This window comes from Mesorhizobium sp. M8A.F.Ca.ET.181.01.1.1 (assembly GCF_004792025.1).
Lineage (GTDB): Bacteria > Pseudomonadota > Alphaproteobacteria > Rhizobiales > Rhizobiaceae > Mesorhizobium.
This window is the reverse complement of sequence record NZ_SRTV01000001.1, coordinates 1,489,416-1,535,479: the sequence shown is the minus strand read 5'-3', so window position 1 is coordinate 1,535,479 and position 46,064 is coordinate 1,489,416. Positions and strand designations below refer to the sequence as shown.

Genomic DNA, 46,064 nt, shown 5'->3' with positions numbered 1-46,064 from the left:
GGCCAAGGCATGACCGCTGCTGTCTTTGCCGGGATAGGTGCTGCCGTGACCAGCTCCGAAGATTACCGCGCGGGGCGCCGTGCCATCGGCGAGGCGATCGGGCAAGCCTAGAAAGGAAGATCGAGTGGTCATTTCTGATCGCCTTCAGTCCCGCCGACGCATGATGAGTGGATTGGAGCAGGGGTGTTGCTTTGTATGCCGGATTCCATCGAGCGCATCCAGATCCATCGCATCCTGCTCGAAGCTGCGCTGATCCGATCCGGATATAGGAACACACATGGAGAGCATCGCGCGGCACCGCCGCGTCATCTACAGTGATATGTTGGGTGCGGGCGGTCCGCAAAACGGATGTATTGTCTCGATCGACGCGCCGGTATCGGCGGCGTGTTCGAAAATCCGCTGCGAGGCCGAAGACCTCAGGAGGTGAGCGGCATTAGTGGGCTTCACTGCCTGGAGCGGACGAGGGTCAGGAGGTCGGGTGAAGATCTATGTTCCGAGTGTAGTGGAGGGGCAGGAACGGGTTCTTCCCGAACAAACCGACCGACCAGCTACCAGTTGGCTCCTGATGTTCTGTGTATCGTCGCTTCATTGGCCCATTGGATGATACGTGTTCATCTTTCCTGCTTCTCAGGTCGAGACCTCGCCGATTGATCGGTGCCGTCCTTACGACGCCGTCGGGGCAATCAATGCGTCCGGCCTGCCAGACCGACAGGATGCGCCAGGCGCACGCCTCGGCCTCCGCCGCCACTGCGCTCATGATCGCCAATCAGCTCGATCCCTGCTGCTCTGAGGGCGATTACGACGTTCTTCTGCATGTCAAACGCGCCGGGTAGATCGCTCTCGCCGGCCTCCATTCGTTGGATGGCTGACAGGGAAATGCCGGCACGCTCAGCTAGGCTTTTCTGGTCGATTCCAAGCAATGCCCGGGCTGCGCGAATCTGCGAAGCGCTAATCACATTTTGGTCTCCAGGCTACGCTGCTCCGCATTGAAACAGTCATCGACCAACGCGACGGCGTATGGAAAGACGGCAATTGTGATCAGTAAAGGGATCATCCCGGCTCGTCGTTTTTAAGCCGCGAAAACCAGAACGCGCTGATCAAAGCGCCTTTTATGCGGGGTAACAAAAGCAGTATCGGCGCTACAATAATAAGAGAGATCAATACCATTGTGACGGCGAAGTATGACAGAAGAAGCCCTTGGAACAAGAAATACAAGGGGGCTGCAAAGACGCCCGCAATGAGGATAGTGAACCAAGGCGCCGCATCGTCAGATTCTATGTCACCAAAGTGTTCTCCACAAACTGCGCAACGCTCCACCTGCTTCAGGTAGGTGCGATACAATTTCCCCTGACCACAGTTAGGGCATCGGCCCACCAAGCCTCGTGAAAGGGCGACTGGCAGGGTCGGCCGTGCAAATCTGTCGCTTCCTTTGTCCATCAATGATAATGTATAATACATGACACTCAATGGTTCAACACCTAGATATACACTGTCTGACATGATGCTGCACGGGTCCAGCGTTAGGTTGCGGGGCTGCTGCGCCATCAGATGGACACTGTCTGACCATGCGCGCCTTGCGGACTGTCATTTCAGATGATCGGCCAACTCGTAAGGCCCACTAGGACGCCTGAGCGTTGCACTCAAGCCTGCCGCGGCTATCTCGCCGACGGTTCACGGCGGAGGGCATCGGTTCCGTGAGGAACACCGGAAGCTAGCTGCCCGTCGGGTGATGGTTCCTGCCCGCTTGGCTGACGCAGTCCAGCGCGCTCATCACTTCCTGATCTCGGCCTGCTCCCTTGCAATCTGCGGCAGCCCGTCGACCAGTTTGCCGTGCTTCTGCTTCACGCTGCGATCGTTCAAGGCTCCGTTTTCACATCGAAACCCTGGTTAGTCGGGATGCCATTTTAGGCCTGGAGGCTTTTGCTCCCCTTGTGGCGGAAGAGCCCTCCACATCGATAGTCAACTTCGAGCAACGCCAGCCTTTGAACTCACTCCCTCAAGCAAGGCGAGCAGGCCTTTCAGAATTTCGATGGGCGGCGGCGGGCAGCCCGGAATATGCAGGTCGACGGGCAGCGCCTCCGACACTCCGCGCATCACGGCATAGCCGCCGGCGAAACAGCCGCCGTTCTTGGCGCAATCTCCGAGCGCGACCACCCATTTGGGATTAGGAGTTGCGTCGTATGTCCGCTTCAATGCCTCGCGCATGTTTTTTGTGACCGGACCCGTGACGAGCAGCACATCGGCATGGCGCGGCGATGCGACGAACCGGATCCCAAAACGCTCGATGTCGTAGAAAGCGTTGTTGAGCGCATGCATCTCGAGTTCGCAACCGTTGCAGGAACCGGCGTCGACAGCCCGAATGGCCAGGCTTCTCCCCAGCCTTTTGCGAGCGGACCCGTTGAGGGCACGCGCCAATTCCTCGACTGCCGAGTCGCGTGCCACCGGTGGACGCTCGGTGAGAGGGGGGCGTATCAGGCTTTCGAAGAGAAGCTTGCGCATGACGACGTGCCTTCAGAGATCGTGGCCGGAATAGGAGCAGTTGAACGATTTGTTGCACAGCGGGAAGTCGGCGACGATGTTTCCCTCGATCGCAGCCTCAAGAAGCGGCCATTGAAACCACGACGGATCACGCAGGTGACAGCGCTCCACCAAGCCGCCCTTGCCGATGCGCAGCCAGGCCAGAATGTCGCCCCGGAAACCTTCGACAAGCGCCATGCCTTCATGCGGCCCGCCTGTCTGCGCGAAGTCGACACGGATCGGCCCATCTGGCAGTTGTGCCAGGATTTGCTCGACCAGGGATAGGCTCTGTTCAACCTCGTGGATGCGAATCCAGACACGGGCGTTCACATCGCCCTCCTGGAGGACAGGCACATCGAAGGCGAGCTTGTCATAGGGTGGATAGGCGACATTGCGGCGGGCATCGAAGTCCCGGCCGGAGGCCCGCCCGACATACCCTCCAGCACGATATTGTCGAGCAAGCTCCACCTTCAGCCGGCCAGTTGCGACTGTCCGATCCTGGAGCGACGCCGTGTTGTCGTAGAGTTCGACCAGTGCGGGAAACCGCCGCCTGATCTCTACGATCAGAGACCCGATCGCTGTCGCCCCCTCATCGCTCAGGATGCTTGCCACCCCTCCCGGTACGATCCGGTCGCGCATCAAACGATGGCCGAAGGCATTATCGCTAGCCCGCAACACGCGCTCACGCAGCACTCCGCAGTGGGCATGCATGAGGGCGAAGGCGGCATCATTGCAGATGGCGCCGATGTCGCCCAGATGGTTGGCCAGACGCTCCAGCTCGGCCATCAGCGCTCGCAGCCAGATCGCTCGTGAGGGAACCTCGACACCCAGCGCCGCTTCGACCGCGCGGGCAAAAGCCAGTGAATACGCCACGGTGCTGTCGCCAGAGGTCCTGCCCGCCAGTTTGGCTGCACGGTCGATATCGGACCCCGCCATCAAGCCTTCTATGCCCTTGTGCGTGTATCCGAGGCGCTCCTCCAGCCGGACGACCGTTTCGCCGCTCGCTGTAAATCGAAAATGCCCTGGCTCGATGATGCCGGCATGCACGGGCCCGACCGGGATCTGATGCAGGCTTTCCCCCTCGGCTGACAGGAAAGGGTACGGGGACACCGTTGCAGCAGACGTCCGGACGTGGGTATTCAATGGATAGCTGACACCCCAGTGGCCATGATCAAGCCACGGTCGCGTATCAGGCGCGCCTTGTGGCAAGAGGCCGAAAAGGTCAGCGGCCGCACGTTCGAGACGCAATGCCGGCGGATGCAGCCGACCGACCGATGGGTAGCGGCCGTCCGGGCATTTCAGGCTGATAACGCCGATGTTCCCGGCCGTTTCGTCAAGAAGCGCCATGTGGACGACGCTTGGCTCACCCCAAAGACCGAGCAAGCTCCAGTGACTCACGACCAGCTTTTCAACAGCAAAGTTCCATATTTGGGGGGGCACCACGGCGCGTGGCCAGGGGAGATGCTTTTTTACACGTCGGCCATCAAGTATGAGATCGATCAGCTCGGGCACGGTTTTTTTTCTCATCCCAGGATACTTGCGACATGCTGGAACCATGTGACCAGCGATGGCGGCAGATAGATGCCGGCGGCAAATACCAGCGCCAAGTGGGAATACATCGGTATATAGGACGCCTCGGCGGGTGCGGTGCTGCCGCGCGGTTCGCCGAAAGCGACACCGGTCAGTCGGAGCAGCAGGGCTCCAAAAGCGAGCAGAATCCCGAACACCAACGGCATCGCCAAGAGAGGGTGTCTGGCGAATGTCGAGCTCACTACCAGGAATTCGCTCATGAAGATGCCGAGCGGAGGGAGGCCGGCAATGGCAACGACCCCGATGACGAGCGCCCAGCCGAGCCCCGGATGCGTCTCCGTCAGCCCCCGGATCTCGGCTATATTCTGTGTTCCCTTGACCTGGGCAATGTGGCCTACCGTAAAAAAGATCGCCGACTTGGTCAGGCTGTGCATGACCATGTGCAGCAGACCGGCAAAATTGGCGAGCGGGCCACCCATGCCGAAAGCGAACACGATGATGAGCACCGTCCAGACCATGGCATTCGTGCCCTCGCCGACAACCGGCTGGGCGGCCATATAGACGAGGATGGTACCGAAGAGCGCAAGCGCGATGCCGACGCTTCCCAGAATGAAATATTTCCAGGCGGCTTCCAGCGCTTCGTGCGTGCGGTAGATCCCGACCATGAGCACGGTGGTCAGTGTAGCAAGCTCCACCGCCACCCACATCAGGCCGATATTGTTCGACACGAACGCCAGGTTCATGCCGAACATCATGATCTGGTACATAGCGTGATAAAATCGCAAGTTTGGTACGGTCAGCCGCCCTGTCTCGAGCTCGTGCGCAATGTAGGAGGCGCTGAAGACACTCGTCGTGAAACCGACGAATGCGTTGAGCACGATGAAGACGATATTGAGATCGTCGACGAGCAGGTATTGGCCCGGCAGCGGCCGATCCGTGACGAAGAGCGACACCGCGGCGAGCAAGGTCAGCAAGCTCGCGCCGACATTGAGGCCCGCCGATATCCGGTAGTTCGGCAGCGACGCCAGAAGTGCGGCCGCGCTGGCTGGTATCAGCAAAACGGCAGCCACCGCATCGAGGGATAACGCGGTCAACGGTGTTCTCCCCTGTAATCGTCGAGCGCGCCGACATCCACCGAGTCGAACCGCTCGCGTATACGGAACAGGAAAACCCCGATGACGATGAAGGCGATTAGGATCGAGAAGGCGACACTTATCTCGACGACCAGCGGCATGCCCTTTGCCCCCGTGGCGGCAAGGACCAGACCGTTCTCGAGCGACATGAATCCGACAACCTGGCTCACGGCATTCCGGCGGGTGACCATCACCAGAAGGCCCAGCAGTATGATGGACAGCGCGAAGGCCAGGTCCTCGCGGGCGAGGGGGTCAGCTTCGGGCGTGACGCGCAGCATCAACACCATGGACAGGGCCACCAGGCCTATTCCCCCAAGCATCGTCGGACCGATCCCGACGGCTGTCTCGATGTCGCGATGGATACCGAGCCGCTGGATGATGCGATGAAGCCCGACGGGAATGACGATCGCCTTGAAAACGAGAGCGATCGCCGCGGTGACGTAGAGATGATGGGCGTCCTGAATGTATGCCTGCCAGGCTACCGACAGCGCAAGCACGACGGCATGCAGCGCAAAGACGTTGATCAGCGCGAAAAGGCGATCCTGATAGAGCATCATGAAGCTGACCAGCACCAGGCCGCCGGCGAGCAAATGAGCGATGTCGAAGGTGAGACCGTTCATCACAGACTCCGCGAGACGAACAGCAGGAGCGTGCCGAGCAGCGCCAGCATGAGTGCGGCGCCCAAAAAATCCGGGACGCGGAAGACGCGCATCTTGGCGATGGCAGTCTCAAACACTGCGAGCAGAATGCCGCAGACGGCAAGCTTGCCGATATAGGCAACGACACCTGGAGCAAGGGATTCCGGTCCTGCCTCGGCGGTCGCCTGTCCCCAAGGTAGGAAGACGCAGCAAATCAGCGACATATAGAGCAGGAGCTTGAGGAAGGCCGCGAACTCGATCATCGCCAGATGGCGACCTGAATATTCCAGCACCATCGCCTCGTGAACCATGGTGAGTTCCAGATGGGTCGATGGGTTGTCCACTGGTATGCGGGCGTTTTCGGCGACCGCCACCATCACCAGGGCGATGAGGGACATCCCGAGCGATACCCGCAGCCCAACTTGCGGCGAGCCCATGAAGGCGGCGACCGTGGACAGCTGCGTCGCTCCGGCAACAAGCGCCAGGCTGAACACGATCAGAAGCATTGCGGGCTCGGCCAGGGAAGCGATCATGACCTCGCGGCTCGAACCTATGCCGCCAAAGCTGGTGCCGACGTCCATCCCCGCCAGCGCCAGGAAGAACCGAGCGCTCCCAAGCAGTGCAACGATGGCTATGAGATCCGCAGTCCAACTGAAGGTGAGCCCGGTAGCGAATGTCGGGATGAGCGCAGCCGCGACCCAGGTCGTGGCGAAGATCAGATAGGGCGTCACGCGAAACAGCCAGGAGGCGTTATCCGCCAGGACGACCTCCTTGCGCATGAGCCGTAGGAGGTCGCGATAGGGCTGGACGAGAGAGGGACCCTGGCGCCGCAGAAGTCTCGCCTTCACCTTGCGCACGAAGCCAGTCAGGAGTGGCGCCAGTAAAAGCACCAGGATCATCTGTGCGCCCTGAACGGCCAACTCAAGGATCAGGGCCATAGTGCGAGCACCAGGAGCAAGACAACGAGAAAGAGAAAGACGAGGGTCAGGTAGCGCCTGATCGTCAGGAACTGGAGATGGTTCAGGTGGTCGGTCGCAAAGTCGAGGGCCTTGCCGATGGGCAGATACAGCGTCTCCCAGATCACATCATGCATTTCGACATCCAGGCGAGCCGGACCGGTTTGGCCGGGGGGCGGCATTTCGACGGTTTCCCTCGCACGGAAAGCGAACGTGCCGAAGACGCGGCGGATAGGCTGTGCGAAGCTGACGGCCGTGTATTGCGAGCTTGGGGTCACATCCGCGAAGCCACAACCCCAGGCAGGACCCCGACGGATTGCATGCGACGCGAAACGGTGGATGGCATATGCTGCTGCGGCTGCTGAAAACGCGATGAACAGAAACACCAGCAGGCCGTTGTAGGAACTGCGGCTTGTCGCAATCGGCACGATCGACAGCCAGGGCTGCGCCATTTGCACGGGCATCCGGCTGCCAATCAGCGGGAGAGTCACCGATGATAGGCCGTCTATTACAAGACCTGGAACGATGCCGGCAAGCAGACACAGGGCCGCGAGGCTGAACATTGCAGTCAGCGAGTAGCGGTCGACCTCGTGCGCCGGTTCCACCGCGGCCGAGCGCGGCCTGCCGAGGAATGTGATCCCGAACGCCTTCACGAAGCAGGCCGCGGCCAGCGCCGCCGAGAGTGCCAGCAGACCACCGACGGCGGGCACCATGACCTTCAGTCCCCATTGTGGCAGGTCGGGGCTCTGCAATATGGCCTGGAAGGCTAGCCATTCGGAGACGAACCCGTTGAAGGGTGGAAGAGCCGAGATCGCGACGCAGCCGACGAGAAAGGCAAAACTTGTAAGGGGCATGCGATGGATGAGGCCGCCCAGCTTCTCCATGTCACGCTCACCGGTTGCCGTCAGCACGGCGCCCGCGCCAAAAAACAGCAGGCTCTTGAAGAAGGAATGATTGAGGACGTGGAACAGCGCGGCGGTGAGCGCCAGCGCCGCGGCCGATGGCATGGCATTCGCCCTGAATGCTAGCGCAAGGCCAAGGCTCACGAAGATGACGCCGACATTTTCAATGGTGCTATAGGCAAGCAGCCGCTTCAGGTCCTTTTCCATCAGCGCGTAGAGGATGCCGAGAACCGCCGTCAGGCCGCCGAGGAAAAGCACAACAACGCCTGACCACCATGCCGGCTCGCCGAGGAGGTCGAAAATAACGCGTATGAAGCCATAGACGGCGACCTTGGTCATGACGCCGCTCATCAGAGCCGAGACGTGGCTCGGCGCGGCCGGGTGAGCGAGTGGCAGCCAAACATGCAGCGGTACGAGGCCAGCCTTGGAGCCTGCGCCCAGCAGCATAAGAGCCAGGACGAAAGCGGTGGCGAGCGGGGTGGGGGAGGCGGCACGCATCGCTTCGAACGTGTAGTTCCCGCCAGGGCCTGACAGGAGACCGAACGCAAGCAGCAGTGCGAGCGTTCCGAAACTCGCCATCACGAGATAGATGTAGCCCGCCCGCGCATTGTCCTGTTCGCGATGGTGCGCCATGACGAGCGCCCAGGAGGCGAGCGACATGAATTCCCAGGACAGCAGAAAGGTGAAGGCGTCGTCTGCCATCACGACAAGGTTCATTGCGGCAAGGAAGGCCGGGAAGAACGGCAGCACGCGATGCGGCGCGGACTCGTGCCTGCCGTAGCCGAGGCCGTAAAGACTGGCCATGGCGCCGCCGAAATTGACGACGGCAAGGAAGAAAGTCGAGAGCGCATCCAAGCGGAAATGAGCGCCAATCCATGGCAACCCAAGAGGCAGCGCGGCAGTCGACGGGGTGACGGGATCATTGGCGATGCGGCTCGCGAGAACCAGGAGCACGGCCGCCGATATGCCTAGCGTCAAGCCGTAGATCAGGCGTGTTCCCGAGCCAGATCTACGGCTTTCCGAAACCGCAAGCACCGCGGTCCCCAAGAGCGCAGCAACGCCCCACAGGAGGACCGCGGCGCTCGAAATCACGCCACGCTCCTCACGGGGAGTTTGGCGTCCGTATCGATCCCGCCCAGAATTTTGGCGGGATCAAAATCTGCTTTCAGTCGCACGCCGCGCCCACCGATTTGGCTGGAGGCGCCTTCAGCAATCAATTCCACGCCGGCAAGGTCAAGAGCCCCAATCAGCTTCATGAGGGAATCGACGTTGCCTCGGATAATCGACTCACTGGCTTCCATACGTTGAATTGTCGGCACCGAAAGGCCTGATAATTCGGCAAGCCTGCGCTGGTCGATGCCAAGGAGCGCCCTCGCGGCACGCAACTGTGGAGCAGTTATCACGGTCGCATCCCCTTTTCGATCAGCTTTGACGTATTATCTCTAAGCGCTGCAGCATATATTAAAATGCGGCGCATTCAAATAATGATGCGTGACGCATCTGTCTCGAAGTTGTAGAAAACTGGGAGATACGAGTTGGGAGGCGCTGAGCCTCGCCGATTGGTTGCCCTGCAACTGGAAGCGGAGCCTGCTGCGATGAGGGAGGAATCCCTGGGCTCCGCGTGAGTGCTGACAGAAAGAAAGTTCGTGAAACCGGCGGTACAGCGGACTTAGGAACTCAGCTGTGGTGACAAGGCATGATCCGGGTTGCGAAATATCATACCGATTTCGGCAACATCGAGGTTCTGCGGGCCAAGGACTCCGGTTCGTTCATTTATCGCCAAGGTGGCTGCTATCAAAGTGAGTGCGATCCGAATGGCGTCAGCGTCGTGCCCTACATCCACGCGATCTTTGGCCTCCTCGCGCAAGCGCAGGCGTCCGATGTCTTGATGATCGGTTGTGGCGGCGGCAGCCTGGGGACGATGCTGGATAGGGTTGGCGTGCGTGTCACGATCGTCGACATCAACCCGAAGGCTTTCCAGATCGCCCAGAAATATTTTGGGCTACCCCGTGGAGTTCGCTGTTGCATCTCCGACGGGCGGGATTTTCTGCGCGCCGGCCGTCATCGCTACGATGCGATTGTTCTGGACGCATATTCCGGGAGGCGCATTCCAGACCACTTGTGTGCCGAGACATTCTTCGGCTTGGCGCAGACGCGTCTCAGCTCGTCCGGTATTCTGATCGGGAACGTTCATGCTCGACACGACCTTGACATCATGCCGGATCGTGTTGCTGCCAAACTCAGTAATATCTGGGAGAACGTGAGACTGCTCGACACGCGCGGTATTCCGGATCGCAACGCGCTCGTCATGGCGGGTAAGGTGCGGGACCTCGTCCAGCCAATATTGTTGATACCGCCGGCGGTCGGAGCCGACGAGATCGCAAATGACCTCAGCCAATTGGTGTTCAGGCCTTGGCGCTAGCGCAACAGACAGCGTAATCCTTGGGGTGCGACCGGGCAGGTGCAAAAACTCCGCTGAGCTACTGCCAGAGTTGCTTCATGCGAACGGAGATATCTTCCAGGACTGGCATGGAGGCCAGCACGAGGAGAATGGCTGCGAGAAACAGCGTCGCTGCAAAGCCAATGTGCTTGAAACCCACAGCGCCGATGACACCGCCGACAAAGAACAATGCGACAAGCGATGCAAGCAGTCTCAGCTTTCTTCGATCTGCCTTCACGAACAGCTCGTCCGAGTCACTTCTTGAGATGTTCCAATAAAGCAGCTTGCCGAGTTCGATGCCCATGTCCGTCACCAGGCCAGTGATATGCGTCGTCCGGATTCTGGCTTCCGATAGCTTTGTAATGATGGCGTTCTGCAACCCCATGATGAAGCAAAGCAGCATCACCGTCATTGGTACAAAAAGCGCTTCATGACGCGCGAGATGGCCGCCGAGAAGGCCGAAACAGATCAGCAAGATCGCTTCCAGGACAAGCGGAAACGCATATTCGCTCTGCAGATGCTGCCGTCGCCCCCAATTGATCAGCATCGCTGAACAGGCCGCGCCAGAGACAAACGACAGCAAGGCTCCGAATCCGGAAAGCGCGAGCTCGACGTTGCCGAGTGCCAAGTGATCAGCCATCAACGAAACGATGCCTGACATATGGGACGTATACTGCTGGACCGCCAGAAATCCTCCAGCATTGGCCGCCCCCGCGACAAAGGTCAGGAAACGGGCGAGATGTCGATCGGTCCTGTCGCTCCGTTCCTTCCCGGCAAGCCGACGCAGATAGAGGATCATGGGCGAACCCTGCCTTTCCGTGTGGAAAAGCGGAACCACAAGTTGACGTGCAGGGAGAGGCTCATTGGGTGTTTCTGGAAGGAAAAGGAGACGAAAGACGGTGATTGCGCGGGCGCCGGAGGTCCACTTTGTATGGTCTAGTTCGGCTTGCCCAATAGCGTGTCCGGATGCCGGAACCTCACGCCACGACCTCCATCGTCGCTGCGCATATGTTCGCTGAGAAGTTCAACGCCGGCGCGGTTCAGCGCGTTGATCACTTTCATCAAACTGTCGACAACGCCTCGCACATTGCCTTGGCTGGCCTCCATTCGTTGGATCGTTGGCAGCGAGACGCCTGCCATTTCCGCCAGGGTTTTCTGGTCGATGTTGAGAAGGGCGCGAGCGGCGCGAAGCTGGGAAGCCGTGATCATCGAGGAATCATCGTCTTGGTATGAGAAATGATATCCTCTATCGTATCATTGATGCATAAAACATCAATACAGGGCGAAAAAATAATGATTTGATCTTGGCAGGGAGAGCCTTGGCGACTATCCTGTGCCAATGACTCATCGTTACGAACCTTTTCAGGAGCCGACTGGCACCTGGGCCGTCAATGATGCTCGGACCGGGCGGCCCGCCGAGATGGGGAGTCGGACCATCGTTGGAATGAACCGACCCGATGCCGAGGAACTCGCCGATCTCCTCAACGGGCTGAATGCACAAAGGCAGGAAGTGAAACCATGAAGGTCAAAGACAGCAACGGCACACCTCTGAGTGACGGAGATTCCGTGACGCTCATTAAGGATCTCAAGGCCAAGGCATGACCGCTGCTGTCTTTGCCGGGATAGGTGCTGCCGTGACCAGCTCCGAAGATTACCGCGCGGGGCGCCGTGCCATCGGCGAGGCGATCGGGCAAGCCTAGAAAGGAAGATCGAGTGGTCATTTCTGATCGCCTTCAGTCCCGCCGACGCATGATGAGTGGATTGGAGCAGGGGTGTTGCTTTGTATGCCGGATTCCATCGAGCGCATCCAGATCCATCGCATCCTGCTCGAAGCTGCGCTGATCCGATCCGGATATAGGAACACACATGGAGAGCATCGCGCGGCACCGCCGCGTCATCTACAGTGATATGTTGGGTGCGGGCGGTCCGCAAAACGGATGTATAGTCTCGATCGACGCGTCGGTATCGGCGGCGTGCTCGAAAATCCGCTGCGAGGCCGCTGTGCGCAGCGTTAGGGGGGCTTCACTGCCTGGAAGCGTGCGAGGGTCGGGAGGTCGGGTGAAGATCTATGTTCCGAGTGTAGTGGAGGGGCAGGAATGGGTTCTTCCCGAACAAACCGACGACTACCGGCTATTCGCGACCCTCGGCGGCCGGAGCCAGAAGCGATGGCGTTCGCCCCGGATGAAATTCCTGCACGAGCAAGAAGACGGAACATCCCGGTTATATTCGGATTTTCCCTGGCTTGGCGAGCATGTGCTCATTCTGAGGGCCACGGCGTTGAAGTCGCTACGGCCGATTCTCGAACGGTATGGCGAATTCCTGTCGCTTCGTGGTGACGAGCCCATATGGCTCTTCAACGTCACCACTGTGGTCGATGCGCTGGACGAAGAGCGTTCAAGAATCGTCCGCTTTGACGATGGCGGCATCATGACGATCGAAAACCTCGTCCTTCGGGCGGAGGCTATCGGCGGGGCCGAGATATTCAAATTGCCGGAGCGTGCCGATGGCGTGCGAGTATCCAATATCTATCTGCAAGACACCATCGTGCGTCAGATCGGAGAACTCGGGCTCAAAGGCATCGCCTTTGAGTTGGTCTGGAATGACGAAACGGTCGGTCGCGACAGGATCGAATACCGCGGCGTGGAGCGTGCACCTGTCTCATCCGCGAATTCGCTCAGAAGTTTTTGGGCCGGTCTGCGTCGGAAGGCAGGTCTGTAAGGCAGGGCTGCGAGATGGATTCGAGACGCTTTCACGTTGCGACAAAAGTCGCATAAGATAGATTATGGAACTAGCGTACGGGGCGTAACCCCGGAATTGCTGCGGTTTCGGCCCTTGGCGGGCAACCATCGTGGACGGCACTCTAGCGGCACTTCACGACCTCGACCCCATCGCCCAACGTTCGAACGGCGACTGGATAAGCCGACTGAGCAGCTTTCTCTATCGCTTTGACTCGTAAGGAATTTCGATCACCATGCCATCATAGGCCGGCACCACGTGGTCGGGAGTCTCGGTCATCACCGTGGCGTAATCCAGCGGCACATGCATGTGCGTCAGCACGGCATTTCTGGGCGCCAGCTTTTCGATCCAGGTAAGTGCCTGGCTAAGCGACAGATGGCTGGGATGGGTATGGTATTGCAGCGCGTCGATGACCAGCATGTCGAGACCGTGCAGCCGCTCTGCGGTGGCTTCCGGAAAGTCGCTGATATCGGGACAGTAGGCGAGCCCGCCGATGCGGAAACCCAGCGAAATGATGTCGCCATGGATCTGGGGCAGCGGCTCGAAGGTGAGGGCACCCCCCTCTCCTTCGATCACAACCGGCCTGGCATGGTCGATGATGTGGGCGTCGACGATCGGCGGATAGGAACTGCCTGGCGGCGTCTCGAAGCAATAGCCGAACGCCTCGCGCAGCCGCAGCATGGTCGGCTCGTCGGCATGGATGGCGATGCGATGCCGTTGTTCCAGCACATAGCCGCGCAAATCGTCGATGCCGTGGATGTGGTCGGCGTGCGGATGCGTGTAGATCACGCCATCGATGCGCCTGACTGAAGCCATCAGCATCTGCTCGCGGAAATCCGGCCCGGTGTCGATGACGACCGTGGTGCGGCCGCCATCGGCGGCAATGCGCTCGACAAGCGCGGCCGTGCGCATGCGCCGGTTCCTGGGATTGGTGGGGTCGCAATTGCCCCAGTCGCCGGTGATGCGTGGCGTGCCTGGCGACGATCCACAGCCGAGAATGGTCAGGCGCAGCCGGTCGCTCATGCCTCTGGCGCCCGCTGGTCCGGGCGTGGCATTTTTCCAAACAGCCGAAAGAAATTGTTGGTCGTCAACGCTGCGATTTCAGCCTCGCTGATGCCAATTGTATCAGCCAGCACCTTGGCGGTCTGCGCGACATAGGCCGGCTCATTTCGCTTGCCGCGAAACGGTACCGGCGCCAGATATGGCGCGTCCGTCTCGACCAGCAGCCGGTCATGCGGCACATCGGCGGCGATGGCGCGCAATTCGGCTGAGTTCTTGAAAGTCAGGATGCCCGAGAACGACACATAGCCGCCTAACGACACGCCAATTTCGGCGAGCCGCCGTCCCGACGAAAAGCAATGCAGGATGAACGGGAAGGCGCCCTTCCCCGTCTCGTCCTCGAGAATGGCGGCCATGTCATCGTCGGCATCGCGCGAGTGGATGACGAGAGGCAGCCCGGTCTCGCGGGCTGCGGCGATATGAGCGCGAAAACCCTGCGCCTGCGCCTCGTGAGGTGCCTTGTCGTAGAAAAAATCGAGCCCCGCTTCACCGATCGCCACCACCTTCGGGTGAGCAGACAGGCGGACAAGGTCGGCCGTGGTGACGTCGAGCTCCTCGGCGGCATTGTGCGGATGGGTACCGACAGAGCAATAGACTTCGTCGAAAGTCTCCGCGATCTCAAGGATTTGCTGAAACCGCTTCACGCGCGTGGAGATCGTCACCATGCGGCCGACACCGGCCGCCTTGGCGCGGGCGACAATGGCCGCCCGCTCCTCGGCAAAGTCCGGAAAGTCCAGATGACAATGGCTGTCGACGAGCATCAGGCGTTCGCGTCCGTCTGTTCGACATAGCGCGGAAACACGCCCTCCGGCGCAGGCAGCTGCGTGCCGGACACAAGCGCATGGTCGGCGTGGACATGCACGAAATCGCGGCTGTCCGCCGGCACCGCCAGGAGGTCGAGCAGCTTGCCGGCCGAGCCCGGAATGAAGGGCTGGCATAGAACCGCCACGCGCCGGACCACTTCGGCCGTCGTCCACAGCACCGTTTCCATGCGCTCCGGATTGGTTTTCTTGAGCGCCCAGGGTTCCTGCCCGGCGAAATACCGGTCCGCTTCCGCAACCACGCCGAAGATCGCCGCCAGTGCCAGATGGATGCCTTGCTCAGCCATTGCCTTGCGCGCGGTGACGAGGGCGTCGATCGCCTGATCCAGGATCACCTTGTCGGCTTCCGCCATATCGCCGCGCTTCGGCACCACGCCGCCGCAATTCTTGGCGATCATCGACAGCGAGCGCTGCGCCAGATTGCCGAGACCATTGGCCAGATCCGCATTGGTGCGGTTGACGATCGCTTCATGGCTGTAGCTGCCGTCCTGCCCGAACGGCACTTCGCGCAGGAAGAAGTAGCGCACCTGGTCGAGGCCGTAATGGTCGACCATGGTGAACGGGTCGATGACGTTGCCGACCGATTTCGACATCTTCTCGCCGCGGTTGAACAGGAAGCCGTGGCCGAAGACACGCTTCGGCAGCGGAATGCCGGCCGACATCAAAAAGGCCGGCCAATAAACCGCGTGGAAGCGCACAATGTCCTTGCCGATGATGTGCGCATCGGCCGGCCAAAAACGCCAATTATCAGCCTTTTCATCGGGATAGCCGACGCCGGTGATGTAGTTGGTCAGCGCGTCGACCCACACATACATGACATGCTTTTCGTCGCCAGGTACCGGCACGCCCCAGTCGAATGTGGTGCGCGAGATCGACAGGTCCTTCAGTCCCGACTTGACGAAGCTCATCACCTCGTTGCGTCGCTCGGCCGGGCCAATGAAGTCGGGCTGGCCTTCGTAAAGCGCAATGAGCTTGTCCTGATAGGCCGACAGCCGGAAGAAGTAGCTCTCTTCCTCGACCCATTCGACCGGCGTTCCCTGCGGCCCGTAGCGGACATTGTCGGGACGGACCTCGGTCTCCTCCTCGCCGTAATAGGCTTCGTCGCGCACCGAGTACCAGCCGGCATAGCCGCCTTTGTAGACGTCGCCATTGGCGGCCATCGCCTTCCAGATCGCCTGCGAAGCCGCGTAATGCCGCTCCTCGGTGGTGCGGATGAAATCGTCGTTAGAGGCGTTGAGCGCGGTCGCCATGCGCTTGAACTCAGCCGAGTTGCGGTCGGCCAGTTCGCGCGCCGAAATGCCTTCGCGCTTGGCCGTCTGCAGCATCTTGATGCCGTGCTCGTCGGTGCCGGTGAGGAAGAAGACCTGCTTGCCGTCAAGCCGCTGGAAGCGGGCAAGCGCGTCGGTGGCGATCAGCTCGTAGGCATGGCCGATATGCGGCTTGCCGTTCGGATAGGAAATCGCGGTCGTGATGTAGAATGTGTTGCGTGACATGAATGAACCGTCATGAATGTCTGAATGGGAGCCGTGGCGGTGGATATCGCATCGGAATGGCGATTGCCATCCCGAGACCAATGCATGCCGCCCAAAAGCTGCCCCGGTTTTGGGGGCAACGGCATGCACCAAAAAAGGCCGTCACATTCGCATTGCAGAATTCAGGCGGTCGGTCATGGTCGGGGCGTGCTGCTTCTTGTCGAGATTGCAGGGTGTCGGCCTCAGATATAACGTCCAGGGCCTCATGCCAAGTCCAGACCGCTTGCCTGACCTGCGCATTCATCACCATGGTCTGGCGGCAGGCCGTTGCAAAGTCGGGCCACGTTCCCTTAGGGTCGTGACGGGCAAAGGCAGATCCGCATGGCCACGACCACACAATATGATCCGCGACCGAATCTCGATCTGCGCTTGCGCCAGGCCGGCGCGAGCAAAACCGTCTACGCCCTCGTCACCCCCGAGATCGAGGCGGTAAAGGCCGAATTGCTCGGCAACAATACCGGAAATGGCCCGGACCTGGTCCGTGCGGCCTATCTCGATCAGTTTCGCCATGCCTGGACCGGAAAGCAGAACGCGCTGCACAAACGGTTCTTCGACACCTGGCTCGGTTGGGCGATGCCGATGGCGCCGTTGAACACGGCTGACTTTCCATTCAGCTATCCGACCGCGGGTGCAAGCGAGCCGCTTTTTCACCTGATTGCCGATTACGGCAACCGCGCGCGCCTCGATGGGTTCTCCCCTCGCCTTGCAATCTTTCGTGGCGAGTATGAGGGCTACAGAGCCTATGCTGAAGCCTGCGGCATTCCGGTGACGGAATATGACCGCCACGACTGGCGCGATACGGCCGACACCATCGATCCCCAGCATCTGCTGTGTCTCAGCCAACCCTCGGCCATTGACGGAATGGTATGGCCCGAAGCCAACGCATTTCTTCGCCGGCTCAGCGGGCGCGCGAACCCGGCCCAGGTCGTCTTGGATTTGACCTATGTCGGGGCAACCGCCGAGCCACCGTCGGAAACGATCCTCGCCGACGCCCCTTGCGTGAGTGCCGTGGTGATCAGCCTGTCCAAACCGTTCGGCACCTATTACGACCGCATAGGCGGTGTGTTTTGCCGATCGGAGAATCTCGGCCTGTTCGGCAATCAATGGTTCAAGAACCTGACGTCGCTGCAACTGGGAATCCGGCTGATGGAGCGGTTTGACGTGTTCGCCATGGCGCGCCGCTACGGCGCGGTTCAACATGGCGCTGCAGAACATGCCGGCCAGGCTCTCGGCCTCGCCCTGGTGCCGGCGGACGTCTTCATTCTTGCCCAGGCATCGGCAGGGGCGGACGGGGATTCGGACATGGCCTCCTACCTTACCCGCGCCCCTGGCGCGATCGGTGCTCGGCCCCGCCTGTGTCTCACGCCAGGCATGGCGGAGCGGATCGGCATGGCCCCTCCTGGACCGGTTTCATGAAGCATCTAATCCCGCTGGTCACCCGCGATGACGTCCATGCCCACTGCCTGGCTCACTGGAAAACGGATGCATTCCGATCCTCGCATCGCGAGGGCGGCTACATCTACGACGTCGTCGATCAGTACGCCCGCCTGCCGCGCTTCACCTGCGAGACCACCAACGACCGCCTGGAACGCGCGCACTTCTGCACCTGGTGGGGGCTGACGATGCGCCGGGACGACTATGCCGCCGCGGCCGTCGAGGATCTCTACATTCTGCATGAAATCTGGCACGCCGCGCACATGCCCTTCATACCGGGCATCGGGTTCGAGGCGTTCCACGGCAAGATGGAGCGCAACGAGCTGGAAGCGAGCGTCGCTTCCGAACTGCTGGTCTATTTCAAGATCGATGGACTGAGGGAAAGCGCGTTTCCGCATCCCATTTATGCGGACCGGTTTCTCAATGATCCGGCCATGCGGCTTCTATGGCGCGAGAACGAAGTCGTCGCCACCAACACGCTGCTCGAAGCGCGGCGAAACGTCATGTACTCGAAGCCCGAAGGCGACATGGACCTGAGCGAGCGCTGGATCCGCAAATTCACCATGCAGAACCGGCAATGGTCGATCGTCTGGGCCGACCGCTATCCCGACATCGAGGACCATATGCATCGGTTCCAGCAGATGGCACATGGCGGCGACAGGAAGGGGGCCGCCGACTTCCATGTCGACTGGATCGAAGCCGAGGCCGCCAGCGATGCCGTGGACCACATTCCTTTCCGCGACCAGGCGCTGCTGTTCGCCACGATCTATTGGGCCAATCGCGCCAAATATGATGCCGCGCTCAACGGTGCCGCGAGCAAGCCGGCGCGGATGACGATCTGAATAGCCCGGCCGCGATCCGGTCCAACGGCTGCCAACGGGTGGCGATTGCCGCCCCAGATGACCGTCACACGCGCATAGCCGAATTCAGTCGATCGATCATGGTCAAGGCATGCTGCTTCTTGTCGAGATTGTAGGTATCGGTTTCCGATATGGCGTCCAGCGCCTCATGCCAGCTGTCCGACAGTGTCTTGGCCCGCGCAAGGTCGCCGGCCAGCGCCGCCTGGCTTGCCGCGTCTGACAGAAGGTCCAGTGCCCGGCGGTTGAAGATGTCGAACTGGATCGCCTGATCTCGGCCCGCGACGGCTTCGGCCAGGCGATAGGCGCCGCCAATATCGCTCTTTCCCTTCGCCACCAGGCCATCGAGCGTCTGTGCGATCTCCAACCCGCCATATTGCGTCAACAGGATCGCGCTGCGGGCGCTTCCCCCTGCCCGCTCGACCAGCGCGGCTCGCGCGGCCGGATCGTCCGGCGGCGGCGGTTCCGCGGTCTCCAGCACCGCCATCAGCTCGTTGGCGTCGAGCGGTGTCAGCCGCACCACCTGGCAGCGCGAGCGGATCGTCGGCAGCAGACTGCCCGGCGCATGGACGATGAGAATGAACAGGGTTCGTGCCGGCGGTTCCTCAAGATTCTTCAGCAAGGCATTGGCCGCATTGGCATTCATGTCGTCGGCCGGATCGACGATCACCACCCGGTAGCTGCCGTCGTGCGACGTCAGCGACAGGAAGCGGCTGACCTTGCGGATTTCGTCGACGGTGACGACGGTCTTGAAGCTCTTGGTCTTGTCGTTCAAGGGGCGGGTCAGGTGCAGCACTCCGGGATGCGCCCCGGTGGCGATCTGGCGAAACAGCGGCGAGGCCGGATCGGGAACCGCCAGGTTGCCGGGTGCCTGGTCGAAGGCCGGGTGCTTCAAAAGATGATGGGCAAGGTGGAAGGCAAACGTCGCCTTGCCGATTCCGACAGGTCCGGCGAAGATCAGCGCATGCGGCAGCTTTCCCGCCCGATAGGCGGCGGCCAACATGGTGGCGGCCTGCCCGTGCCCCACCAGACGCGGCGTTTCGGAGGGTTCCGGCACACCGTCCAGCGTATCGTGCTGTTCCGGCGCGATGCGTTCGAAAATCATACCGGTGCGACCTGCCTGTTGCGCTCGGGCGCCCTTGCCTCCAGTGCCGCGAACACGGCCGCGGTGACGACGTCCTCCACCGTGTCCGGATCGGCGGACCCATCGACGACGATGCAGCGCTCCGGCTCTGCCGCCGCGATCGCCAGGAACGCTTCGCGGCGGGCCTGGTGGATGGCCACCGTCTCCTTTTCGAAGCGGTCGGCGGCGGCATCGCTGCCGCGCCGCAAGGTCGCGCGCTTCAGACCCTCGGCCGGGTCGATATCGAAGATCAGCGTCATGTCGGGCATCATGCCGTTGATGGCGACCTGTTCCAGCATGGTCATGAACGCCGGATCGATCCCGCCCGTAACGCCCTGATAGACACGCGAGGAATCCAGGAAGCGGTCACAAAGCACGATGGAGCCGCGCTCGACGGCCGGACGGATGACCTGCTCGACATGGTCGGAACGCGCGGCGGCGAAGAGCAGCGCTTCCATCTTCGGCCCGAACGGTTCGGCAGCACCTGAAAGCAGCACATGCCGGACCGCTTCGGCGCCCGGCGAGCCGCCCGGTTCACGCGTGCGCAGGACATCATACTTCTTGGCGCGCATCTTTGTGGCCAGCCGCTCGATCTGTGTCGACTTGCCTGCGCCTTCGCCGCCTTCGAAGGTGATGAAAAATCCGCGCGCCAAACCGAGGGCCTTTGTTCGTGTTCGAGTGGATTGTTGCGCTCTAGATAGTCCGCGTTCGGGAAAACGTCCATGCCGTCGGTGTTATCGAAGCCAGCCGATAGCCAGTTCCTTGACGGCATCGAGCGCGCGTTGCGGCAACGTGCCGACGCCGATCGTTTCGGCGGCGAACAACGGTGTCTCCTGGCTCAGCGTGTCACCGATCCAGACGCGCAGGGCGCCCACCGGTTGCCCCTCCTCCACCGGAGCGGCGACCGGCCCGGTGTAGACGATTCTCGCCGTCAGCTTGTCGCGGTTGGTGATCGGCAGGAAGATGTCGATCGGACCCTTTGCCTTCAGCGTCACACCGGATTTCGCACCGCCAAAGACCTGGGCCTCTCCGACCACCTCGTCCTTGGCGAAAATCTCGGTCTTCTCGAACGAACGAACGCCCCAATCGAGCAGTTTGCGCGCCTCTTCGGCACGCTCCTTGTCATTGACCAGCCCGCTCATTGCAGCGATCACCCGCTTGCCGTCGTGGCTGACCGAAGCGACGATGCCGAAGCCGGATGTCTCGCTTGCGCCGACAGCCAGGCCGTCGGCGCCGATGTCCATCGCCAGCAGCGGGTTGCGGTTCCTCTGCGAGATCTTGTTCCAGGTGAAATCCTTCAGGCCATAGTAGCGATAGAAATCGGGGTATTCGCGCCGCAGATGGAGCGCGAGCTGCGCCAGTTCGCGCACATTTGTCTGCTGGCCATCGGCCGGCAGGCCGGTCGAATTGACGAAAGTCGAAGTCTTGAGGCCGATCTGGCGCGCGCGTTCGGTCATCTCTTCGGCAAAATTATCCTCCGACCCGGCCATGCCTTCGGCGATGACGATGCAGCCGTCATTCGCGGCCTGCACGGTCACCCCCTGGATCAGGTCCTCGAGCCGGATCGCCGATTTGAGCTTGGCGAACATCGTCGAGGTCCCCGACGGCGCGCCACCTTTGCGCCAGGCGTTCTCGCTGACCACGAACGTATCGTCGAGTTTCAGGCGCCCGGACTTGAGGGCGTTGAAAACCACTTCCATCGTCATCAGCTTGGCCATCGAGGCCGGCGGAATGGGTTTGTCGGCATCTTTCGAAAACAGCACCGTGCCGGTGTCGGCATCGATCATGAAGGCCTGTGCGGCCTTGGTTTCGAAAAGCTGCGCTTGGGCCGGCGAAAGCATAAGCAGCAGGCCAAGGAGAACAAACCCGGCGAAAGGCTGTAGCAAGCGAAATTGCATGAAAAGCGACCCGTTGGCCGGCCCCTCCGGCGTGCCGAAACTATCGGGCTTTTTCGGCGAGGGATCAACTGCCGGCGGCACGCCGGCTCTCGGATCAGTCGCGCACGACCAGCGCGTCGGGCGCGCCGTGGGACCATGCCGCCTTCAGCAACTCGTCCAGGTCGCCATGGCCGTCCGGATAGAGGTTGACCGCATACCAGTCATTGCCGTCGAGATCGGAGCGCTGGATTTCTATTCTGCCGAAGGACTTTAGCGCCGAGGCCACACGTTTGGCCTCGGTGGCATCGTCGAACGTGCCGGCGGCGACATAGTCGGAGCTGGACGGCGTCGCTTGGCGATCGGTCTTTTTCCAGGACCGCAGGATGTCTGCGGGTGACATGCCGCTGTCGTCCAGCGCAGCAAAGACATCCGCGCGATGGACGCGTTCATCCGCATAGGACAGCGAGGCCATGGCGAACGGCGATTGCGGCGGCAAGCCGATCTCGGGACGTTCCGGCACGATCGGTCCGAAATCGGGCAGCGCCAGATCGCCGAAGGCCGGCGACTGCGCGGACATCTGCGCCTGGACCGGGATCGCGGCATCGGTCAGCTGACCTGGAAACGGCACGGCGGCAGAACCCACCGGAAGGCTCGGCGACGGTCCGTTCATGGCCACCATGACGCCGGTCGGCAGGCCATCCGATGGATCCGGTATGCGGTTGCCGGGATGGTAAGAGGCCATCAGGTACTGATCGTCATTGCCGTCGAGCGGCGCGCGGCCGACATATTCGACCTTCACCTTCGCGGTGCCGACCTTGTCGTAGTCGAGCATCTGCGCGGCACGCTCCGAGACGTCGATGATGCGGCCCTCATGGTATGGGCCGCGGTCATTGACGCGCACGATGACCGAACTGCCGGTTTCGAGGTTGGTGACGCGGGCATAGCTGGGCAGCGGCATCGTCGGATGCGCCGCCGTTAGTTGCGCCGTGTCGTAGACTTCGCCGTTGGCGGTCAGCCGGCCATGGAAGGCGTCGCCATACCACGAAGCCAGGCCGACCTTGGCGTAGCGCTTCTCTTCCTTGGGATAATACCACTTGCCGCGCACCTGATACGGCTTGCCGAGCTGGTCGCGGCCGCCGCCGCGCCGCATGAAGGCAGCGCGCGGACTGGCCTTCACCCCATATTCGGTCTCGGCGAAATATTCCTTGGAGCGGGTCTTCTTGTAGACCATGCCCTTCGGCTCGGGCTGCGACGCGCAAGCGGCAAGCAATGCAGCCGACGCCGCAAGCAACGCAACCGTGGCAACGCGACGAAGACGCGGGTGCGTCACAGCCTGCATTCTTGATTGCCCCCTAAAGTCTCGACCAACAACATCGTGTCCGACCATCAGAGAGCCACGCGCTCACTCGACAATGCCAACGACGTCTCGGACCCCGATCCTTTGTGCGCAGGAATTGTTTATCACGGTATTAACCGATTGTGGCCGGAACCGGGCAAGATTGTGACGCGGCTTGTCCTGTCCCGGGGCTTGGAGAAGCGCCGCTTCACGCAAGCCGGTTGACAGGCCTTTGCCGGGCACACTAGAGCAGTGGCCGGCAGTCACCGGAGGGATGGCCGAGCGGTTTAAGGCACCGGTCTTGAAATTCGCTTACTGGCGTCCCTCCGCGTCCCGCTACGTACCTTGCAATCCCCGTTTCTAAGGCGTTCAGCGGTCAAACAGCCTATTTTGTCCCGCCCTTTCCCGGCTTGTGCTACCGCGTTCGGTAGCAAAATGGTAGCAGGCTGTTCGTGCCCTGTTCTCTCTCATCATCAACCGCTAAGCAAAAGCCCGCCACCGTGAGGCAGCGGGCCAGCAAGTTGCCGCTTATGAGTCCCGCTTAACTGACAGCCAAGCCCCGTTTCCGGGCAACACGAGCGATGTCGTCCATGATGTAATCGAAATCGCTGCCGTCAAACTCCCAGGTGCGATGCACACGCACCTTAACGGCAAGGTCATCGAGGGAACCGCCGGGGTGACGCAGGACGGCGTTGGCGGCACGAGAAACACGGTCGTGCTGGCGCTGGTACGCGCGGTCGATCTTGGTGAAGCCCGTAGCTTTGCGGATTGCCCATTCGGCCTTGTTGTACGCGCGCAGGGCCTCTGCATATTCCTGCGCAGCGCCGGAGAGCGGCGAGTCGCGAAGCTCGGCAATCGTCATCTTCTTGACCGCCTCAATTTCCTCTTGCGTCGTCTCCCGCATCTCTGGCTTCACCAGCTTCGCCCGCTGGTCAAAATAACGCCTTTCAGCGGCGCCGTGTTCGGGCTCCAGTGCCCGGAGTTTGTTCCATTCGACATTAAAGGCGGCTTCGAGCGCCACCAGCTTTGACGGCTGGCTCTCCGGCCAATGATACTCGCCATCGTACAGATCCACGCCAGCAGCAGTCATTACTGGAAGCGCTCGTGTCGCCGGCGAAGGCATTGTCTCCCATGTGAGGCTGTGCGGATCGTTGCGCAACGGGAAATGGAACGTGCCTGCCCGGGTGTTGGCTGGCACATATCGCATCATCTCATGCATGTCGTGACCCGGGAACATGTCGCGCATTAGCATCTGGCGCTCAAAATGGAGCCATTCCGAATATGCTAGGAGCAGTTGCTCCCGTGGAATTTGGACCTCCGCAGAAGGTGCCATTGCAATGGCCTCGCCAACGGGCAGATCATTTGCCGCTGCCTGGCTACCCGCCGCAGAGCCCGCTGCCGCCAAGGCAGCGGTGGCCGACGCAGACGAAGCGAGAAGAGCACGGCGATCGACATGCTGGTTCATGAAACTCTCCACTGGTTCACTTGGCTTGGCGGGTTCGTTTCCCGCACGCCGAGACCAGGGCATCGGCAGTTTACGAAAGAAGGCGGTCCAATGCGCTTTCTGGGGATAACTGGGCACGCCTTCGGCGGCCGCCGGAATGGGGGTGTTCGGCACTGGCTTGCTCCTTAATGGTGATATTTACACCATTAACGATAATACCATACCCGATTTGCTGTCAATAACATTTGGTGATAAAAACACCATATGAAGCCAGTTCAATGTCGTATGGGGCGTGCAGCCCTCAATTGGAGCACTCTCGACCTTGCTAAAGCGGCAGGCGTCGGCGGCAACACTGTGAACCGGTTTGAGGCAGGACAGGATGCCCGCGTCAGCAGCGTCGACAAGATGCGGTCGGCTCTCGAATCGGCTGGCGTCGAGTTTATCCCCGAGAATGGCGGCGGCGCTGGCGTGAGGCTGAAAAAAGGTGACGGAATCGATAGTGGTGGCTAGAGAGCTATGGACCACGATGCAGCTGGCTGTACTCGTTGCGGCATCGCTGCTGCCTGCATCGTCAATTGCCCATGCCGACAGTGCTGGCAGCGCCGCGCTTGTTTGTGCTGCATCGAAGGCGGCTAGCGGACCTTGCAGCTTCTCAACCGCGAAACGACGTGTCTATGTGGCCCTTGATATCCTGAAGAAGGAAGCCAAGCCGGTTTGCGCCGGTATGCTCGTGAGCCTGATGCAGCATCACATCTCGTTTCCGGAGGGACGCTGGGCATTGGAAATCCGCTCGCCGGCAGGTGTTCTGCTCATCCGGTGCCCGCTGCCTTAGCCTCGGTTCCCTGTTCGCTGAAATCGTCAAGCACTCCCTCTGGGCAAGTTGGAAGACGCCCAACTTGCCAATAGAGCGCAGCACTGGGGAGCCGGCTTGCGTGCGCAAAGGAGCCTGAGCTACGATTTCACTCTTTGGGATACTTTGGGGGCAAAATGAATCCGAACGCTATTCTGGCGATGACCTCGGCGGCCTTTGTGGTGGGTGTCGTCTCGTGGGCTCTACCAGCGTGGAAATATCATAAGCACACGGAGGTCGGGAAATTCGCCTTCGCGCTTCTGTTTGCGGGAATTGTTTTTATCACCATGTTCAAGTGGAGCGATATTGTCCTCGACGTATGGGGGGCAAAGCTCCAGATAAAGGAACGTGATCGGAAGATTGCCGACCTTCAGACGAATCTATCGAATGCCCAGATCGCGCTTGCCCAGGTGCAGGAAAAGGCACCTGATACAGATGTTTTTGCTTCGAACATCCAAGACGCAATGCGCAAAGCTGGATACACGGTCGACCAGACCACGGTCAAAGCCATCGCCACCGATTCCCTGAAGCCTCTCAAGTCGTATCTGGAGAGTCCCCAGTGGTTCGACGCGATCAACCCTCCAGCCTCGCACAGCGAATTCAAGGGTGCTCCAAACATCCAGAACCAGATGGCGCCGAGCAACCCCTCTCCCGTTGAGCCATTGGTACTGCCCAACAAGACCAACTGACGGAGCCGCCAGCGCACGTTGTTCGTTTCCGCCGCCCTACACCGCCTCAGCGTCCTGCTCTGGCGCTTCTGGCAGATGTCGCAGGGATTCGCCTCCCTTCCTAGGCTCGCTGAAAATACCCCACGGAAATCTCAGCGAGCCAGCCGCCCGGCATGAGGGACACAACAAGGCAGCCATATGTTCCTACGAGTCCCTTACCAATAAAGTTGCGTCCCACTTGCGCGAAAAACGAAATTCCGCGAGCCTCTCGGAATGAAACTCTATCTATCGCTGAAGAGCTTGAATGCGCAGCCGATCGCATCGCCGACATGTCGCGCGCGGATCTGCAGGCCATCCTTCGTCGGGCCGGAAACTTGGAACACAGTGGAGTGTCCTATCGCGGCAGATCGGCTCCCGCGACACGACGGGTATAGGCACGTTCGACCTCGAACACCCCCTCTTCCTTCGTCTCGACGCTCCCGCTGGACGAACCGCTGAACCAGGACCATCGGCCGGCTGACGGTCCGTGAAACTGCTTCATGATGCGCCCGGCATTGTCGCTCTGGAAAGTAGCGGAGAAGTCACATGTTTTCGACTGCCCGGCGATGAGGGTTAGCTCCCAATCCAGCCGCACGCGCGCGCCGCTGGCAACCAGGTGCTGAAACGCCGCTTCCTTTGTCTCCGAGGTTGTGAGGATCGTGCTGCCGTCGACGACCTGCCAACCGCGCTGATATGCGAGCCGCACGATAAGCCGATCGCTAGCCACGAAACCGCTCAGTGTACCAGGTGATTTTGTCGCCGACCTTCATCGGCTTGTGAATCATCAGTTTCTTGGGAAGGTGCTCGGGATGGACTTCGAGCAGCGTAATCTTCACCTGGGGCTTGCACCGGCTGCAGTCGAACTTCAGCTTCAGCGGATCGACGCCGCCGCCATAGACCATCATCAAATCGGCAGACCGGCAGTAGCGAACATTGCCGCAGCTGCATTCAGCCTTCACAAGCATGTTGTGCCGGGTCGCCTTTCCCAGCGTGTCTATCGGATCGTGCGCCATGAGAACGAATAAGGAACAAATTCCTTGCCCGTCAAGCCGTCTTATGGAATCTATTATGCATGAGTGATGAACCAGCCAAGCTCGCTGACGGCATGACGCCGGCGCCGCGAGAGCGCGCCAGAGTACTCGGCCACATGTGTGAGAACCCGGGCTGTGTGAAGCACGGAGGCTTCGGCTTTGCCCGGCCTCGCCAAGAGCCGCATTGGTTCTGTTTCGAGCATCGCGCTGATGGCGAGCGGTATTTGTGAGGGCTCAGTCCACCAATCCAGCGTCGTGGGAGTGCACTATCCAGTCGACCAATGTGCGGTATAGGCTATCCACCTCATCGTCGATCTCGTCGCGCCGGATGCCGACCGCCTTGGCGTCGGCAAACAGCTTATGAGTGATGTCGTGGATTGAGACCGCATCGGCCTTCGCGTTTTCCGGGACGTTGTTCTGGATCCACTGGTGCAGGAAATTGATACCGCGCGTGCTCATGCAGCCATAATTTCAGGACTGCTGTTAGGTTCCTTCCATTGGGCCGCCGTCGCCGAGGCAGTGCCTGAATATGATTCGCTATGCCATCAACAAGAGCGTAGGGTGAACTGTCGTCCGCTCCAACGAGGCAACCGGACGCTTGAAAGTCAACTCAGGTGCTTTCGCCAACCATGGGAGGATAGCGTCATGGCTTTCTCACAATACATCAGCATGTTCACGTCCGACGACCTCAACCTTCTCCAGAAGGTGTTCGACCAGCTATGCCAGGAGCGTCGCCTAGCTCTCAAGGACAAAGAGCAGAGGGACCAGCTAGCCCGCGAAGTCATGGAAGCTTTCGAAGATGGCTTCACCGAGGAAAGCGAATTGTGGCAGGCGCTTTCGAAGCGCCGCAGGGCGCAGGCGTGAAGCTTCGGGGGGCTTTGTCCGCACGACGCTGATACCTCTACTCCAGTTCCCGGAAATCTTGCAGCGAGGCATGCCGTAAATCCTCCTCGCCTCGCAGGTGCTTCACGCGCCCGATGATGCCCGGCTTGACCCATTGGGTCGCCGGACGCTTCATCCCCTTGGGCGCCGGTCCGGCATGCTCCTGCACCCGCTTCCACAACCGCTCGCGGATGGCCCGACTGGAGTTGATGAATGCCGAGCCCACATACTGCCCCGTCTTACGATCGGCCATAAGCGCAAATGCCGGTTTACCGGGCTCTCGTTCGACGCCAAGCAGCTCGTATTCCTCAACCGTATAGCATTTGGCCTTGAGCCAGTTCGTAGATGGACCGCTCCGATATTTACTGTCCTTTCGCTTCGAGACCATCCCTTCCATGCCCGCCTGGTCGATCAGATGGAAGATGGCGCGCGCCTCGCCCGGTAGCGCCTGGCTGAATTGGATGCGCTGTCTCTCGGGGATCATCTCAGAAAGGATCTCGCGCCGGTCCTCAAGCGGCATGTCGCGAATATCGTGGCCGTTGATATGCAGGAGATCGAAGGCGACGAAATACAGCTCGTGCTGCCGGCGGGTGATCGCTTTGCGGAGCGCCCCGAAGTCGGAAAGCCCGGCGTCGTTCAACACGATGATCTCGCCGTCTATGATGGCGCCATCGACATCGAGGTCGCCGGCCGCCTTGGCGAGGTCTCGGTATTTGGCCGTCCAGTCCAGCCCGCGGCGCGTGAAGATCCGCACGCCGTCCTTGTCCTTGATGATCTGCGACCTATAGCCGTCGAACTTGACTTCGTGAATCCAGCCCTCGGCCTCGGGAGGCTTCTCAACCAAGGTCGGCATCAATGGCTCGATGAACTTCAAACGCATGCACAGAACTCGCGGAACCGCGATTCAATAAGCATAAGCTAAAATGGTTCCGAATCTGGAAATTCATGCGCCATGCAACGAAGCCGGCTTGTCAACGTTGGCACCGATCGCAGTGGAGGAAACGACAATGGCCGACGACAAGAGCAAAAAAGACTTCCGGGAGCGCGACCGCGTCTCATCGAGCGAAGACTACGAGGTTGAATATTTCGCTCAGAAGACCGGGATCACGCCTCAGCAGGTGCGCCAACTGATCGAGAAGCACGGGAACGACCGGGCTACGCTGGAGCGGGAAGCCAAGAACCTTGGTAAGAAATGACCAAGCTATCCGACCTTGGGCCTCCTATTCCCGGCAAGCCGCACGAGCCAGCCCCGGAGAACGGTCACGACCACTTCTACACATGCGCCATTTGTGGCCAGCAGGTCGACATGAGAGATTTTCGCCAAGTCATGTGGCACGAGCAACCTGACCACGAGCCTCTTACAGACATGCCGCCCGCGCCGAGCATCAAAGGTTAGGCGCCAGCAATCACCAGTTCGACCGCCAGCCAAAAGCCGGAAGCCATAAACAGCAGCACGACCAGTGCAAGAAGAAAGACCCGCACGCGACGCCCCCGCCTCATTGCGGGTACTATAGCACGGCGGAAAAGAAAAAGCCCGCCAGCGAAGCCAGCGGGCAGAGTCGTGGGAGTGGCCGGGGAATCGACCCAGCAGCCTAAGATTAGAGCCAGCCTGCGCTTTCGGATACGTTAGGATTGCCTAATGGATGATTCGAATACGGTTGAGGCGGCCGTGGCTTATCAAATCAAGGAAGTCTTGGCGGGGCGGGTGATCGCAGAATATCACGCTGAGGCGCCCACCTCTTTCAGAGCAGTTGAGCAGGCCACCGGAAGGGTGGTGGCGCTTCACCGATCGGGAAACTACATCCTGGAAGTCACGGATGACATCAGCGGGGGGGATTTCGGTCTACGAGTACGCCGATCTGCCGTACTGAACTTGGCCCGCTGCTCTGAGGGAGAACAGCGGGCCAAGTTCTGGAGTAGCTGGGATCAACCAGCATAGGTCAACGAGCGGCGGAGGGGTTGGTTGCGGGCAGTCAGCGGTTCCAACGCCGATAGATGTTGTCGTGCGGACCGACATCGACCACGGCATATAGGTCTTCAGCGTCCTTGCGTAGGATAATCCGATCGCCCTTGTGCGGGTCGATGATGTAGTACCCGGGCGCGCCGACAAGCGAGCGGAAATCCAGGCTGGGCAACGCCGGTTCGGTCATGAATTTCTGAAGAGCTCTCACGACGGCGCGTTGCCGGTCAGGAGGCAGACGCTTAAGCCCCTGCTCAAACGTCCGCTCGACCGTTATTCTCATTCGGCGGCGACTGCCAGAAGGTATTTCTCAAGTTCGGAAGGGTCGTCAAAAGTCGGCCCGCCTCGCGAAGCCGGGTCCAACTCAGATCTATGCGCTCGCATAAAAAGTGCGTAATCCAGACGCGCGGCGACGGCTCTTTGCAAATAGGCTAGTAGCTGCTCATCGACTTCTTTCAGCACCCGCGCGGCGGTCGTAGAAATGCGGCCAGCCGCCTTTTGATCGCGCTGGAAGGATTTCTGCATGCGAGCAATATCTTTGGCTTCCGCAAGGGCATTGGTCTCGTAGGCTTCAATGAAGGTGCCAATAATCTGGGCCCCGACCTGAGACTCCTCGCCTGCTCGGAAACCATCCCAGAGATTGCGCTTCACCGTAACCCCATCAAGGATCCAAGCGTCCAGGTCTGCTTCCAATTTGGCAATTTGGGTCAAAGATTCAGCCCGAAACTGTACGCCATCTTCCTCGAACGCAGACACGGGCGCGCGCAACGTAGCTGCAGGCTTCCACAGCATGTGTCGGATAACGTCCCCAAAATCTTGGGTAGCGGCGATAGCGGTCATGAAGGATAATATAGAGGATGATTGCTGAGTAGTCACGGTCGCACACATCATCAGCCGGCCGGGAGCCTTCCTTCGTAGATCATCAAGCTCACGCTTCATGTCCTGGATCACGTCTCGACCCGACTGCCCTGCCCTTTTCCCGTGACCGATTTACCATTATGTTCCGCGCCTATGTCGCGAACCACAACCCTTCAGCTAATCGCAGCGGTGATCACCATTGCCGTCCTGTACGCCCTCCGTCAGGGCGCCGATTGGTTCCTAAGCGGGCTTGAACCACGTTTCATGATGGGGATGGTGCTAGGCTTCATGGCTGGTGCGGTGATGATCCTGCTTATCTGGTACTATGAGGACAGCAAGGAACGTCGCTCAAGGGCGGCTAGCAGAGGTTCCACCGCCCAGGAGCAAAGCACGCGCCACTCGATCGACCTTTGATTGAAGCAGCGGCGTGCCGCGACCGATCTTCATCAGGGCATCGAGCACAGCGCTCTGTTGAGATCCCCCTGTCAGCGCGCTCGCCATGTCGGCCACGGCTTTTTCATTTCCGCCATTGCTGAGTGCGTCGATCACGCTTTCCACCGCCCTGGTGCCGGCCGCGCGAGCTGCTCCCCGAGCGCCGCCCGCAATGAAACCTTCGCGCACGCCAAAACGGGAACTTGAGCCCGGGTCGATCGCCTCACGGGCGGCAACGCGAGCGGCAGTCTCGGAATTGCGGATTACGATGTTTGAGGTATCTGCAAACAGGCGCTCGCGGTCGAGCAGATCAAGCACCTGGTCCGTCTTTTCCTTGCCCCACAGGGTCGACAGGCGAGCGCGGTTCCAGTCGCCTTCACCCTTGATGATTTCCTGCAATGCCACGCGGTCGTTCGCCTTGGTGCCAACGATGCGCTCTATCTCCGCCCGCGCGCCTTCGCGTAGGCGAAGTGGCACGGCTGACGGGCCAATCTGAAGCCCTCGCGGCAGAGCCCCCTGTTGGACTTCAGCGGCGAGTTCATCGGGACGCGGCGCTTCCCTCCCGCTGGCAAGCACCGTCTGGCCACGCTGCACGGCATCTTTTTGCCGGGCCAGTTCGGCATATTTTGCGTCAACTTCCTTGATGCCGGGGACAGATGCGCGCAGCTCGTCGTCAACGGCCTGGCGCGCGGTCTGAAGCGCGTTTCCAGCGTTTGTCCCCTGCGTGGTTTCAAGCATGTCGTCAATTGCGTGGCGGGTGTTCAGCAATTCGGCTGCATCGGTGACAAGCGACGTGCCAGGAGGCGGCTCACCGTTGGCGCGTGCACGCGCAATATCGGCCGGCGTCGGCTGGTGGTCGAGCATGGCACGAACGCGCTGCACCGCGCGCTGCGGCTCACCACGCAAGGTCTGGGCCTCAGTCTCGAGGTACCGGGCAATAGGCAGCGTGTCGACTGGGCCAGCGTCCCGCAACGCCTCTCGATACTCAGGCGCCAGGCGCTGCTGGTTCTGCGTTGCGCGATCAATCATGCTGGACGGGGTTGGCGCCTCACCAAGCGTCTCGTTCAGCGCCGACCGGATGCGCCAGTTTGCATCTGCGTCGCGCGCACCGATCGCGCCGCGCACGATGGCCTTGCCCTCTCCAGGGGTTGCGGCGATAGCGCCTGCCGTATGGCGCATGTTCGGGCCAAGATCCATCAACATGCCGTCGTTGCCGAGATTTGGCAGGGCGGCGGGGTCAATGGCATCCTGGCGAGCGGCATCGGCCAAGACCTTCACTGCGCTCTTGTCGAGCCCAAGCGCACGCGCAACTGCGCTGATTTGCAACTTGTCAGCGATAGCCTTGACGCCCTTGCCGATGAGGGGTGCGACGATCGGGGACACGGCGCCGGTGAGTAGGCCAAGACCACCGCCCTTCAGTGTCTCGTGCAAGTCGCCGCCCGAACGAACAGCGGAATCAGCCGTGTTGATAGCCCCACCTGAACCGATGCTGGCGGCATATGCCAGAGGCTTCGACGCAACGCCGATGCCGAACGCTTCCGGCGCCGCCATCATCGCCGGCAATGTGCCAGCGACAGCACCGGTCACGTTGCCCGCAGTACGGGCGATAGGATGGGCGGCGCGGCTGGTCTCTTGCATTTGCGTCATGTCGCCTTGAACCTTGGAATACGGTTCGCCGCTGATCGCAGAGCCGATGCCGGCCGCTGCTGCTGCCAGACCTTTGTCGATTAGCGGGCCGACGATTGGAATGCCTTCACCGGTCGAAGTCAGGAACGTGCCGCCAGCGCCCATATCAAAGCCGGGCGGGTGGTAGTCGGGCACGTTGTGCCCGCCGTCAGGCTTCAGGCCGCCGCTGTCAATGATCTGCTGGGCCTTGGCAATTCCAGCCTTCGCGCGTTCGTCGGCCGCCGCTGCGTCAGCGCCCGGTGCAGCCGGCAGAGACTTCGCAATCTCTTCAACCGCCGCGTTCTGCTGCTCGGGCGACATCGACAGAAAAGCGTCGTCGACCTTGACCTTTTGGCCCTGGATGTTGAGCGTTGCCATCAGGGTTCGATGCTCCAATTGAGGCCGTTGCTGGTGGTGCCGCCGTTGCCGGACGGAGATGCCGCCGCAGCACCGCCGTTCTTGATCGCTTCAACCATGGCGCGGACGCGCGCCTTCTTGTCATCCACCGATGCCTGGGCCTCACCCGGCTTCGGCGTCAGAATACTGGCTTGGTTCTCGACTTCGGCGGGCGCCGCCGTAGCGCCGGACACGCTGTAGAGGTAGGACGCGATAATGGTCTTCAGCGAGTTCGAGGCCCGCTGGTAATCGGTCGATTTCAAATAGTCCGCGCCATAGTCGGAACCATGCGGGATGGCCGACAGAGCCTGATCCCTCGTATTGGACAAGGCGTCAAAGTTCTTCTCGACAATAGCCAGTTCAGGCGCAACGACGGAATACAGCTTGCTGTCGCGCTGCTGCTGCTCATTCGGCGGCTTCGTCTTCGGCCCCGTCAGCGGCATGATGCCGGTGTTCTGCCCCGGCGCCGGGTTTGCCGCGCGCGGGCTCGCCGGCGCGGCAGGCGTTGGTGCTGGCGCCGACTGGGGCACAGGGACGGGAGCAACGGCCGGCGGGGCTGGCTGTGGCGCGGGAGCCGTTTGCGGAGCGGCGAGAGCCGGCGGCGCTGAGCGTGGCGCTACGGGCACAGCAGGAGCATCCTTGCCGGCCTGCCCGAATACACCTTGCGGGGTGAGGAACAGCATTTCACCATTCGGACCGGTAATCGTCTTGCCGGCGCCGAGCTGCTGGGCCTGCTCTTCGGTCAGATCCCCAGTCTCCATAAGACCATTGAGGGACTGTGCCTCCACAGAATTGCCCTTGAACCGGAACTTGCCGGCATCGGGACCGCCGCCCCCAATGGCCTTCGATTCCCCCGTGCGCTTGTTGTAGAGCGTGTTGTCGTCCAGCTTCTCCCAATCGGTCTGCTGGCCGGTATAGACGGCCTGATGCGTCTTGGGATCGACAAGCGACCCGCCGACTTCCACCAGCTTGTCCTGGTCGGCCTGAAGCTTTCGCTCATCGAAATCGAGGCGGGCCTTTTCGGCCGGCGTCATCTGCGGATTTTGAAGGCGTTCGGTCTCGATCCGGGTCTTTTCCATTTCGAGCCGGTTCTTTTCCATCTCCATTTGCGTGGCCGGGTCGGCCTCGTCCATCTTCTTCTTCAGAAGCATGCTGACGACGCCGCGCTGTTCAGGGCTCAACCGAGGATCGGTCGCCGCCTGCATGAGCTGCTGCACGGTCGGGCCACCTCCGGCGACCTGAACGCCACCAGTCTGGGCGGCCGGCGCCGCCCCCGTGTTGACCGGAATCCACCCGAAATCACCGGTCGCGCCCGCCATGCCTTTCGTTTCGACATACTGATAGGTTTTGCCGTCCGGTCCTTTGCGGATTGCCCCAGGCGTCGGGTTGGCGCCAAGCATCGGCGCACCGCCACCGTCAGCGGCACGCGGAGATTGCGCATCGCGCGGCGCTGGAGTGGGCACAGGAGCTCCCGACAGGGCTTGCGCTCGCGTCTGCTGCGCTCCGGAGGCGGCAGGGGCTACAAGAGCGTTGGCGACGGCGCTGCCGGCTGCTGGTGCCATCCCAGCGGCCGGGTCCAGGCTCGCCACCTTCACCGGGTCCGAGGTGGAATCGCTGAACCGTGAAACAAACGAATTGGCCTGCGCAATGCGCCGCGCCGCCTCGCCGCCTGGTCGATCGTACCCGGCGAACTTCCAAGCGTTGTTCATGATCTGCTGGGCTTCGGTCGGCGATTTCGCCGCGTTCAACCGGTCGATCAGCGTCGGGTCTTCCTGAAGGAAAAATTGGGCCTGAAGTTGCGGCGACGGATTGCTGGCATCGCCGCCGTTCTTGGCAGCGAACTGCCGCATAGCCTCAAAACGCGGACCCCGCCACGACAGGATGCCGCCGGCCGTGCCTGCCTGACCACTTTCGCTCGGGTCGGACCACGAGCCGAAGGCGTTCTTCGGGTTAAACCGGCTTTCAGCGTTTGCCGTCGATGCGACGGCGGCGAGGCCATTGGGATTGGTGACCTTGCTCTTCACCGTGTCCATGAAGCCTGAATAGATATCGTTGCCAGACAGGTCCGGCGCCGGGCCGGCTGCGCCGCCTTGGCTGGTCGCGGCAACGCTTCCGCTATCGACCGAGGGAGCCCCGCCAGCAGCGGCCGGCGTCGACCCGGCAGCGCCTGAGCCGAACAGCGCCGAAAACACGGTGTCGCCGCCCTTGCGCCAGTCTGCTTCCGCTTTGTTGGCCCTGCCGTTGGCCAGGCGATAGCCCAGAGCCTCGCCGATGGCGGAAAGGCCCTGCCCGACAGTCTTCGGCGCCACAGGCCCGCGCAAGGCGTCGGCGATGGCGCGAAGGCGCGCGAGTTCTTCCGGCGTCTGGACGCCAGTGTCCCCGCCGAAGATGAAACCCGGTTGTGCGGTCATGCGAAGGCCCTCCCATAGTCGACGGCATCGAAGCCGTTGACGGTCGACACGGCATAGGGCCGATAGGCTCGCACCTCGTCAGCCATGACACCGACTTGTTCACCACCGCCCCAGAGATATTCGAACACGTACTTCGTCAGTCCGTTCGCGAAGGTGCCGATCGCTCGGATGTTCTTCTTCAGCCGGCGATCCGAAAACTTGATCAGGTTCGCGCCCAGACCGAAAAGACCGCCCATCAGATCGCTGCTGCTGCTCGCGTCCTGCTGCCACTTCTGGAGCTGCTGGTTGTAGTTGGTGTTTATCAGTCCCGCCGTGTCGGTGGTCGGAATGGTCGGCATGTTCGCGTTGACGAAATTCGGCTGGCTGACCTGTGAGCCCGACAGCAGCGCCGTCAGGTTGTTGATCGGTGCCGAGTTCTGCGCCAAGGCCTCCTGCACCGCCTGACCGCGACCGGAGAGCAGCAGCGAGTTATAGGCGTCGTTCTCGCCCTGGTTCTCGATGTTCTGCGCCTGCGCATAGTTGTCCGAGCCGGGGCGAATGCCGCGGTTGATCAGGTCCGCCTCATTGGCCTGCCGGCGAGCATCGAGTGCCGGCTGAAGCCGCTTCATGCCGAGATCCATCAACCTGGCTTCGGTGGCGTCGTTCGACAGGTCGACCGGCTTGGCAAGGAAGTCGTTCAGGAAGGCGGATTGCGAGTTGGCCAGCTTGCTCAGGTTCAGCTTGGCCTGGTCCGTCTGGCCCTGGATCGCTTGCCCGGCGTCCGACAGGGTCTGTGTCGCGGTGTAGGTCGGGATGTCGTAGGATTTGCCCGTGTAGGGGTCATTCCACTTGTAGGAGCCGGATTGCGAATAGCTCAGGTTGCCGTTCGGCGTGACCTGATTGACGTTGCCAAGGTTCGCATTGGCAATCGCGGTGCCTACGTTCGTCGAGGTCGACGCGGCAGAAGTCTCTTTCGGGTCCGGCGGTTCCGGGGCGGAAGGTGCGCACATTTCAGGGCTCCTGCAGGAAATATGTCATTGCGATTGCCGACCGCTTGAACCCGACGCGCTCACACATCTTGGCGACGCGGAGGTCAGTTGCGATGGTGACGTGCGCTCGCTGACACCCGCGCGCTTTGAGTTCGGCCAGGATATGCTTTGTGAAGCGGCGGCCGATGCCGTTCCTATGGTCGGGGCGGATATAGATCGTGTCTTCCATCCCGATCAGTTCGGAATTGTGCATGTCTTCGGTGAACCAGATAAAGGCGTAGCCGATCGCCTCGCCTTCCGTCCTGACCACGAAGCAGAGCAAATGCGGTGCGCTGGCGTAGACGTTCACGCGCGGCTTGAAGTCGCCGATCCGCATACCCTCCGCCGCCATGCGCGCCTGCATCTCGCCATAGTGGGTCCGGCAAAGCGGCTCGAGTTCGGGCCAGGCCTCGCTGAATTTCTCGATGGCGATGGCATAGCTCACACGACCACCCCGCCAGTTTCAAAGGTCGCGTCGAGCTGCACATACTCGACGTCGGGGCGCTGGTTGAGGAACCCGGTGACTTGCAACTGCGGCTGCATCACGTAGCCGGTCTTGCCGATCGAAATCCACTGGCCGCCGCTGACTGTCGCCTCCGGTGCAGCCTGGTCCCACTTCGCGACGTCCCACAGTCCCGAATCCCACAGGTCGGCAGTGCCGCCGTCGGCAGCATCGGGCGCCGTCGGCAGTTCGACGCGGTAGTTGACGGAAAACGAGATTTTCGGCGTGAACGGCGTTGAACTGAGAAACGTCGGGCGCGCCTGGTGCACGGTCTTCAACCGGCCAAGCGTCTTCATGTGATCGGGGTTGCCGACATAGGTGTAGTAGATCGGCAGTCCGTTATCGTTGCCGTTGATCTCGGCTTCGAAGACCACGCCGTCATTGGTGCCGAAGAACAGGCGGCTGTCATGCAGTTCGAGGCAGCGCGTGGCCCAGCCGACGAACTTGCACCATGCACCGGTTTCGAGGTTGACGACGAACGACCATGCGTCTTGCCCGGCCGCCGTGACCGGCAGCGAGACGATGGCGTAATTCATATCGGGCCATTTGATGATTTCCCAAGGCAGGGAGATGCGCGCTGCGGCCTCTCGCTTCCAATCCGGCTCGATGTTGCGCGAGACCGCAGCCAGCGACAGGGCCGCTGCATCCTTGTTGATGGCGGCCGAGATCGGAACCAGGCCTTCCTTGGTCGCCACGATCAAATCGCCGCCCGCGCGCATCGTGCCGCGCTTGCCCATCGGGGCCGTGAGGTCATAGCGGCCGACAAGGTTCCATTCGGCCTGTGTCGAGCCGGCAGGGTTGCTGCCTTCGAAAATCGCGGCTTCGCCCTCCGTAGTGACGAACACGCACTTGTCGTCAATGCCATCGCCGGCATCGAGCGACCACGTGGCGCCGAACAGCAGTGAGCCGCCGCGCTGGAAGATGCCGGAAAGGTTGAGCGAGCCAAGCGCGCCGGTGACGCTGTCAACGTTGAGGTAGCGGGCGCGCATGGTGCCGCCCTCGATGAAGAACAGTCGATTCCTGTAGAGCCAGACATGAGACAAGGCCGAAGTCGCGACGCCGGTGATTGCGGCCGAAACCTGGACCACGCCGCCGGGAATGTTCGCCAGCGCTGATCCACCGCCCGCCCCGGTGATAGTTTCGTTGTCGACGAACGTGCCGGTAATCGTTTGGATCATCAGCGAACCAGTCGTACCGTTGTCGACGTTCTTGACCACAGTCGCGGTCGCGCCGCTGGTGCCGCCGGTAACGACCTGGCCGGTGATGAAGTTGACCGTTTGCGCGTCGAAATTGAGTCGGTACGTCGGCAGGCCATTGACCGCCGTCCAATCGAACGTCGTGCTGTAGAGCTGCAGAAAATCGGTGCCGTTGACCGCGACGACAAACGAGCCGCCCGACGTGGTGAAATTCACATAGGAATAGTACCCCGATGTCTGGCCGGACACGGAAGCAGCCGGCGGCGTGATCGGATCGGCCGGCGAGGTAACATCGCGGATGGAATTGATGTCGCAGGCCCAAATCTTCTTGGTGCCGCCGGCATTGTAGGTGATGAGGCTTTCCACAGGGTTGGCTGAAATTGTAGCGCGCTTGACCGACCCGCCGCGCATGATGATGCCGGTCGAGGTCGGGAGGAAGTTTTCAAGGGTCTGCGCGGTGAACGGCTGGGACTTCACCAGGCTCTTGTTGGTGACCCAGCCGCCGACCGGCGCGCCAAAGGTGTAGGGCTGCGCCACGGCCCGCGCGGGGGCTGGGACGGCCTTGCGGCGGCCGGGAAAGCGTTCGTACCTCACGCTGCACCTGTGACCGTGCCAGGCCATGCGGTGCCTTTGCCGCGCCAACTGGCGGGCGCCCGGCCCGAGACAACCGGCTTGGAGCCGGCGTCATCGTCCATGCAGCGCAGGAGCTGGTCCTGATAGTCGTCGAGCGCCTGCTCGTAGGCCAAGCCCTTGTTCTCTTTCCAACGGTAGATGATCGCCTTCTTCAGCAGATCCTCTGAAAGTCGGAAGCTGTCGGCATCCTCGCTGAACTGCGCCTTTTTCGAAGCGTCGCCGGCCGCAACAAGCAAGTTCGACACATAGAAGAACCGGACCGTTTCGGATGCCGCCATCACGGGCCAGATGTGGAACTGGTCGCCGAAGATGATCCAGTAGCCGTTCACCGTGGCGATCGGTGTCACCTGAAGCTCAAGCCATTCGTCGGTGCTGGTAAGGTGTGTGGTAGCCCACAGCCAACGCGACGACCACAGCGACGATGTTTTCTGCATCCGGCGATAGTCGGACGGCATGTCGAACGCATCCGACACGCCGTTACCGGTGAACGTCATCGGGATCAGCAGCTTTTGCCAGTCATGCGCCCTGGCGATTTCCAGGGCCATGACGTTGGCCAGTTCCTGCATCTCGACCATCTCTCGACCGGTCGCGCCATAGACTAGCGTCGGCACGTCCATGCCGAGCACTGTCGCGGCGCCTTTGACCACGTCGAGAATGGTCATTAGGCGGCTTCCTTGGCCTTGCCCTTCGGCTTGGTCAGTTCCTCGATCATCGCTTCCATCGCCGCCTGGCGCTCGACCAGCTCGGCAATCGTCGCATCCTTCGCGGCCTCGCGCTCGGCGGCCTTCGCAGCGTCCGAGTTGGCAAGGAACAGGCCGGCCTGCTTGCGCAGATCGCGCATGTTCGGGAGCCGCACGCGGTCAAGGTTGCCGTCGGTGAGGTCGCGGACTTCCTCAACCGTGCGAATGCCGGCCGTGCGCAGCACTTCCGCCTGATCGGGCGTGACGCCGGACCATGCGGCAAGCGCCGTGCCGTTGATCGGGATTTCGCGCCCGTTCTTGAAGGCCTCATAAGCCGGCTCGATCTGCATCCAGCGCGCCGTCATGAAACGGAGCTTTTCGCCGTCCTGGTCCTCGCCCATCAGCGACGGGTCGGGAATGAGATGGCGAACGCGGTCGGTCGTGCGCGTGTTGAGCGGCGAGTGCGATGGCGAATAGGTCACCCAATCCTCGGGCTGAAGCTCAAGAATGCGCCGGACGCTGGCGTCGAGCTTGTAGCCCTTGAGGTCGCATTTCTCCGTCACCGGGTCGCCTTTGACCGGCAGCTTTTCGTAACTGGTCTTGAAGCCAATCACGCGGATCATCGGGGTTTCGTTTTCGGCCATCTTGTTCGCTCCTGGCGGGGCAGCGCCCCTTAGCTGTTGAGAATTTCGAGAAGGTCGGGGAACTCGCCGAGCAAGGCCGCGACCTCGTCTTCGGCGAACTCGCCGGCTCGGATGAGTTCGGCCGCCAGTCGGTGTTCACCGCCGCGCCAATGCATACGGAAGCGGGCAAAAGCATCGCCTTCCGGGACGACCGGGACAGGTTCAAGCGACAACGATGCCGTGTCGATCGATGCGATTTCGTCGGGCATGGTTTTTCTCCATGGTATGAGGAAGCGGGCGAGGCTTTTCACCCCGCCCGTCATGCTCAGTGCGGGAATGCGCACATGATGATCTTGGCCGAGGCCAGGATGCAGTAGGCGCAGACGGTTTCGGTGACAGCGGCAGCAACCTTCAGCGTGCCATCGGTCGTGACGGACAGGGCAAGAGCCTGACCGGACGCGCCGGACACCAGAGCGGTGTTGAGCGTGGCCGGCCCCTTGACCTGGATCCAGCCATACTCGCCATTGCCTGGCGCGCCAGCGAGAACACCGGCGCCGTTCGCGGCAGTATCCGAAACATCCGACGTGACTTCATTCCAGACGCCGGTGGAGGTGCCGCCGGGAGCGTAGAAGCCCACGACGTTGTTGGCGACGGCGGCAATCGCGCCAGCGCCCTGGTTGTACTTCACGAAGCGATACGACTTGCTGTCATACGATTCGTAAAGGTCGCCGACCTTCGGAGCCTTGCCGGAGTTCGCTCCGGTGAGCTGCGCGGCGCTGTACGTCTGGGTGACGTCGATACCGACAAAAGAGGTCATTTTCTTCGCTCCTTAAGCCACGTCGAACAGCACGCCCTGAAGCGAGCGGTTCGAGCAGACGAGATTGCCCATCCAGTAGAAGGGGATGACGACAGCGTCCTGGTTGACGGGCTTCTTCTCGTCGTCCTGCGTCCACTGCGCCTCTTTGTGCTGGTCGACGTAGAGGTAGTCGGAGTTGAGGAAATAGCCCTTCTCGGCCGTCGTTGTGAAATTCGTGTTGTCGTCGAAAATCACGTCGGCGGTTTTGTACTTGAGGCCGATGAAACCCGATTGGGCCATGTCGGCATCCATGTACCGCTGAAGCTGCTGTTCGCCGGTCTCGTAGAGCGAATAGAAGTCGTGCGAGAACGTGATCAGGTCCGGCTTGTCGGCGCCACGGTTCAGCGTGAGCCACATCGCATTCATGTCGGACTTGAAGGTCGCAGCGTTGACCGCCGAAGGCGACGCGGCAAGGTTGGTGCCGGTGGCCTCGCGGAACTTGTTGCGCCAAAACGTCCACGTGCCGGCGTCGATGCCGCCGACGATGCCCTGACCGTTGGACTGGAGAATGTTGGCCAAGCCGCCGATCTGGTTGGACAGCGAGCCATCCGAATAGAGATCGACAGAGAAGTTGTTGGCGGCGGTCTTGAGCGCGTTGTTCTTCTTGGTCTTCACCAGGTTGATCATCGCGAACTTGCCGGCGTTCATACGCAGTTCCTTGCCGCTCGACACGACATGCAGGGCGACCTGTGCCCAGTCGAATTTCGCGGAGGTGACGACGTCCGAGCCGTTGGTGTTCAGCGTGTCCAGACCAGCGTAGCGCTGGTAGGTGCTGTTTTCCGCGTACTCAAGCTGCACCTGAATTTCGGTGCCGCCGTCGAGGTTGCGGATCTTGTTCTTCTTCTTCAAACGGTTGAGGAAGGCGTTGTTCTTCGAAACGTTGTCCGCCACTTCCGTCGCGCTGTTGCGCAGGGTGGTGGACACCATTTCAGTGAAGGTGGTCGACGGACCAGCCATCGGATTTAACCTTTCTGATTGCGGTCAAAGACAGCGGCCAGTTCTTCATCTTCGGTGAGAACCCGAGCCTTGCCCGACGCTGTTGATGTGACGTTGACGGAATTGGCGCGCTTGGCCGCATCGACCTTTCCAGCGTCCCTCGGAGCGGCCGGTTTAGCGGCGGCTGCTTTGGCGCGGAGATCGGGATCGGCGTTCACTGCCATGTCATAGGCCAGGTTGAACACGGCCTCTTTCGAGGCGGTGGCTCCAAGCCGGTCCCATGCATCGTTGATGAAGTTGACCATCCGCTTTTCAGGAATTTCCGAGTAGAGCGGCTTGTCAGCTGACAAGCGGCCCAGCTCTTCATTAGCGGCGGTGATCCCGTCGCGCTCCTGAAGCCTCTGGTTTATGCGGTCGTCGATGTTCGCGGGGTTGTGGACCGATGCGAGCATGGTCTTCAACCCGGCGATTTCTTGCCGCAATTCGTTTTCGCCCTGTGGGACGGAATGACCGAAGGCTGCGGCGATTTTGTCGCGCACGCCGTAGCTGTCGATGATGGCCATGATGGATTCGACCGGTGCCCGGTCGAGGTTGGCCTGGGCGTTGAACAGGAAATCTATCGCCTTCGCCGGCGTGACCACCGTCCCATCGGCGAGCTTGCGGCCCTTCTGTGGGTCAAAGTAGTGAGAATGCCGATCGATGACTTCCTGGATGGGCTTGACGGTCGAAAGCTGCCGGCCGTGTTCGGACAGGCGGCCCTGTAGCTCCTGCTCACGCGCTGCGACAAAGGCGCGGATTTCTGCTGGCGTCTTTTCCCATGCGCCCTTGACAACATCGGCACCCTGAAGGCCCTTCCAGTTGTCAGGCAGGGGAACCGAACCGGCGCCAGGCGTCAGACCATCGCCGGCCGGTTCCCCGCCTTCACCGCCCTTCGGCGATACCGCGTCGGCTGCTTCGGACCTGTCGGCGCTGACGAACTTGCCGTTCTCGCGATCCGCTCCATTGTCGCGTTCGTTCTTGTTCCAGATCGCCTCCAACGCGGCGTCATCGGCCACTGTCGCTACAGCATTGCTGTTGGCCGCCGCGTCGGTGATAGCTCCGGCAGGCGGGGCGTTACTGGACAGGTTTTCTGCTACTGCAGCGCTCATCGAAATTCCTCTGACACCTGAAGGCCCCGCTTCTTGCAGAACTCGGGGTTGCGAAATTTGCCCTTGGTCGGTGACAGGCTGGGCTCGTACTCGACGCAGTTGTGTTTCTTCAGATCGTCCCGGCGCTGCGAACGCGACCCGATCAGTGCGCCGTCAACAGGCGAGCGGTATTCGGGAATGTCCGATATGACATTGGGCATGACGATTTGACCGGCGAACGGCTTTGCCATCGGAACACCGGTTTGACGATCGACGAAGATGCCATTGCGAAAAACGAAGCGAGCCATTGCCTGTCCCGATTTGAGGGCAAGGCGATGGTGCCGTGCGTCAGTGCGAAATTCTAAGCCGCTTGAAAATGAAGACTTGGCAGCCTCGACATCTGCTTTCGAGCCAAGCTAGATTGAGTGCACTACAGGGGGAGCGAATGCCAATCGACACCAAGGGTGACGTAAAACCAAAATTGACGCTTAATGAAATGAGCGTTCGGTTCGACGCCGTCGAACACAAAGTGAACCAGAACGAAACGCTATTTCAGTCTCTGCAAACCTCGATGAACTCGTTTTTTTCGAGGCTCAGCATCTTGGTGGCAGCGGGTGGATTGATTGCTACTGGCGGGGCTATTCAGCAGTCCAATCGGATCGATGAGCAAATTGCAAACGCAACAAAGAAAGTTGACGAGGCAATTGCAAAAACAAAGCCCCAGGAGATATATGCCACTTCCGTACTCAACCCGCTCGACGATACTGATATTATATACGCCGAGCCCGCTTTGTCATATCAGCTCTTTGACGGGAAGGTACCTCAATACAGCTTGATTCTATATTTCCGATTTCGAGTATCATTCTCCGGAACCGGAGCCAACCATATTGGCGCCTATCAAGTAAAGTTCGACAACAATTTTGTCGGCAATTTTTTTCAATCAAGGCGGAACGTCTACGGGGATTCCCTGATGACAGGACTAACGCTGACGACAGACAATTCGGCAATCGTTCCTGATGTGTACTATACGTACAGCTTCTCAGTCGATACAAAGGACAAGAGATGTGAGACAATAGAGAAAGAAACAAGCGATCTATTTGCCTTGCCGGAACTTGGATCCGTGGAGATTACGCCAATTTTCGATGTAGCTCCGTTGAAATCAGCAACGCGGAAGTTTCGAATCAAGGCGAGAGACAGCTATCGTTCGTTTGACTGCTCCGACGTCGCAGCCGCTTTGAAGGCGGCGACCCCGCCGTGATTGGATCAAGACGCCAGAAGCAGCATCAGAGCGGCGCCTTCATCCTGCTCTGCTTCAAGGATCGCCAACTGCTCCAGCCGGTCTAGGAGCTCGGCAAGCCTGGCGTTTGCGGTGACCGCCGCCAGCCGGCGCGCTTCGGCGGCGATTTCTTCGTTATTCTTGCCGGCGATGGCCCGCGCTAGCGTTCGGCTGAAGGGTCGCGGCTCCGCTACCTTTGCAGCCTGCATCACCTCGTTCGCGGTGCGAACCTTGAACGTCTTGAGGTCGACAGGCCGGCCCTTCTCATCGACATAGATGATCGGCTTGCGATATCCGCCGCCGCCCGGCTGCATGGGCTGTGGAGGCAGCTGCACTGTCCCTATGATGGATGCCGTGTACGCGCCTGACAGCGTGGCGGCGAGCGTGCCGGTGATGTCGGGCGCGCCGCCGGGAGTATAGGTGATGACGATGATGCCTTGGGCGCCAGCGCCGCCGACGGCCTCGCTTGTGTCGGTGCTTCCACCGCCACCGCCGCCGTATTTGCCACCTACACCAGCAACCGATGTACCCGGATTGCCAGTTGCCAGCCCACCGCCACCGCCTCCGGCACCGTGCGTTGCGTCCCACTCGGCTCCGGCGCCACCGGCTCCCCCGGTCAATACGGCGTTGGTGTTGTACGTACCACCGCCGCCGCCGCCAGCAGTGCCCGCGCCACCATTTTGACTGCCAACAGTGCCGCCCGCGCCAGAGCCTGCGCTGCTTGAATTACTGCCGCCTGCACCGCCGTTGGTCGAAGTACCAGAGGAGCCGGTTGTGCCACCCCCCGAACCACCACCGCCCGAGCCAGCTTGCCCCGACGATGCAGATGGCGAACCGCCGTTAGCGCCACTACCGTTCGGCCCAGCCGCGCCTCCACCTCCGCCGCCCGGTCCGCTGATACGAGTACCGCCATTACCGCCTGAGTTCTTGGTTGACCCGATACCGCTGGCGGCGGCTCCGCCTAGAGCAGCATTCCCTAGGTTGTCGGAAACGCCACCAGCGCCGCCCTTTGCGCCAACAGTGGCTGAGGCATAGACAGCGTTGCCGAACCATGTGTCTCCGCCCGCGCCGCCGTTGCCAGCAAATCGCGGGCCGCCTGCACCCCCAGCACCGACGTTTACCGCGATGCCTGCGCCGGGCGTCAAAGTGACGTTGACTACTTTTGAATAACCGCCACCGCCACCGCCATTGTTGTAAGAGCCGCCACCGCCGCCGCCGCCAATAACCTCAATGCTGTTGTTCGCATTGTTCCAGTCGCTCGGAACGGTCCATGTCCCGGCGCCGGTCATGGTCAGGAAGATGACAGTCGCGGCCATCGGTCAGGGATGCGTGATGGTTGCGCTGGTCAGGATGACGTTCTGAGCTGTTGCAATCGTTGTGCTGCTCAAAACGACGTCGGTTGCAGCCGTGCCGACCGTCAGCCCCGTAATCTTGGCCGTCCCGCCTGAATTCTTGATCTGGGCTTTCGCAGCCGTGCCCGCCGCGCCTGCCGATGCCGTGCTGGCGTCAAATGCCAAGGTCCATACCGACCCGACGACATTGCCGCCCGAGGCTGATAGGCCAAACGAAACCAATAGAACATCGGCGGCGTCGAGGATTTCAAGCGTGCCGTCGGCGACTGCATCGCGAATAGCGGTCATCACCGCCGTCTTGACGGTTGTCGCAAGTATGACGCTCATTGCATCACCGTCTGGACGCCAA

50 protein-coding genes and 4 pseudogenes (1 of these 54 only partly in view) are annotated in these 46,064 nt (G+C 60.9%); 12 read left to right on the top strand and 42 right to left on the bottom strand.

What is annotated here, in order from left to right; translation table 11 throughout:
• Nucleotides 1-132: pseudogene (locus EN824_RS35890) on the bottom strand (agmatinase); the annotation flags it as partial.
• A 145-nt stretch (nucleotides 133-277) separates the two neighbouring features.
• Here EN824_RS35890 and EN824_RS35130 point away from each other — a divergent pair.
• Nucleotides 278-427 (top strand): hypothetical protein, encoded by a 150-nt coding sequence (locus EN824_RS35130; RefSeq protein WP_189522135.1) that lies wholly within the window; start codon nucleotides 278-280, stop codon nucleotides 425-427.
• Nucleotides 428-683: 256 nt separating this feature from the next.
• On the opposite strand, the gene EN824_RS07615 is transcribed toward EN824_RS35130, so the two are convergent.
• The 9 genes from EN824_RS07615 to EN824_RS07575 form a co-directional block, all read right to left on the bottom strand.
• Nucleotides 684-956 carry a helix-turn-helix transcriptional regulator gene (locus tag EN824_RS07615; RefSeq protein ID WP_095773171.1) on the bottom strand — a complete coding sequence of 91 codons (273 nt, stop codon included), beginning with the start codon at nucleotides 954-956 and terminating at the stop codon, nucleotides 684-686.
• Between the two features lie 94 nt (nucleotides 957-1,050).
• Nucleotides 1,051-1,341 carry a DUF983 domain-containing protein gene (locus EN824_RS07610; protein ID WP_189522134.1) on the bottom strand — a complete coding sequence of 97 codons (291 nt, stop codon included), beginning with the start codon at nucleotides 1,339-1,341 and terminating at the stop codon, nucleotides 1,051-1,053.
• 618 nt (nucleotides 1,342-1,959) lie between these two features.
• Nucleotides 1,960-2,499, bottom strand: coding sequence for an NADH-quinone oxidoreductase subunit B family protein (locus tag EN824_RS07605; protein ID WP_135864840.1), 540 nt, complete (start codon nucleotides 2,497-2,499; stop codon nucleotides 1,960-1,962).
• Nucleotides 2,500-2,511: 12 nt separating this feature from the next.
• A complete protein-coding gene (locus EN824_RS07600; protein WP_135932068.1) occupies nucleotides 2,512-4,029 on the bottom strand; it encodes an NADH-quinone oxidoreductase subunit C in 1,518 nt (505 codons plus the stop codon).
• Nucleotides 4,030-4,040: 11 nt separating this feature from the next.
• Nucleotides 4,041-5,141, bottom strand: a complete 1,101-nt coding sequence (locus EN824_RS07595) for a proton-conducting transporter membrane subunit (RefSeq protein ID WP_135932067.1) — start codon at nucleotides 5,139-5,141, stop codon at nucleotides 4,041-4,043.
• On the bottom strand, nucleotides 5,138-5,800 hold the full coding sequence (locus EN824_RS07590; protein WP_135864838.1) for a hydrogenase-4 component E: 663 nt from the start codon (nucleotides 5,798-5,800) through the stop codon (nucleotides 5,138-5,140). Before EN824_RS07590 ends, EN824_RS07595 begins: the two co-directional genes overlap by 4 nt.
• Nucleotides 5,800-6,756, bottom strand: coding sequence for an NADH-quinone oxidoreductase subunit H (locus EN824_RS07585; protein WP_127278786.1), 957 nt, complete (start codon nucleotides 6,754-6,756; stop codon nucleotides 5,800-5,802). Before EN824_RS07585 ends, EN824_RS07590 begins: the two co-directional genes overlap by 1 nt.
• Nucleotides 6,747-8,765: a hydrogenase 4 subunit B gene (hyfB, locus tag EN824_RS07580; protein ID WP_127278788.1), complete on the bottom strand. Its 2,019-nt coding sequence runs from the start codon at nucleotides 8,763-8,765 to the stop codon at nucleotides 6,747-6,749. Before hyfB ends, EN824_RS07585 begins: the two co-directional genes overlap by 10 nt.
• The gene (locus EN824_RS07575) at nucleotides 8,765-9,079 is read right to left on the bottom strand and encodes a helix-turn-helix transcriptional regulator (protein ID WP_127872387.1); all 315 of its coding nucleotides are present in this window, start codon (nucleotides 9,077-9,079) and stop codon (nucleotides 8,765-8,767) included. The genes hyfB and EN824_RS07575 overlap by 1 nt, the downstream gene beginning before the upstream one ends.
• 293 nt (nucleotides 9,080-9,372) lie before the next feature.
• On the opposite strand from EN824_RS07575, the gene EN824_RS07570 reads away from it, so the two are divergent.
• The gene (locus EN824_RS07570; protein ID WP_135864836.1) at nucleotides 9,373-10,098 is read left to right on the top strand and encodes a fused MFS/spermidine synthase; all 726 of its coding nucleotides are present in this window, start codon (nucleotides 9,373-9,375) and stop codon (nucleotides 10,096-10,098) included.
• Nucleotides 10,099-10,174: 76 nt separating this feature from the next.
• Here EN824_RS07570 and EN824_RS07565 read toward each other — a convergent pair.
• Nucleotides 10,175-10,915, bottom strand: a pseudogene (locus EN824_RS07565) (YoaK family protein); the annotation flags it as partial.
• Between the two features lie 137 nt (nucleotides 10,916-11,052).
• Entirely contained in the window at nucleotides 11,053-11,325 is a 273-nt protein-coding gene (locus EN824_RS07560; RefSeq protein WP_127280787.1) for a helix-turn-helix transcriptional regulator, read from the bottom strand.
• Between the two features lie 309 nt (nucleotides 11,326-11,634).
• On the opposite strand from EN824_RS07560, the pseudogene EN824_RS07555 reads away from it, so the two are divergent.
• A pseudogene (locus tag EN824_RS07555) lies at nucleotides 11,635-11,712 on the top strand (PhnA domain-containing protein); the annotation flags it as partial.
• Here EN824_RS07555 and EN824_RS35885 read toward each other — a convergent pair.
• Nucleotides 11,679-11,837 (bottom strand): annotated as a pseudogene (locus EN824_RS35885) (agmatinase); the annotation flags it as partial. The pseudogenes EN824_RS07555 and EN824_RS35885 sit on opposite strands and share 34 nt — an antisense overlap.
• Before the next feature lie 337 nt (nucleotides 11,838-12,174).
• Here EN824_RS35885 and EN824_RS07545 point away from each other — a divergent pair.
• Nucleotides 12,175-12,834 (top strand): DUF1629 domain-containing protein, encoded by a 660-nt coding sequence (locus EN824_RS07545; RefSeq protein ID WP_127280978.1) that lies wholly within the window; start codon nucleotides 12,175-12,177, stop codon nucleotides 12,832-12,834.
• Nucleotides 12,835-13,053: 219 nt separating this feature from the next.
• Here the strand turns inward: EN824_RS07545 and EN824_RS07540 are convergent, their stop codons facing one another.
• Genes EN824_RS07540 through metG form a run of 3 tightly spaced genes read right to left on the bottom strand, consistent with a single transcriptional unit; the run spans nucleotide 13,054 to nucleotide 16,225 of the window.
• Nucleotides 13,054-13,875 carry an MBL fold metallo-hydrolase gene (locus EN824_RS07540; protein WP_127280979.1) on the bottom strand — a complete coding sequence of 274 codons (822 nt, stop codon included), beginning with the start codon at nucleotides 13,873-13,875 and terminating at the stop codon, nucleotides 13,054-13,056.
• On the bottom strand, nucleotides 13,872-14,672 hold the full coding sequence (locus tag EN824_RS07535) for a TatD family hydrolase (protein WP_135864835.1): 801 nt from the start codon (nucleotides 14,670-14,672) through the stop codon (nucleotides 13,872-13,874). Before EN824_RS07535 ends, EN824_RS07540 begins: the two co-directional genes overlap by 4 nt.
• Nucleotides 14,672-16,225, bottom strand: a complete 1,554-nt coding sequence (metG, locus tag EN824_RS07530) for a methionine--tRNA ligase (RefSeq protein ID WP_135864834.1) — start codon at nucleotides 16,223-16,225, stop codon at nucleotides 14,672-14,674. Before metG ends, EN824_RS07535 begins: the two co-directional genes overlap by 1 nt.
• A gap of 360 nt (nucleotides 16,226-16,585) precedes the next feature.
• On the opposite strand from metG, the gene EN824_RS07520 reads away from it, so the two are divergent.
• On the top strand, nucleotides 16,586-17,680 hold the full coding sequence (locus EN824_RS07520; RefSeq protein WP_136093115.1) for an aminotransferase class I/II-fold pyridoxal phosphate-dependent enzyme: 1,095 nt from the start codon (nucleotides 16,586-16,588) through the stop codon (nucleotides 17,678-17,680).
• Nucleotides 17,677-18,540, top strand: a complete 864-nt coding sequence (locus EN824_RS07515) for a hypothetical protein (protein WP_135864831.1) — start codon at nucleotides 17,677-17,679, stop codon at nucleotides 18,538-18,540. The genes EN824_RS07520 and EN824_RS07515 overlap by 4 nt, the downstream gene beginning before the upstream one ends.
• A 64-nt stretch (nucleotides 18,541-18,604) precedes the next feature.
• Here EN824_RS07515 and EN824_RS07510 read toward each other — a convergent pair whose 3' ends face one another.
• The 5 genes from EN824_RS07510 to EN824_RS07490 all read right to left on the bottom strand — a co-directional run bounded on the left by EN824_RS07510 (nucleotide 18,605) and on the right by EN824_RS07490 (nucleotide 24,356).
• The gene (locus EN824_RS07510; protein WP_127277308.1) at nucleotides 18,605-19,660 is read right to left on the bottom strand and encodes a DNA polymerase III subunit delta'; all 1,056 of its coding nucleotides are present in this window, start codon (nucleotides 19,658-19,660) and stop codon (nucleotides 18,605-18,607) included.
• Entirely contained in the window at nucleotides 19,657-20,331 is a 675-nt protein-coding gene (gene tmk, locus EN824_RS07505) for a dTMP kinase (protein WP_127277306.1), read from the bottom strand. The genes EN824_RS07510 and tmk overlap by 4 nt, the downstream gene beginning before the upstream one ends.
• A gap of 81 nt (nucleotides 20,332-20,412) precedes the next feature.
• On the bottom strand, nucleotides 20,413-21,576 hold the full coding sequence (locus EN824_RS07500; RefSeq protein WP_189343670.1) for a D-alanyl-D-alanine carboxypeptidase family protein: 1,164 nt from the start codon (nucleotides 21,574-21,576) through the stop codon (nucleotides 20,413-20,415).
• A gap of 94 nt (nucleotides 21,577-21,670) precedes the next feature.
• Complete coding sequence (locus EN824_RS07495; RefSeq protein ID WP_127277302.1) at nucleotides 21,671-22,894, bottom strand: septal ring lytic transglycosylase RlpA family protein; 1,224 nt, start codon at nucleotides 22,892-22,894, stop codon at nucleotides 21,671-21,673.
• Between the two features lie 538 nt (nucleotides 22,895-23,432).
• A complete protein-coding gene (locus EN824_RS07490; RefSeq protein WP_135932065.1) occupies nucleotides 23,433-24,356 on the bottom strand; it encodes a hypothetical protein in 924 nt (307 codons plus the stop codon).
• A gap of 463 nt (nucleotides 24,357-24,819) precedes the next feature.
• Here EN824_RS07490 and EN824_RS07480 point away from each other — a divergent pair, with 463 nt between their 5' ends.
• Together EN824_RS07480 and EN824_RS07475 are read left to right on the top strand one after the other, a co-directional pair.
• Nucleotides 24,820-25,167, top strand: a complete 348-nt coding sequence (locus EN824_RS07480; RefSeq protein ID WP_145972943.1) for a hypothetical protein — start codon at nucleotides 24,820-24,822, stop codon at nucleotides 25,165-25,167.
• A gap of 155 nt (nucleotides 25,168-25,322) precedes the next feature.
• Nucleotides 25,323-25,874, top strand: a complete 552-nt coding sequence (locus EN824_RS07475) for a hypothetical protein (protein WP_135932063.1) — start codon at nucleotides 25,323-25,325, stop codon at nucleotides 25,872-25,874.
• 373 nt (nucleotides 25,875-26,247) lie between these two features.
• Here EN824_RS07475 and EN824_RS07465 read toward each other — a convergent pair whose 3' ends face one another.
• The 3 genes from EN824_RS07465 to EN824_RS07450 all read right to left on the bottom strand — a co-directional run bounded on the left by EN824_RS07465 (nucleotide 26,248) and on the right by EN824_RS07450 (nucleotide 27,382).
• Nucleotides 26,248-26,619 (bottom strand): hypothetical protein, encoded by a 372-nt coding sequence (locus EN824_RS07465; RefSeq protein WP_135932061.1) that lies wholly within the window; start codon nucleotides 26,617-26,619, stop codon nucleotides 26,248-26,250.
• On the bottom strand, nucleotides 26,612-26,905 hold the full coding sequence (locus EN824_RS07460) for a hypothetical protein (RefSeq protein WP_135932060.1): 294 nt from the start codon (nucleotides 26,903-26,905) through the stop codon (nucleotides 26,612-26,614). The genes EN824_RS07465 and EN824_RS07460 overlap by 8 nt, the downstream gene beginning before the upstream one ends.
• Nucleotides 26,906-27,157: 252 nt before the next feature.
• Nucleotides 27,158-27,382, bottom strand: a complete 225-nt coding sequence (locus EN824_RS07450; protein ID WP_135932058.1) for a DUF768 domain-containing protein — start codon at nucleotides 27,380-27,382, stop codon at nucleotides 27,158-27,160.
• A gap of 186 nt (nucleotides 27,383-27,568) precedes the next feature.
• Between EN824_RS07450 and EN824_RS35125 the strand changes: the two genes are divergently transcribed.
• Entirely contained in the window at nucleotides 27,569-27,787 is a 219-nt protein-coding gene (locus EN824_RS35125; RefSeq protein ID WP_189522133.1) for an RNA-binding protein, read from the top strand.
• A gap of 37 nt (nucleotides 27,788-27,824) precedes the next feature.
• Here EN824_RS35125 and EN824_RS07440 read toward each other — a convergent pair whose 3' ends face one another.
• Nucleotides 27,825-28,685 (bottom strand): ATP-dependent DNA ligase, encoded by an 861-nt coding sequence (locus EN824_RS07440; RefSeq protein WP_135932057.1) that lies wholly within the window; start codon nucleotides 28,683-28,685, stop codon nucleotides 27,825-27,827.
• A gap of 127 nt (nucleotides 28,686-28,812) precedes the next feature.
• Here EN824_RS07440 and EN824_RS07435 point away from each other — a divergent pair, with 127 nt between their 5' ends.
• Nucleotides 28,813-29,001, top strand: coding sequence for a DUF3606 domain-containing protein (locus EN824_RS07435; protein ID WP_135932056.1), 189 nt, complete (start codon nucleotides 28,813-28,815; stop codon nucleotides 28,999-29,001).
• A gap of 443 nt (nucleotides 29,002-29,444) precedes the next feature.
• Complete coding sequence (locus tag EN824_RS07425) at nucleotides 29,445-29,744, top strand: hypothetical protein (RefSeq protein ID WP_135932054.1); 300 nt, start codon at nucleotides 29,445-29,447, stop codon at nucleotides 29,742-29,744.
• A 34-nt stretch (nucleotides 29,745-29,778) separates the two neighbouring features.
• On the opposite strand, the gene EN824_RS35120 is transcribed toward EN824_RS07425, so the two are convergent.
• From EN824_RS35120 to EN824_RS07360, 14 genes are all read right to left on the bottom strand, one after another.
• Entirely contained in the window at nucleotides 29,779-29,955 is a 177-nt protein-coding gene (locus EN824_RS35120) for a hypothetical protein (protein WP_189522132.1), read from the bottom strand.
• Between the two features lie 89 nt (nucleotides 29,956-30,044).
• Complete coding sequence (locus EN824_RS07420) at nucleotides 30,045-30,716, bottom strand: hypothetical protein (RefSeq protein WP_135932053.1); 672 nt, start codon at nucleotides 30,714-30,716, stop codon at nucleotides 30,045-30,047.
• A gap of 255 nt (nucleotides 30,717-30,971) precedes the next feature.
• Complete coding sequence (locus EN824_RS07415; RefSeq protein ID WP_135932052.1) at nucleotides 30,972-33,098, bottom strand: hypothetical protein; 2,127 nt, start codon at nucleotides 33,096-33,098, stop codon at nucleotides 30,972-30,974.
• Nucleotides 33,098-35,149, bottom strand: a complete 2,052-nt coding sequence (locus EN824_RS07410) for a phage tail tip lysozyme (RefSeq protein ID WP_189522131.1) — start codon at nucleotides 35,147-35,149, stop codon at nucleotides 33,098-33,100. The genes EN824_RS07415 and EN824_RS07410 overlap by 1 nt, the downstream gene beginning before the upstream one ends.
• Nucleotides 35,150-35,523: 374 nt before the next feature.
• Nucleotides 35,524-36,516, bottom strand: a complete 993-nt coding sequence (locus EN824_RS07405) for a tail fiber domain-containing protein (RefSeq protein WP_135932050.1) — start codon at nucleotides 36,514-36,516, stop codon at nucleotides 35,524-35,526.
• A 1-nt stretch (nucleotide 36,517) separates the two neighbouring features.
• The gene (locus tag EN824_RS07400; RefSeq protein ID WP_135918199.1) at nucleotides 36,518-36,979 is read right to left on the bottom strand and encodes a GNAT family N-acetyltransferase; all 462 of its coding nucleotides are present in this window, start codon (nucleotides 36,977-36,979) and stop codon (nucleotides 36,518-36,520) included.
• Entirely contained in the window at nucleotides 36,976-38,826 is a 1,851-nt protein-coding gene (locus tag EN824_RS07395) for a hypothetical protein (RefSeq protein ID WP_135932049.1), read from the bottom strand. Before EN824_RS07395 ends, EN824_RS07400 begins: the two co-directional genes overlap by 4 nt.
• On the bottom strand, nucleotides 38,823-39,527 hold the full coding sequence (locus EN824_RS07390; protein WP_135932048.1) for a hypothetical protein: 705 nt from the start codon (nucleotides 39,525-39,527) through the stop codon (nucleotides 38,823-38,825). The genes EN824_RS07395 and EN824_RS07390 overlap by 4 nt, the downstream gene beginning before the upstream one ends.
• On the bottom strand, nucleotides 39,527-40,189 hold the full coding sequence (locus EN824_RS07385; RefSeq protein ID WP_135932047.1) for a hypothetical protein: 663 nt from the start codon (nucleotides 40,187-40,189) through the stop codon (nucleotides 39,527-39,529). Before EN824_RS07385 ends, EN824_RS07390 begins: the two co-directional genes overlap by 1 nt.
• Before the next feature lie 29 nt (nucleotides 40,190-40,218).
• Nucleotides 40,219-40,437 (bottom strand): hypothetical protein, encoded by a 219-nt coding sequence (locus EN824_RS07380; RefSeq protein WP_135918195.1) that lies wholly within the window; start codon nucleotides 40,435-40,437, stop codon nucleotides 40,219-40,221.
• A gap of 56 nt (nucleotides 40,438-40,493) precedes the next feature.
• Nucleotides 40,494-40,985: a hypothetical protein gene (locus EN824_RS07375; RefSeq protein ID WP_135918194.1), complete on the bottom strand. Its 492-nt coding sequence runs from the start codon at nucleotides 40,983-40,985 to the stop codon at nucleotides 40,494-40,496.
• 12 nt (nucleotides 40,986-40,997) lie between these two features.
• Complete coding sequence (locus EN824_RS07370) at nucleotides 40,998-41,981, bottom strand: phage major capsid protein (RefSeq protein WP_135932046.1); 984 nt, start codon at nucleotides 41,979-41,981, stop codon at nucleotides 40,998-41,000.
• A gap of 5 nt (nucleotides 41,982-41,986) precedes the next feature.
• The gene (locus tag EN824_RS07365) at nucleotides 41,987-43,108 is read right to left on the bottom strand and encodes a hypothetical protein (protein ID WP_135932045.1); all 1,122 of its coding nucleotides are present in this window, start codon (nucleotides 43,106-43,108) and stop codon (nucleotides 41,987-41,989) included.
• Nucleotides 43,105-43,338: a hypothetical protein gene (locus tag EN824_RS07360; RefSeq protein WP_245520955.1), complete on the bottom strand. Its 234-nt coding sequence runs from the start codon at nucleotides 43,336-43,338 to the stop codon at nucleotides 43,105-43,107. Before EN824_RS07360 ends, EN824_RS07365 begins: the two co-directional genes overlap by 4 nt.
• A 194-nt stretch (nucleotides 43,339-43,532) precedes the next feature.
• On the opposite strand from EN824_RS07360, the gene EN824_RS07355 reads away from it, so the two are divergent.
• Nucleotides 43,533-44,345, top strand: coding sequence for a hypothetical protein (locus EN824_RS07355; protein WP_135932043.1), 813 nt, complete (start codon nucleotides 43,533-43,535; stop codon nucleotides 44,343-44,345).
• A 5-nt stretch (nucleotides 44,346-44,350) separates the two neighbouring features.
• Here EN824_RS07355 and EN824_RS35115 read toward each other — a convergent pair whose 3' ends face one another.
• The 3 genes in view from EN824_RS35115 to EN824_RS07340 are tightly spaced (at most 35 nt apart) and all read right to left on the bottom strand, a layout consistent with a single transcriptional unit that may run on beyond the window.
• The gene (locus tag EN824_RS35115; RefSeq protein ID WP_189522130.1) at nucleotides 44,351-45,679 is read right to left on the bottom strand and encodes a hypothetical protein; all 1,329 of its coding nucleotides are present in this window, start codon (nucleotides 45,677-45,679) and stop codon (nucleotides 44,351-44,353) included.
• A gap of 3 nt (nucleotides 45,680-45,682) precedes the next feature.
• Nucleotides 45,683-46,003, bottom strand: coding sequence for a hypothetical protein (locus tag EN824_RS07345; protein WP_245520954.1), 321 nt, complete (start codon nucleotides 46,001-46,003; stop codon nucleotides 45,683-45,685).
• A 35-nt stretch (nucleotides 46,004-46,038) separates the two neighbouring features.
• A protein-coding gene (locus tag EN824_RS07340; RefSeq protein WP_135932132.1) for a hypothetical protein crosses the window boundary here: on the bottom strand, nucleotides 46,039-46,064 show its end. The gene runs 2,389 nt beyond the window's last position; the window shows 26 of its 2,415 coding nt (coding positions 2,390-2,415); its start codon lies beyond the right edge, outside the window — the gene reads right to left on this strand; the stop codon is at nucleotides 46,039-46,041.

Coding starts and splice junctions, on each gene's coding strand:
- EN824_RS07370 (WP_135932046.1), bottom strand. CDS start 41,981: ATGGCTGGTCCGTCGACCACCTTCACTGAAATGGTGTCCACCACCCTG.
- EN824_RS35130 (WP_189522135.1), top strand. CDS start 278: ATGGAGAGCATCGCGCGGCACCGCCGCGTCATCTACAGTGATATGTTG.
- EN824_RS07440 (WP_135932057.1), bottom strand. CDS start 28,685: ATGCGTTTGAAGTTCATCGAGCCATTGATGCCGACCTTGGTTGAGAAG.
- EN824_RS07540 (WP_127280979.1), bottom strand. CDS start 13,875: ATGAGCGACCGGCTGCGCCTGACCATTCTCGGCTGTGGATCGTCGCCA.
- EN824_RS07345 (WP_245520954.1), bottom strand. CDS start 46,003: ATGACCGCTATTCGCGATGCAGTCGCCGACGGCACGCTTGAAATCCTC.
- EN824_RS07385 (WP_135932047.1), bottom strand. CDS start 40,189: ATGGCCGAAAACGAAACCCCGATGATCCGCGTGATTGGCTTCAAGACC.
- EN824_RS07495 (WP_127277302.1), bottom strand. CDS start 22,894: ATGCAGGCTGTGACGCACCCGCGTCTTCGTCGCGTTGCCACGGTTGCG.
- EN824_RS07475 (WP_135932063.1), top strand. CDS start 25,323: ATGAATCCGAACGCTATTCTGGCGATGACCTCGGCGGCCTTTGTGGTG.
- EN824_RS07510 (WP_127277308.1), bottom strand. CDS start 19,660: ATGATTTTCGAACGCATCGCGCCGGAACAGCACGATACGCTGGACGGT.
- EN824_RS35120 (WP_189522132.1), bottom strand. CDS start 29,955: ATGACCGAACCGGCGTTGCCCAGCCTGGATTTCCGCTCGCTTGTCGGC.
- EN824_RS07500 (WP_189343670.1), bottom strand. CDS start 21,576: ATGCAATTTCGCTTGCTACAGCCTTTCGCCGGGTTTGTTCTCCTTGGC.
- EN824_RS35125 (WP_189522133.1), top strand. CDS start 27,569: ATGGCTTTCTCACAATACATCAGCATGTTCACGTCCGACGACCTCAAC.
- EN824_RS07390 (WP_135932048.1), bottom strand. CDS start 39,527: ATGACCATTCTCGACGTGGTCAAAGGCGCCGCGACAGTGCTCGGCATG.
- EN824_RS07415 (WP_135932052.1), bottom strand. CDS start 33,098: ATGGCAACGCTCAACATCCAGGGCCAAAAGGTCAAGGTCGACGACGCT.
- EN824_RS07365 (WP_135932045.1), bottom strand. CDS start 43,108: ATGAGCGCTGCAGTAGCAGAAAACCTGTCCAGTAACGCCCCGCCTGCC.
- EN824_RS07560 (WP_127280787.1), bottom strand. CDS start 11,325: ATGATCACGGCTTCCCAGCTTCGCGCCGCTCGCGCCCTTCTCAACATC.
- EN824_RS07520 (WP_136093115.1), top strand. CDS start 16,586: ATGGCCACGACCACACAATATGATCCGCGACCGAATCTCGATCTGCGC.
- EN824_RS07360 (WP_245520955.1), bottom strand. CDS start 43,338: ATGGCAAAGCCGTTCGCCGGTCAAATCGTCATGCCCAATGTCATATCG.
- EN824_RS07515 (WP_135864831.1), top strand. CDS start 17,677: ATGAAGCATCTAATCCCGCTGGTCACCCGCGATGACGTCCATGCCCAC.
- EN824_RS07490 (WP_135932065.1), bottom strand. CDS start 24,356: ATGAACCAGCATGTCGATCGCCGTGCTCTTCTCGCTTCGTCTGCGTCG.
- EN824_RS07605 (WP_135864840.1), bottom strand. CDS start 2,499: ATGCGCAAGCTTCTCTTCGAAAGCCTGATACGCCCCCCTCTCACCGAG.
- EN824_RS07535 (WP_135864835.1), bottom strand. CDS start 14,672: ATGCTCGTCGACAGCCATTGTCATCTGGACTTTCCGGACTTTGCCGAG.
- EN824_RS07405 (WP_135932050.1), bottom strand. CDS start 36,516: ATGTGCGCACCTTCCGCCCCGGAACCGCCGGACCCGAAAGAGACTTCT.
- EN824_RS07375 (WP_135918194.1), bottom strand. CDS start 40,985: ATGACCTCTTTTGTCGGTATCGACGTCACCCAGACGTACAGCGCCGCG.
- EN824_RS07380 (WP_135918195.1), bottom strand. CDS start 40,437: ATGCCCGACGAAATCGCATCGATCGACACGGCATCGTTGTCGCTTGAA.
- EN824_RS07590 (WP_135864838.1), bottom strand. CDS start 5,800: ATGAACGGTCTCACCTTCGACATCGCTCATTTGCTCGCCGGCGGCCTG.
- EN824_RS07570 (WP_135864836.1), top strand. CDS start 9,373: ATGATCCGGGTTGCGAAATATCATACCGATTTCGGCAACATCGAGGTT.
- EN824_RS07410 (WP_189522131.1), bottom strand. CDS start 35,149: ATGGACACGGTGAAGAGCAAGGTCACCAATCCCAATGGCCTCGCCGCC.
- metG (WP_135864834.1), bottom strand. CDS start 16,225: ATGTCACGCAACACATTCTACATCACGACCGCGATTTCCTATCCGAAC.
- EN824_RS07450 (WP_135932058.1), bottom strand. CDS start 27,382: ATGAGCACGCGCGGTATCAATTTCCTGCACCAGTGGATCCAGAACAAC.
- EN824_RS35115 (WP_189522130.1), bottom strand. CDS start 45,679: ATGGCCGCGACTGTCATCTTCCTGACCATGACCGGCGCCGGGACATGG.
- EN824_RS07355 (WP_135932043.1), top strand. CDS start 43,533: ATGCCAATCGACACCAAGGGTGACGTAAAACCAAAATTGACGCTTAAT.
- EN824_RS07435 (WP_135932056.1), top strand. CDS start 28,813: ATGGCCGACGACAAGAGCAAAAAAGACTTCCGGGAGCGCGACCGCGTC.
- EN824_RS07460 (WP_135932060.1), bottom strand. CDS start 26,905: ATGGCGCACGATCCGATAGACACGCTGGGAAAGGCGACCCGGCACAAC.
- EN824_RS07425 (WP_135932054.1), top strand. CDS start 29,445: ATGGATGATTCGAATACGGTTGAGGCGGCCGTGGCTTATCAAATCAAG.
- EN824_RS07585 (WP_127278786.1), bottom strand. CDS start 6,756: ATGGCCCTGATCCTTGAGTTGGCCGTTCAGGGCGCACAGATGATCCTG.